The organism is Archangium sp., from assembly GCF_036277355.1.
Classification (GTDB): Bacteria; Myxococcota; Myxococcia; order Myxococcales; family Myxococcaceae; genus Archangium.
The window spans coordinates 57129-111654 of record NZ_DASUNC010000130.1 but is presented as its reverse complement, the minus strand read 5'-3'; the positions used below and the strand labels follow the sequence as shown (position 1 = coordinate 111654).

The window sequence follows — 54526 nt, the reverse complement described above, 5'->3', positions numbered from 1 at the left end:
GGGTCCGCCACGAAGACGGGCCGGCCCTCGCTGGAGGCCTGGGCGAACTTGGTGCACTGCCGGATGATGGTGGGCAGCAGGTACTCCGGGTAGTGCGTCTGCAGCGCCTCCAGCGCCTCCTTGGCCAGCTTGAAGGTGGCGTTGAAGGAGTTGACCACGATGAAGACGTGGTCCAGCACGTGGTTGAGGTCCTCCTCCAGGCTCTGCACCGTCTCGAAGAGCAGCTTGAGGCCGTGGAAGGAGAGGAAGTCGGCCAGCACCGGGACGAACAAGTCGTTGGCCGCCATCAGCGCGTTGAGGTTGAGCAGGCCGAAGGAGGGCGGCGCGTCGAAGACGATGACGTCGTACTGCGCCTCCACTTCCTTGAGGGCGTTGCGCAGCTTGAACTCGCGTCCCGCCATGGGCATCAGCGCCAGGTCCACCGTGGACATGGTGAGGTTGGAGGGGACGAAGTGCAGGTTGGGCAGGGAGGACTTCTGGATGACCTCCGACATGGGCGACTTGCGCACCAGGACGTTGAGGAGCGTCTTGTCGAAGTCCTCGCCCTCGAAGCCCAGGCACTTGGTGGCGTGGCCCTGGCTGTCGAGGTCGACGATGAGGACGTTGTAGCCCAGCTCCGCCAGGCGCCAGGCGTAGGAGGTGGACAGGGACGTCTTGCCCGTGCCGCCCTTGAAGTTGAGGAAGAGCTGCTTGCGGCGGCCGAGTGACGGCGGGAACGCGCCCAGCTGCGTGCGCAGGGCCCAGACCTCGGCGCCCGTGTAGCTGTCCTGCTTCAGCGCCGAGGCGATGGACTTCGGTGGCAAGCCGAGCATCTCGGCCACCTGCTTGGAGCTGTACGTCGGCGCGTCCATGGAGAATCCTCAGAACCCTTCGTCGAGACCGGGGAGGTCATACCTTGCCTCAAGCGGCGAAGTATTTGTGACCTCGCCGGATGATCGCTCCCCTGGCCACCAGGAGGGTGAGCGCCTCCTCGGCCAGCTCGGGGGGCGCGGAGATGCCGGAGGCCAGCTCCCCGAGCGAGCGGCCCCGGATGGCCGCGCGAATCTCCGACATCAGCGGTCCACACAGGGCCTCCACCGGGGAGACGGGCTGGCGCGCGGCGGGACGCGCCACGGGCTGGGCTGGCGCGGAGGTGGGAGCCGCGGCGGTGCGGACGGCCTGCTGGGCCGAGCCCCGGGCCGGAGCGGAAGCAGCGGCCGGTACCGCGGCCCGGTGGGCGATGGACGGAGCCGGCGAGGGACGCACGGCGGCAGCGGGGGCAGCGACGGGCACTGGAGCTCGCACGGCCGGCGGGGCGACGGGAGCGGGAGCGGCCACGGGCGCGGCGGCGCGGGGGGCGGGCTTCGGGAGGAGCGAGGCGCGCACGGGCTGCACGGGGAGCGTGGCGAGGCGGCGGATCTCCCGGCGGCGCCGGCCCTCGTCCATGTCCACCACGGCGGAGACGTCATGGCCGAGGATGCGCGAGAGGCTCTGCGCGGCGGAACGGCGCACGCGCACCTCGTCATCCTTGAGGGCCTCGAGCAGCAGCATGCGGGCGTGCTCCCCGCTGCCGGCGCCGAGCGCCAGGGCGGCGAGGCTGCGCACCTCGGAGTCCGGATCGTGGATGGCCTCCTCGCCGAGCCGGCGCGCGCCCTCCCCTTCCAGGCCCAGCGCCAGCAGTGAGGCACGGCGGCGCACGGAGCGGTCCGGGTCCTTCACGGCCTGGGCGAGGTGCGGCGCGGCCTCCTGGGGCGCGATGCTCAGCAGCGCCTTGAGGGCGGCGATGCGGACCTCGGGGACGTTGGAGGCCAGCAGGGGCGACACCACGAGGACGCCCTCCTCCTTGCCCACCTCGGCGAAGGCGGCCAGCAGGGCCACCTGGACGGAGGGGTCCTTCTCCGCGTGCAGCGCCGTGGCCAGGGCGGGCGCGGCGGCCGGCTGGCCCAGGGCCTTGAGGCGCTCGGCGGCGCGCACGCGCGAGGTGGCATCCGGCGCCGACAGCTCGCGCACGGAGAAGCCGAAGAGCGTCTCGTCGCCGCCGCCGGACAGCTCCGCCATCTGCCCGGGGCTCACCGCCAGCCGCCCCTCCAGGAAGAGGCGCTGCGCGTGCTGCATCACCGGGGAGACGCTCGCGGCGGAGCCGGACGCCGACACCATCGCGAGCGCGGGAGCGGGCTGCTCCACCTCCTGCGGGCGCTGCGGCTCGGACTGGGAGGGCCACGGGTAGGCGGGGGCGGACGGCGCGGACGCGGTCACGGCGGGACGCTCGAGCGCCTCGCTGCGCAGCTGGGAGATGAACGAGGCCAGGTCGATGCCCAGGCCGTCGTCGTCCTCCTCCTCGCGCTCACGGCCGTCCGAGGTGCGGATGCGGCTGGCCTCCAGCAGCTTGCCGAGCAGCTGGCTGCGCTCGGTGCGCAGGGCCTGGTTGAGGCGGGTGAGCTCCTCGCGCTCGGAGGCCATGCGGCCCAGGCGCACCTCCAGCCCGGCCACCTCGCGGCGCAGCGCCAGCTCGCGCTCCTCGGACTGGGCCAGCTCGCGCCGCAGGTGCTCCATCTCCTCGCGCGTGGACGTCAGCTCGTGGTTGAGCTGCTCGGCACGAGCCTCGAAGTAGACGATCTTTTCGAGTGCGCTCTTGAGCAGCGCGTCCGGACGCTCTTCGCTCACGGCCTGAACAGCCCTCCCTACCGGGGCACGCCAGGAGCCCGCCGCGCCTGGGAACGCGGGGACTCCGGTACCCGGGGGACCCCGGGAGCGCGCCACCATATGTCAGACCGTCATGCGAGGTAAACCCCTGAAATGGTTGGGACTTTTCCGTCCTGACCCACCTCGGGAGTTGACAATCGCGCCGGGGCCGATTTCTCGGGCCTCCGCGCGATCAGGGAGGGGTGCGTCCACCGCTCCACACACGGGCCGGGCCGCCTCGCGGACAGCCCGGCCGCACTGGAATGAACGCTACCTGGCGTCCTGCTGCATGAGCTGCCACTGCTCGGAGAGCTGGCGCACGTCACGCTCGAAGTCCTCGCTCTTCGAGAGCGCCGTCAGCCCCGACGTCTCCAATGCGCAGATCGCCTGCACATGAACGGAGACGGGGATGGAAGATTTGTTGTTGAAGAAGCCGCCGACGAACGAGCCATAGGCCTTCACGAACCCCACATCGGTGATGGAGCTGTAGAACCCGGTGCCAATGACGCGCATGCCCGACGGGCAGTAGGCACGTACCGAGGCGGTGGAGCCCGAGGGGATCTCGACCGGTGCGGACTCAACCGTCTGCACACCGGTCAGCGCAGTCGCGCCCTGCTGGCTTCCAGCGTCATCCAGACTCTGCTTGCCGACGGACGCGGCCGCGCCCCCAACACAAACGAGCAACCCGGTAACGACCAGAGCAGGCGTGAACTTGAACCTCATAGGTAGGTCTCCTCTCGTATTGAACGAGCCGGACAAGAACTTTCCCGGCTTCACTGTTGGTATACAAAACATCACGGGTAGGGAACAAGAGCTCAAGACCTCTTGCGCTCTTTCCAGCCAACAGGTTCGCCGGCCCCCCCGCGTCCACCGCCCCCCAGGGCACACGTGGTCCGAGACCTCCCGCTGTTTCCACCCGACTCGATTGGTCAGCCCGGTGTGTTAGGAGTCTTCTCCGGGAGGACACCCCATGGAGCAGCAAGACGAGAAGGAAGACATCCACCCGGACGATGGACCCCCGGAACCCTACCGCGTCCTCAAACGCTACCGTGGCATCGGTGGCGGACTGGGCCGGCTGTACGAGGCGCGCAACACCGAGACGGGCAACCCGGCCCTGGTGCTCATGCCCGCACCGAAAGGAGATCTGCGCGCGGAGGAGGACTGGCAGGTGCGCGCCACCGCCAACGTCACCCCGCCCTACCTCGCGCTGGAGGTGGAGCGCGCGCCCGCGAACGGACAACCCCGGCAGCTCACGTGGATGCTCGAGCGGTGGGCGGTGGCACTGATGCGCATCGACACACGCCCCGAGGCGCGGGACCATCTGACGGCCGGACCCCAGAAGCCCTCTCCTCCGCGCTCGCGCCCCCCGAGCGGAGGAGCCCTGATCGCCCTGCTGCTGGCGCTCGGGGTGACGCCGTGGACGCACGCCACGCCAGGGCCCACCACGCCCGCCGTCGCGCCGCCGGTGCTCACCGTGGACGGCCCGGACCCCGCCTCGGCGCTCTACACGAACGGAACGGATGTCATTGCCCTTCCCATGCCCCAGGGGCCCTTCCGGGGTCAGAACCGCCCACCGTGCAAGTCGCGGCACGAGATCGTCCTCCGCGGTGGCTGCTGGGTCGAGATCGCGGCCCGTCCGCCCTGCGGAGACGATGCCTACGAATTGGAGGGCAAATGCTACCTGCCGGGGTACAGCGCTCCGCGTCCTCCGCAGGCCCTGAATCCTTGACGCAGGTGACTTGACAGGTGGGGCTGCCAGACTCAAGCTGAGAGGTAACACGAGACACGCGAGTCCTTCCGGGTAGCGCCACCGGTTGGCTCGTGCAGGGGCCAGGTGCGGGTGACACCGGGCCCCTGCCAACACCCATGGGCATCCGTTGGGAGGAGCACGGCTTCTTCCTTGATGCCTCGAGAGGCTCCCGGCACGTGCCACCAACACGCGCCGGGAGCCTCTTTCCTTTCGTGCCCCCTTCACCCCTCAACCCACTTCCGAAGTCGCCGCTGACACATGACTTGCGAAGTCATATAAGCCAGCGAGGAGTCAGGACGGAGCCATGGCGTCGAAGACTACTTTTCAAGTCCCCCCCGAGCAGACCCCTCCCCCTCCCCCTCCCGCTCCCCCGCGCCCCCGCCGGAGCAAGCGCGAGGCGAAGCTGAAGCTGTCCAAGGCCCTGGGAGACGCGGCCCGGGAAGCCCGGCTCAAGGCCGGCTTGACGCAGGCGGACGTGGCCGAGCGCATCGGCGTGGCCACCGAGGTCTACGGCCGGTTGGAGCGGGGACTCCTCATGCCGAGCGTCCCCACGCTGCGCCGCATCTGCCTGGCCCTGCACATGTCCGCGGATGCCATGCTCGCGCTCAGCTCGCCCCAGCCTCCCGTCTGGGAGGAGCCCCCGCCCCCGGCCGAGCAGGAGCAGCCCGCGATGCGGCGCCTGCTGCGCAACGTGCGCAAGCTCAACAGCACGCAGATCCGCGCCCTCTCTCTCATGGCCTCCACCCTGCGCCGCGAGGGCGAGGACTGATCCACCGCCTGTCAGAGGGGGCCGGGAACGTCCGGATTTTCGCGCTGGCGCAACCGATTGGCGCTTGCAATGAAGCAGTTCACACCCCGCGTGCGTACATCGAAGGGGCCATGTCCCACCACCCCTCCGCCTCCCCCACGCTGGATGTGTCCCACCTCGCCGTCCATGGCCTCTGGTGCACCTGGCTCGCCGCGTTGCTGGTGAGCTGGGACACCCTGCCCATGACGGGCCGCGTCACGCTGCTCGTGACGGGCTTCCTCCTCCTCTTCTGGAACTACGCCGTCCTGCACAACCACATGCACCAGCCCATCGCCCGCCCCCGGGCGCTGCGGTGGCTGGTGTCTCGCACGCTCGGCGTGGCGTGCGGCTTCGCCTACCGCGGCTACCACCTCCACCACTTCAACCATCACCGGTACAACGATGGAGAGGGGGACTGGGGCCGGCGCCGGGCCGGAGAGGGCGCGGTGACGTACCTGGTGCGCTCCACCCTCACCCCCTGGCTCTGGCCCTATGGGCTGCTGGGCAAGGTGTGGAAGGCCGCCGGCCAGAGGAAGGGCCAGCGCGCCGAGCTGGTGCTCGACTTCGTCCTGCTGCAGGGCGCCCTGGTGGCGCTCGCGCTGTGGCGGCCCTGGCTGGCCCTGTCCTACTTCGGGATGATGCTCGCGGGGCAGCTGTCCATCCACCTGCTCAACCTGGCGGCCCACCACGAGACGGACGCCACCCGCCGGGACTCGCTGGCCGTGACGTCCACGTCCCGGCTGTACAACCTGCTGTGCTTCAACGCCGGCTACCACCAGGCCCACCACCTGCGCCCCCAGGCGCCCTGGCGGGAGCTGCCGGCCCTCACCGAGCGGCTGGCTTCCGAGGGGTTGCTTCGTCCAGCACTGCAAACCCCGCTGGCCCCCATCCATCCGTCCTGGGTGGTCCGGCTCCTCAAGCGCTATGCTCCCGCGCCGTGCGCCCCGCAGAAGGACTCGACGACTACCTCCGAGACCCCATCGGCCGCTATCTGACGGGAGAGAACTTCTTCCACTGGTACGCCACGCCCGAGCTGTGCGGGTTCACCGTGTGGGGCAGGCCCGGCGAGTCGCAAATCCAGCGGCTCACCCAGGTGCTGGACGTGGAGCTGGCGCCCGCGGCGCCCCACCTGTCGCTGGTGGACGCCAGCCGCGTGGAGGCCCCGGACGCCAACGGCCTGTCCGTGCTGGTGAAGTACATGGCGCCGCGCATCTCCGGCTTCTCCCAGACGGTGAGGCGCCAGGCGCTGGTGCGCCCCGAGGGCATGGCGGGCGCGGTGGTGGGCGGCTTCTACAGCCTCGTCAGCTCCGGCTACCCCACGCGGGCCTTCGCGGATGCGAATGAGGCGCTCGCCTGGCTGGGCCGCCCCGAGGCCGAGTCCCGCGCCCTGATGAACGAGCTGAACGACCTGGTGATGCAGCAGATGGGGCAGCACCCGCTGCTCGGCGAGCTGCACCGGGTGCTGCGCCACCGGCTGGTGGACGCCGGCCTCGCGGACGTGGCCCGGGAGCTGGGCATGTCCGAGCGCACGCTCCAGCGCCGCCTGCGCGAGGCCGGCACCTCCTTCCAGGCCGAGCTCAACACGGTGCAGGTGCGCACCGCGCAGGCGCTGCTGCTCGAGAGCGATGCCAAGCTCACCTCGGTGGCCGTGGAGGTGGGGTGCGCCTCGCTCCAGCACTTCAGCAGCCTGTTCCGCAAGATGACCGGCGAGTCCCCCAGCGCCTGGCGGGCCCGGCACCGCAAGACGCCCTGAGTCCACAATATTCCCTCCATATTCCCTCTCCCCTCGGGAGAGGGGAAATGGGCACATTCACGCCGCGGCGGAGGCCGAAGCGGAGACGTGCTCGCCCGCCGCTGGCAACCACAGGACGAAACGGGCGCCCCCCTCGGGGCGGTTCTCCGCGTGCAGCGAGCCGTCCACCCGCGACACGTACTCGCGGCACAGCGCCAGCCCCAGCCCGGTCCCCTTCCCCGGTGGCTTCGTGGTGAAGAAGGGCTCGAAGAGCCGCGCCAGCACCTCCTGGGGAATCCCCGGGCCATTGTCCTCCACCTCCAACCGCACCCCGCCCTCCACCTCCCGCGCCCTCACCGCGATGGCCGCCCGGCGCGCCGGCTCCGCGTCCTCCACCGCGTCCGCCGCGTTCACCAGCAGGTTCAACAGCACCTGCACCAGGTGCCGCTGCCCCAGCCGCACCGGCGGCAGCCCCGCGCCAATCTCCAGCGTCACGTCCCCCAGGCCCCGCAGCCGCACCGAGGCCAGCCGCCTCGCCTCCTGGATGGCATCCTCCGCCTGCCCCTCGTCACCCTCGTCGATCTCCCGCGAGAAGCGCCGCAGGTCCATGACGATCTGCTGGATGCGCATCACCCCATCCTGCGTCTCGGCGACCACGTCCCGCAGCTCGCCCACGTCCAACGGTCCGCCCTCGGTGCGCAGCTCCCGCTCCAGGAAGCCGAGGTTGGACTTCACGAAGGCCAACGGGTTGTTCACCTCGTGCGCCACCCCGGCCGCCAGCTGCCCCACCAGCACCAGCCGGTCCACCTCCACGCGCTCGCGCTCGGCCTTCATCCGGCGGCGCTCGCTCTCGGCCAGCTGCTCGAGCACCACCAGCCGCTCCTGCTGCGCCACCAGCCGCTCCTGCTGCGCCGTCTTCTCCGCGTCGCTCATGCGCCGGTACGTGTGCGAGCCCGCGACGGCGATGGCCCCAATCAGCCCGAAGCTCGCCATGTGCGCCAGCAGCTCGCGCGCCGGCAGGCCGGCCAGCACGTCCAGCACCGCCACCGAGAGCAGCATGCCCCCGCAGGCCACCACCGTGGGCACGCGGGTGTCCGGCGTGAAGATGGCGATGGCGAAGGGGATGGCGCTGAGCATCGGGAAGCAGGGGCTGAGCGGCCCCCCCGTGAGGTGGACGAGCGCCGTCGCCGCCACGAGCGACACGGACCCGGACCAGAACCCCGTCGCCCCCACGGAGATCCACCCCGCCCCCACCGCCAGGCCAATGCCCAGGAAGCCCGCGCCCCACCCCCCGTACGCCAGCGCGAGCGCCGGCGAGAAGGCGCCCGCCGCCAGGCCGTGGCCAATGAATCCCCCGAAGAGGAGGGCGGCACAGACGAAGTAGTTCTTCCGCTTCACCCGGCGCAGGGCCTGCATCCCAGAGGCATCAGCCGTCATCGGGACGCGATTGTAACATTCCGGACAGTGGGAATGTACGGGCCCTCTAGCGGCCCGGCCGGCCGCGTCCGCGCACCAACCGCCGCGCCTTGCCCAGCTGGATGCCGCCGGGGGACTCCTTCTTCGCCGGCCGTGCGCTCGCGGGGAGGATGGGGTCCGGACACACCGCGCGCAGCCGGCAGCCCCGGCACTCCGCCCCGCTCCACACCGACTCGTAGAGCGCCGTCACCCGGTCGATGACGTCGAAGTCCTCGGTGACGAAGCCCATCTCGAAGTTGCGCACGTCCTCGCCCTTGGCCCCCAGCCCCGCCCCGGTGAGGTTGGCGCTGCCCAGGTACGCCCACGCCCCGTCCACCAGCACCGTCTTGAAGTGCACCCGCGGGCACACCTTCAGCTCCAACCCGCCCCGCACCAGCCTCGAGCGCTTGTCGAACTCCGCCCGGAAGGGCCGGCTGGGCAGCTCCGCGTGCAAGAGCCGCAGCGCCACCCCTCGCGCCGCCAGCCCGTCCAGCACCTGCAACAGCGGCACGAACTCTCCCGCCTGCTCCACGTACATGGCCTTCACGTTCGCCGTGGCTATCCACACCGACTCGCGCGCGTGCGCCAGCTTGCCCAGCACCACTTCCCGGTACAGCGCGCCGCCGTCGAGCAACTCCGCCTGGATGGGACGCATGCCCACATGCTCGCACACCGGCCGGGCCACCGCGAGTTTCTCCGCTCGTGAACAGATGACCTCAGGTCACTTGACAGCCGGAGGCGTGCCCCTTACGCAATGACTCATGGTCAGCAACACGGCGAAGCGGGTGATGCCGCAGCGGGCGAGGAAGGAAGAGGACAAGGAGGCGAGGCGGCGGCAGCTGCTGGACGCGGCGTTGGAGCTGTACCGGGCCACCTCGTACGACGAGGTGAAGATGGCGGACGTGGCGGAGCGGGTGAAGCTGGCCAAGGGGACGGTGTTCCTCTACTTCCCGACGAAGGAGGCGCTCTTCCTGGCGCTGCTGGAGGAGCAGCTCTTCGCGTGGTTCGCGCGGCTGGAGGAGGCGCTGGGGCGGAGCGAGGGCCGGTGGACGGGGGCGCGGGTAGCGCGCACGGTGGCGGAGACGCTGGAGGGGGAGGAGCCGCTCACCCGGCTGCTGGCGAGGCTGCAGACGGTGCTGGAGCAGAACGTCACGGTGGAGCAGGTGCGCACCTTCAAGGAGCGGCTGCTGGAGGCGGTGGTGCGGGCGGGGACGCTGGTGGAGAAGCGGCTGCCCTTCCTGAAGGCGGGCGAGGGCGTGCGCTTCTTCCTGCACGTGCACGCGCTGGTGGTGGGGCTGCGGCAGATGGCGGACCTGTCCCCGGTGGTGCGCGAGGTGCACGAGGCCGCCCCCCACCTGGAGCCGCTCCGGGTGGACTTCACGCGGGAGCTGGCGGACGCGCTCACTACCTCGCTGCGCGGGCTGGAGTCCCGCTGAGTCACACGCTTTTCCAACCCTTCAACCCAGAAGACCTTCCCGAGGAGAGGACGCGATGCGCGTGGTGAGCATGGAGGAGCAGGGCCGGAAGAATCCCTTCCAGGAGAGCTTCGAGCGCCTGCGGGCACGGCGCTGGGAGGTGTCGAGGACGAGCGCGAAGGAGCGCGTCGAGAAGCTGAGGAAGCTCCGGCGCGCCGTGGTGGAGCGGCGCGAGGCGCTCTATCAGGCCATCCACGCGGACTTCCGCAAGCCGGCGGCCGAGGTGGAGACGAGCGAGATGCTGCTGGTGCTGCTGGAGCTGGACCATGCCATCAAGCACCTGGCGAAGTGGATGAAGCCGCGCAAGGTGGGCACGCCGATGCTGCTCGCCGGCACGCGCAGCGAGGTGCGCTACGAGGCCAAGGGCGTGGTGCTCATCATCGCGCCGTGGAACTACCCCTTCCAGCTGACCCTCTCCCCGCTGGTGGCGGCGGTGGCGGCGGGCAACTGCGTGATGGTGAAGCCGAGCGAGAAGACGCCGCACACGTCGGCCTTCATCGCGCAGCTCGTCCGGGACGTGTTCGACCCGTCCGAGGTGACGGTGGTGGAGGGAGGCGCGCAGGAGAGCCAGGCGCTGCTGGAGCTGCCCTTCGATCACTTCTTCTTCACCGGAGGCCCGCGGGTGGGGCGCAAGGTGATGGAGGCGGCGGCGAAGCACCTGGCCGGGGTGACGCTGGAGCTGGGCGGCAAGTCGCCCGCGGTGGTGGACGAGCACGCGGACGTGAAGGCCGCGGCCGAGCGCATCGCCTTCGGCAAGTTCCTCAACGGCGGCCAGACGTGCGTGGCGCCGGACTACGTGCTGGTGCACGCCTCCAAGGAGGAGGAGTTCCTCGCGAAGGTGCGCGAGACGCTGGAGCGCTTCTACGGGAAGACGGAGGAGGCGCGGAAGGCCACGCCGGACTTCTGCCGCATGGTGGATGACGCGCAGTTCGCCCGGGTGAACGGGCTGCTGGAGCGCACGGTGGCCAGCGGGGTGCGCGTGGTGACGGGCGGCGTGGTGGACGCCTCCAGCCGCTACATCGCCCCCACGGTGCTGGCGGACGTGAAGCCCGAGGCCCCCATCATGGAGGAGGAGATCTTCGGCCCCGTGCTGCCGGTGCTGCGCTACCAGCGGACGGAGGAGGCGATTCAGCACATCCGCGCGGGCACCAAGCCCCTGGCCATGTACATCTTCAGCCAGGACAAGGCGGCGGTGGATCGTCTCGTTTCCGAGACGTCCGCGGGAGGCACGTGCGTGAACACGACGGTGGTGCACCTGACGAACGCGGACCTGCCCTTCGGCGGCATCGGCGAGAGCGGCGTGGGCAACTACCACGGCGAGTACGGCTTCCGGACGTTCAGCCACGAACGGGCGGTGCTGCGCCAGGGCCCCATTGCCTTCCTGCAGACCTTCTTCCCGCCGTACACGGACAAGGCGAAGAAGATGCAGCGCATGGCCAGCCGCCTCTTCGAGTAGAAGGACCGCGTGCTCACCGTCGATTCCCATCCCCTGCTGGACACGGTGGCCTTCGAGGCCACCTTCCCCAAGCCCCTGTCCGAGCAGCCCTCGCCCGAGTGGCTGGTGGCGCTGCTGAAGCTGGACGCTCCGGCGCCCCTGAGCGCCGATGACGCCGTGCGCGGCGCGGTGAGGGACTTGCTGCGCCATGGCGGCTTCAAGCCCACGGGCCGGAGCAAGCCGGCCTCGGAGTACCTGGTGCGGGCGGCGGGGGATGGGACGCTCGGCTCCATCAACGCGGCGGTGGACGTGTGCAACGCGGTGTCGCTGCACAGCGGGCTGCCCATCAGCGTGGTGGACCCGGAGCGGGCGAAGGAGCCCCTGCGCATCGGCATCGCCCCCGAGGGCGCCTCGTATGTCTTCAACGCCTCCGGGCAGAGCATCGACCTCGGAGGACTGCTGTGCCTCTTCGACGCGGAGGGCCCCTGCGCCAACGCGGTGAAGGACGCGCAGCGCACCAAGACGCACGCCGGCACGCGCCGCACCCTCACCGTGCTGTGGGGCACCCATGCCCTGCCGGGACGCACCGAGCGGGCCTTCACGTGGTACCGCGAGTTGCTCGAGCGGCTGGGGGCAACGGTGGAGCGGCGGTCCTGAGCCCGCCAGACCTCACCTCCCTGCTGGCCCACGCAGCCCGTGCACTGTCCTCGGCCTGGGGCCGCCCGGTGCTCCTCGGCGCCCCCGAGCTTCTCAAGACCGAGTCGCGCAGCGTGGTGGTGCGCGCCCAGGTGCGCGGCGGCCCGGTGCCGGCCATCATCCTCAAGCACTTCCGGGATGACCCCGTGTGCGGGCTCGATGACCAGGCCGGCGCGGACTTCCTCACCCGCCAGGGACTGGAGTTCGGCCCGCGCCTGCTCGCCGCCGACGTGGACGCGCGCCTCTTCGTGCTCGAGGACCTGGGACGCGGACGCACGCTGGAGGAGCTGCTGCGCGGAGAGGATGCCCGCGCGGCCACCGGAGGGTTGATCGCCACCGCGCGCCTCGCCGGACAGCTCCACGCGCGCACCCTGGGCCTCCAGTCCGAGTACGAGCTCGTCCGTCAGGCCCTGCCGCCACGCCCCCAGCGCGTGCGGGTGGAGAACGCGCGCTTCCTGCTCGACAACGAGGGGCGGCTGCTGCGCTGGCTCTCGGCGGTGGAGGCCGAGGCGGCGCCGGGCCTGCATGAGGAGTTGCAGAACGTGGCGCGCACGCTCGCCAACCCGGGGCCCTTCCTCGCCTTCACTCACGGGGACCTCGCGCCGGGCAACGTCCTCTTCACCCCCGGCGGCCCGCGCCTGCTCGACTTCGAGTACGCGGGCATGCGGCACGCGCTGTACGACGCGTTGATGTGGCTCGTCACCGTGCCCCTGCCGGACGAGCTCATCGCCCGCGCGGACATCACCTACCGCATCACCCTGTCCTCACAGTGCGAGGCGGCCCAGGCGGACTCGGCCTGGGTGCACGCCCGGGCCACGGTGGCGCTGGCGCGCACGGTGAACCTCTTCCAGTGGCTGCACCCGCGCGTGCTGGAGGAGGACCGCGAGTGGGCTCCGGGCCTCTCCGAGCGCGCCGCCCTGCTGCACCACCTCGCGCGCTGCCGGACCCTGCTCGCCCCCGTCGAGGGCTTCCCGGGACTCGCCCGCACGCTGGAGACGCTGGAGACGCGCCTGCGCGAGCGCTGGACGGTGCCGCCCTTCGTATGGCCCGCCTTCCGCGAGCTGGACGAGCTGGAGTGACGCTCAGGAGGCCGGCCGCGGCCCCAGCTCCCGGAGGAGGGTGGCCACCAGTGTGTCCGGATCCGCCGTGGCCTCCACCACCAGCGCGTCCTCCGGCACCTCCAGCGCCGCGAGCTGGCTGTCGAGCAGCGACACCGGCATGTAGTGGCCCTGACGCGCCTTCAACCGCTCGGCGATGAGCTCCCGGGGTGCCCGCAGGTACACCCACCGTTGCCGCGCCGCGTCCACCGTCAGCCGCTCCCGGTAGGAGTGCTTCAACGCCGAGCACGCCAGCACCAGCGACTCCCCCGCCGCCAGCGCGTTCCCCACCAGCTCCCGCAGCACCGAGAGCCAGGGCGCGCGGTCCTCGTCCGTGAGCGGAGTGCCCGCGGCCATCTTCGCGATGTTGCCGGGAGGGTGGAAATCATCCGCGTCCCGGAACCGCCACCCGAGCGCCGCGGCGAGCCGCTGTCCCACCGTCGTCTTCCCCGACCCGGACACCCCCATGACGATGATGACCACGCGTGTGTCCTCCCCGGCTCGCCCGTGCTTTTTGCACATCCACCGCAGCCGGGCAGCGAGAGCAGAAGATCGATTGAAACCCGGGAGATGTGGAAGTTTTGATCAATCCTACCCACGTCTGGCTGAACGAATTGAGCAACGCGTCCGGCGCTCCCCGGAGGCGTGCGCTGGTGGGCACTGCAACGCCTTGATTTCCCGCCATGGCCCACCCCTCACGACACCGCTCCGGCCCCTTCCCGCCTCTCAGAAAGGGAGCATGGCCCTTGCAGGTGTTGGGTAGCCGCCATGCACTGCGAGAACTGTTCGTCAGAACATCCCGTCAGCGCCCCGTGTATCGAACAGGTCACCTGGACGGGGGCCGAGTCTTCGGACTCGGTTCCGCGAACGATTCCTGCCCTGTTCGATCTGCGCGGCCGCACACTCGGGCACTACCGGCTCACCCAGCTGCTGGGCAGCGGAGGCATGGGTACGGTGTACCTCGCCGAGCAGACCATCATCGGCGCCCGGGTGGCGGTGAAGGTGCTGCACCCGACCATGGCCCAGGACGACCGGCTGCGCGCGCGCTTCTACGCCGAGGCGCGCACGGTGAACCTCATCGGCCACCCCAACATCGTCCGCATCTTCGACATCAACGAGTCCGAGGACGGGCTGCACTACTTCGTCATGGAGTACCTGGACGGAGTGCCCCTGTCGCGGATGCAGCGCCCCGCGGAGCCGGAGCTGGTGGCGTGGCTGCTCGCCCAGGCCTGTGACGCGTTGGAGGCCGTGCACCGCAGCGGCGTGGTGCACCGGGATCTCAAGCCGGACAACCTCCTCATGATGGAGCGCCCGGGCGAGCGCCCCACGCTCAAGGTGCTCGACTTCGGCGTGGCCAAGGCGCTGCACGGCGCCGGTGGTCCGGAGCAGACGATGGCGGGGCAGGTGTTCGGCACCCCCGCGTACATGGCCCCGGAGCAGTGGGCGGGCCAGCCCGTGGATGGGCGCGCGGATGTCTACTCGCTGGGCGTGACGGGCTATCTGCTCCTCACCGGCCAGCTGCCCTACCCGCGCGGACAAATCGCGGAGCTGGTGCTCTCCTCGGAGCCGCCGGCCCCGCTGCGCGCGCCCCACGAGCTGGCGCCCGCCGTGCCGGAGGCGCTCTCCCGCGTCCTGCTGCGCGCCCTGGCCCGCAACCCCTCGGAGCGCTTCGCCAGCGCGCTCGAGCTCAAGAAGGCCCTGCTCGCCTCCGTACAGCCCGAGCCCGCCTCGCGGCCCCAGGCCTCCCGGCTGGCCCAGGCCGCGCAGGTGGCCTCCGAGCCCGGCAACACGCCCATCCCCAGGCTCCCGACCCTGCCGGATCCGAATGATCCCACCCCGCCGCCCACCTGGACGGCCCGGGTGCGGCGCGCCCGGGACGCCGGCTCGGTGGTGGTGCACTGCAGCGAGCTCAGCCGCGGCGGCCTCTTCATGTGCTGCGCGGAACCCTTCCCTCACATCTTCACCCGTCTCGAGTTCACCCTGTTGATCGGCGGCGAGGAGGTGGAATGCGTGGGCGAGGTGGTGCGGCACGTGGACTCGGCCCAGGCGCGTGCCTGGCGCATGTCTCCGGGCGTCGGCCTGCAGTTCATCAACCCCTCGCCCCGGCTGCGCGAGCTGCTGACGCGGCTGCACCCGCCACACCGACCGTCCGTGGCTCCACATCCGGGGGCCCTGAAAGAAGCCCTGGCGCAGCTCTGAGACACTCCAGGTGTCCGCTTCCCATCACTTCACGAGGTGGGAACGTCCAGGGCTCGACGGGGGGGACTCCAGTACACACCCCGGGCTGTGCGCAATGAATACCCTCGTGTGTGCCATGATGCGCGGACCTGATACGGCGACCCGGAGGGGTTGGAAGCTGGTGCTCGTGTGCGCCGTGTTGTTGCTGGGAGCGTGCCGGGATTCGGGCACGGCCTCGGGCACGGCGCTCTACGTCACCACGGAGTTCGATCCCACGCTGCTGCTCACCCAGGTACGGGTGTGGGGCACGGTGCAGCAAGGAGAGCCCTTCGGGCCCCACGTGCTTCCGGAGCAACCGGCGCGGCTGCTCTCCAGCGGGGAGACGTTGCGCGTGGTGCTGGGGGACGACGCCGCCAACGGCGCCCAGGCGAAGGTGTACGTCGAGGGCCTGCGCGACGGAAGCGTGGTGGCCCGGGGCGAGAGCACCGTGCAGCTGCGCGATGGGCACGAGGTGGACGTCACCCTGCGGCTGGAGCCCTCCACTTCGGACACCTTCTGCCTGGGGTGCACGGGGTGCTGCGACAACGGCGTCTGCACCAGCGCCTCGCCGGAGACGTGCGGCGCGGGCGGCAACAGCTGCGTGGCGTGCGATCCCCGGCAGGCGGACACGTGCGATGCCCGCGGCGTCTGTGTGTGCGGCGCCAATCCCGCGTGCAGCGACCTGACGGTGGACCGCTGCGTGGGTGGGCAGTGCAAGTGCGGAAGCAGTGGCCCGTGCGCCCAGGGCCAGGAGTGCGTACAGGGGACGTGCCGGTGCACCCCCAACTCGTGCGCGGGCTGCTGCGCGAACAACGTCTGCGAGCCGGGCAACCTGAAGGACAAGTGCGGCAAGGGCGGCGAGGCCTGCCGCAAGTGCAACAAGAACTGCAACCCGGACCGCACCTGCAGCTGAGCGCCTTCACTTCACCGTGAAGGTGCGCGAGGTGCCCCGGTACGGGCGCACCCGGCCATCCCAGCCGGACTTCCAGTCGCCCTCGTGGACGATGCGGTAGGTGCCGGGAACGGCATCCGGGGGAATGATCCACTCGATGAGGACGTGCGAGCAGGCAAGGGTGGGCATGCAGTAGCTGCGCCGCCACGTGTACTTCGTCTCCCAGTCCCAGTCGTATGCCACGTCCTCCCAGAAGAGGCCCGCGCGGCGCTGCACGCGCAGGAAGGTGCCCTGGAGGCGTGGATCGTTCTTCGGGTGTCCGCCCCAGAAGGTGACGCGCACCGTCTCGCCCCGCGAATAGGACGCGCGCGCATCGGAGAAGACGTCCCCGAAGTGCGCCCACAGCGGCTTGTCGTCGAGCAGGACTCCGGGCCGCAGCCGGCTCTGCTGGTGGCACAGGTCGCGCGGCGTGGGCCCCGGAGGCACCGGCGAGCCCTCGCGCAGGGCCCGCGCCAGCGCGTCGAACTCCTGCTGCACGGCCGCCAGCGTCCAGGGCCCGAAGTGGGTGGAGGCGCCCTCGTAGTCCTGCTTCGCATACTCCTCGCGCGTGGCCACGTAACCGGCGTAGGCGTTGGCCAGGCCGGCGATGACCACCTCCGTCACCCCCGCGGGCCCGAGGTGCGCCCGCACCGTCTCGCGCAGGCGGCGCCCCGCCATGGTGGTCAGCTCGAAGGGCACCGCCACCAGCGCCACGTTGCCCAGCGTGACGAGCTGCAGCGGCAGCACCTCGGGGCTCCACGGGAAGGGCTTCATCGAGCCCATCTCCAGCACGATGGGCTTCTCCGCCTGGCAGGCCGTGGTGGTGGTGGTGCAGGTGAAGGCGCTCCACAGGTCATGGATGGCGGCGCACGTCGCGCCCTCGCCACCGCCCACGCCCGGCCCGTCCTCCGCGCCCGACAGCATGGACATGCCGAAGGCCGCCGTGCAGGTGTGCGCCGGAGGGCCTCCCGTGAAGGCGGGCCACACCTCCACGTCATCCATCTTCACGTACACGTGCCGGTAGTCCACGCCGCCCGTGAGGGGCATGCTGGCGCTCGCGTACAGGGAGGCGGCGCGCTCGTACTGCTTGCGCCCGGAGAGCGCCGTGCTGTCGAAGTCGTCCCGGCCGCCACCGTCCTCGCCACCGAAGATGTTGGGCGTCACGTCCCCCTCGTTGGCCTGCGCGAAGGCCGCCACGAAGGTATCCCCGGTGGCGTCGTAGCGCGTGCCCTTGGCCTTCTCGAAGAGATAGGAGGCGTAGCCCTTGTTGTCGCCGCTGATGTACCGGTTGTCCTCCCCCATGGACGTGGGGTGCACCGGGAACCAGTTGATGAGCCCCACCTCCGCGCCCGAGTCCTTCGTGAAGCGCAACAGCGTCATCCGCTTGTCCGTGTCGTCCGCGTAGCGCGCACGCTCCTCGGCGGGGTTGAGCCGGTAGGCCTCGGGCGAGCGGTTGCGGCTCGCGTCGAGCAGGTCCCCCGCCGCCAGGGTGATGTGGCCCGGCGCCAGGTGCTCGTGCGCGCGCACGATGGACTGGTAGATGCCCTGGACGATGATCTCGAAGTTCTTCGGCTCGAAGCCGAACGTGCTCAGGTTGTAGAGCGCGTAGTGCGAGTAGCCCCCGGGCCCGCTGTGCGTGTGCGTGGCGCTCAGCAGCACGTTGTCGTCGGAGTAGAGCGGCCCGAAGGCGGCCTTCAACCGGCGCACCACCTCCTGCTTCACGCCCTGGAACACCATGCCCAGGTCCACGCTCACGAACACCACGCGCTTGCCGTTGCATGGCGAGGCGATGACGAAGGCGCGCGAGCGCAGACGCTGGTGGATGCCGGCCGTCTGCTGCTTCAGCTCCACGTAGCCCATCATCCCCACCTCGGCGGCGGGACCGGTGATGTCGTGGATGCCACTGCCGATGAGGAACGACTGCTGCCCGGCACAGGTGCCCCCGAGCCCCTGACCGCCCCGCCCCACCGGGAGCCCTCCGTCCATGCGGGCCTCGCGCGAACCGCGCTGGCCGCAGGCGGCGAGCACTAACAGCAGTGCGAGCACCCCCCGACGGATGAACGACCCCACGCCAACCTCCAGGAAGAGCCGGGTCTCGGCCCTTCATGAAGGTTAGGAACTCAGGAGGCCATCGGCAGCGTCACGCGGAAGACGGTCCCCCGGCCCACCACGGACGTCACCGTGATGCCGCCGCCGAGCCCGCGGACGATGTCCCGGCACACCGACAAGGCCGGCCGGGCCTCGCGCGGGGTGAAGCCCGGCTCGAAGATTTGCGAGAGCTGCTCGGGAGGCAGGCCGGCTCCGGTGTCATGCACCTCGACCACCACGTGGCCGCCGCCCGCCTCGCGGGTGACCAGGCGGACCTCGTTCTCCTCCGTGTCTCCCCCATCCCGCAGCGACAGCACGGCGTGGAGCACGAGGTTGAGCAGCGCCTGACGCAGTCCGCCTTCGCTGCCGGCGACCACCGCCCGGGCCCCGTAGTCGCGCACCAGCCGCCCGCGCGAGCGCAGCGTGCTGGACACCATCTGCCCCACCGAGTCGAGCAGCGTGTTCAGGTCCACCGGCCCCTGGGACTCCGAGCGGAAGCTGCGCAGGTGGCCGATCAGCTGCCGCAACCGCTCGGCGCCCTCGCGCACCTCGCCCACCGCCTCGCGCCACTCGGCCACCTGCGAGGCCGGCGCGGACCCGGCCACGTCCCCCATGCTGGAGAGCAGGTAGTCGAGGTTGGCCAGCATGAAGGCCAACGGGTTGTTCATCTCGTGCGTGAAGCCCGGCACGAGCATGCCCAGCGTGGCCAGCTTGTCCGACTGTTGCAGCCGCGCCTGGAGCTGCCGGCGCTCGGTGACGTCCGCGAGCGTGCCCAGCACCTCGCCCTGGCCCGTGGGCGAGCTGTGCGCGGCCAGCTCCACCCACCGGGGGCCACCAGCCGCCAGCAGCTTGAGCTCGAGCCGGAACGAGGCCTGTACCCGCGCGGCGATGGCGTCCAGCATGGCCTGCACGCGCGGCCGCTCCTCCGGGTGCACCATCTCCGCCAGCGGCTGGCCGAGCACGTCCTCCACGGCCAGCCCCGTGAGGGCCGTCCACGTGGGGCCCAGGAAGGTGAGGTTGCCCTGGCCATCGAGGTGGAAGACGACCTCGCTGAGCTGCTCGGCCAGGAAGTGGTAGCGCAGTGCGTCCGCCGACAGTCCCGAGCGGAGGCTCTCGGCGAGGGCGACCATCCCCATGCGGGACAAGGTGCTGCTCGAGGGGGTCTCGCCCTCGAAGGCCATGACCTGCGAGAGCTGCTGGTACGCCATACCGCGCTCCTTTCCCCCGGGGAGCTGCTCAGTCGGAGATGTCACCAGCATAAGGCCCACGAATGAAACCACGTCAATTCACGGCCGTTGCCCAGCTACCGGTTTCTCAGGAGTTGACAGAATTTTCTAGAAAAGTCCGGTGGTTATGGATCCGAATCGTCTGGTGGTGACCAGGACGCACTGGGAGTGCCGGAGCGGCGGCGCTCGCGGCGGTCGCCGATGACGCGGGCGGGGACACCGGCGACGATGGCCCAGGCGGGCACGTCACGGGTGACGACGGCGCCCATGCCCACGACAGCGTGGTCGCCCAGGCGCACGCCATCGGTGATGCCCGCGTTGGCACCCACCCACACGTCCTTGCCGAGCACGATGCCGCGAGAGGTGACGGGCTGCTCGCGCACGGGCCTGTCCGGGGCGAGGCCATGATCGAAGGCATAGAGGGTGGCACCGGTGGCGATGCGGCTGCCCTCGCCGATGTGGATGCCCCCGGCGCCCCCATCCAGGCTGACGCGCGCGTTGAGGCTCACGCCGGCCTCGAGCACCACGGGCCCGTGCACGAAGGCGTTGGCGGCGATGCTCACGCCAGGGCCGATGATGCGGATGGGCCGGCCCGGCTCGGCGAAGAGGTTCGCGTCCGGGGAGATGAAACAGCCCTCGGCGATCTCCACCGTCTCCAGCGCGCGCAGGTTGTCCTGCACCTCCTTCTGCCAGGCCTCGGCCCAGGCGCGGTGGCGCGGCTTGAGCGTGAAGTAGAGCCACGGCATCCAGGACAGGCGCTGCTTGTGTTGCTCACGGCGGCGGGCGTCGAGATCGTCCACGGCGTTTGACTACCACGGGGCAGCACCCATGCAACCAGGCCCCCCACCGCATACCCGCCAGGCGCGGCAGCCCTCCCGACCGTGACCGGGCGGGTTACAGGGAAACCCCCATGGACACGCCCACCCGAGCCCCCGCGCCCCAACCCCGCGAGAACAGGCGCGCGCGGACCCCGGCACGCGCCGTGCTTTGCCTGGGAGCGGAAACTCACTTCCGGAGAAGCCACCCATGAAGACCCTGCTGATGGGAGCCCTGACCGCCCTCACGCTCGCCGCCGCCCCGGCCAACAAGAGCGGCGTGCGCACCGTGGAGATCACGGTGACGTCCAAGGGCTTCGAGCCCGCCAACGTGACGGTGAAGGCGGGACACACCGTCCGCCTCGTCATCACCCGCAAGACGGACAAGACGTGCGCCAAGGAGATCATCCTGGACGACCTGGGCATCAACCAGCCCCTGCCCCTGAACACGCCGGTGACCCTGGAGTTCACCCCCAGCGAGTCGGGCACGCTGCGCTACGCGTGCGCCATGGACCACATCGGCGGGCTCGTCACCATCCAGTAGCTACCGCGGCTTGAAGTCGTCGGAGCGGATGCTGTAGCGCTTGAGCAGCCGGTGCAGGCTCTCGCGCTCGATGCCAGCGTGCTCGGCGGCGCGGGTGACGTTGCCCTCGAAGTCGCGCAGCAGCGCCGTGAGGTACTCGCGCGAGAAGCGGTCCCTGGCCAGGTCGAGCGCATCCCGGTAGGGCAGATGCTTCGCCGCTCCCCCCGGCAGGGAACCTTCCTGACGCTCGCGCACCTCGGGCGGCAGGTCCCGCTCCGTCACGCCAGGCCCCGCGGCCACCGCCACCGCGCGCATCAGGGCGTTCTCCAGCTCGCGCACGTTGCCCGGCCACGGGTAGCCCACGAGCGTCCGCAGCGCCTCCGGAGTCATCCCCTCCAGCGTGCGCCCCATCGCCTTGCAGTGCTTGTCGAGCAGGTGGGCCGCCAGCACCGGAATGTCCTCCTTGCGCTCGCGCAGGGGCGGCAGCTGCACCGGGAAGACGTTGAGCCGGTAGAAGAGGTCCTCGCGGAAGCGTCCCTGGGCCGCGGCCGCACGCAGGTCCCGGTGCGTGGCCGCCACCACCCGCACGTCCACCTGCACGGGCCGGGTCTCGCCCACGCGCCGCACCTCGCGCTCCTGCAGCACGCGCAGCAGCTTCACCTGTGCGTTCAGCGGCAGCTCGCCCACCTCGTCCAGGAAGAGCGTCCCACCGTGGGCCTCCTCGAAGAGGCCCGCCTTCGCCTGGGCCGCGCCGGTGAAGGCGCCCTTGCCGTGGCCGAACAGCTCGCTCTCCACGAGCTCCGCCGGCAGGGCTCCACAGTTGACGGCCACGAAGGGCTTCTCCCGCCGGGCGCTGTTGAGGTGGACGGCCCGCGCCGCCAGCTCCTTGCCCGTGCCCGTCTCGCCCGTCAGCAGCACGGTGATGTCCAGGCGCGCCGCCTGCTCGAGGAGACGATGTGCCTCCTGCATCGCCGCGCCGCGGCCCACGGCCCCGGCGAAGGCGAAGTCCGAGCTCGGAGATTTCGGCCCCAGGCTCTCCGCCTGGAGGCGCAACCTTCGGCGCTCCATCGCCCGAGCGACCAGCTCGACGGGCGCGTCCGGGAGGAAGGGCTTCTGGAGGTAGTCGAAGGCTCCCGCCCGCATCGCCTCCACCGCGTCCGGCACCGTGGCGTAGCCCGTCATCATCACCACCTCGGTATCGGGGTAGCGGGACTTCACGGTACGCAACACCTCGAAGCCGTCCGCCCCGGGCATGCGGACGTCGGACACCACGACGTCGAACTCCTGCGCCTCCACCAGCGCCAGCGCGCGCGCCCCGTCCTCCGCGCACGTCACCTCATAGGTGTCACCCAGCAGCCGGGCGAAGAGCTTGAGGATGTTCTCCTTGTCGTCCACCACCAGCACACGTCCGCGCGTCTCCATGTCTCACGCCCTCCCCTGCGACGTCGCGGGCAGCCACACCGTGAAGTGTGCGCCCGGCCCCGTACCGGCGGCGGCCTCCAGGTTGCCCCCGTGCGCCTGCACGATGCTCTGACTGATGGCCAGCCCCAGCCCCGTCCCGCTGGGCTTCGTGGTGAAGAAGGGCTCGAAGAGGCGCTCGCGCGCCGTCACGCTCAGGCCCGGGCCCGTGTCCTCCACGTGCACCTCCGCTCCCTTCTCCGTCTGCACCAGGCGCACCCGGACACGCCCCGTCTCTCCGCACGCATCCACCGCGTTGCGCATCAGGTTGAGCACCACCTGGCGCAGCTTCGTCAGGTGTCCCGCGGTCCGCGCCTCGCCTTCCACCTCCACCTGCACGGCGCCCAACTGCCCACCCTGCCGCAGCCGCTCCACCACCTCTTCACACAGGGCACGCAGGTCCACCGGCTCGGGTTGCGCTGGCAAGGGGCGGGAGAGCGCGAGCAGATCCTCGACGATGTCGCGGCTCCGCACCGCCTCGTCCTCGATGACCTGGAGGTCCTCGCGCAGGCTCCCCTCCGCCTTCTTCTTCATCATCCCCACATAGCCGAGGATGACGGTGAGCGGGTTGTTGATCTCATGCGCCACGCCCGCCGCCAGCCGGCCGATTCCCGCGAGCTTCTCGCTCTGCACCAGCCGCTCCTGATGCTCGCGCAGCGCCGCCGTCATGGCGTTGAACTGTCCGGCCAGCTCGCCGAACTCGTCGGGGGTCGCGATGTCGATGCGCGCATGCATGTCCCCCGCGGCCAGCCGCGCCGCGCCCTCGCGCAACCGGGCCACGGGCCGCGCCACCGAGCGGACGATGTAGACGCCCACGCCGATGGCCAGCAGCGGCGCGCCCACCAGGAAGAACAGGGTCCACTGGAAGGCGGAGCTCTGGAGCTGGGCCACGCGGGCCTCGGCCGCGTCCACCGAGTGGTTGAAGTGGCTCACCAGCCGGTCCGTGCGCTCCTCCATCTGCGACACGAGCCCCAACGCCCGGCCATGCTCGCGCTCCATGTCCTCCTTCCGCCCCGCCAGCACCGCCGGCAGCAGCGCCTCGCGGAAGAGCGTGTCCAACGAGCCCTGTGCCCGCTCGATGTCCTCCACCCAGGCGCGCTCCTCGGGCCCGAGGGACTGCGCCTTCATCTCCTCCGTCAGCCGCGTCACCCGGCGGGCGGCCGTCTCGTAGAAGTGGATGTGGCTGTCGTTGCCCAGGATGAGGGTGTGGGCCTGGTGCGCGTAGGTGTCGCGGATGGCGCTGGCCACCTCGAGCGCCGAGCGGACGGCATGCTGCCGCGCCTGCATCTCGACCATGCGGGAATGAATCTCCCGCATGTGCACGAGCACCAGCACGGATGACACCACGAAGAGGGAGACCAGGGCGGCGAGGGCCAGACTGAGACGCCGGGCCGTGCCCGAGGGGACCTGCATGGATGAGCGCTCCTCCACCACCAGTACTACGCAAGCCGGGTGCCAGTTGCCCTTCCCAGCGTAGGCCGGGGTTTCACCCGGGCCCATGTGATTCCCCCGGTTACACCGTGACGCCCCGGGCTCCTGTCGCGCCGGTAGCTCCGGGCCTGGAACCCCCCGCGCCCCTCGGACCGCCTCGCCCGGAGGGGCTCCGGCCCGTGGCACACCCCCTGCACAACCCCTCGCCGTGCGAACCCCTCACGACCTCTCCCAGCCCGTCTCCACCCCAGGCGGGCGGCGCCATGCGCTCGGGTCCCTCGCCCTCGTGCTGGTGCTGTGCTCGCCCCTGGTGACGCTCGCCCAGGAGGAGACTCGCACGCCCACGGACCCGACGCTCGAGGAGCTCCTCGCGGAAGCCTTCAAGACACGCCCCGAGTTGCAGCAGGCCGAGGCCCCCGTCCGGGCCGCCCGGGAGCGCGTGCCCCAGGCCAGTGCCCTGCCAGACCCGGTGCTGCAGCTGGGCATCCAGAACGACGGTTTCAACGGCCTCATGATTGGCGAGATGGAGACCAGCTACTTCAGCATCATGGTCTCCCAGTCCCTGCCCTTCCCCGGCAAGCGCGCGCTGCGCTCCGAGGTCGCGAAGCTCGGCGCCACGGCGGCGTCGGCGCAGATGGGGCGGGTGCGGCTGTCCATCGAGGCCGAGGTGCGCCGGGGCTACCTGGAGCTGCTGCTGACGCGTGAGCGGCTGATGCTGCTGGAGCGGCTCCAGACCCTCTGGAAGCAGTCGGCAGAGATGGCCCGCATCCGCTACGAGACCGGCGAGGGCGCCCAGTCCGACCTGTTGCGCGCCCAGCTCGAGCTCAACCGGCTGCGCCAGCGGCGGATCGCCTTGCAGGCCGAGGAGCGCGTCCGGGTGCAGACGCTGAACCGGCTGAGCGGCCGGCCCCTGGAGACGCCCCTGCCCACCACCACGCGCGTGCGAGACCTGGGAGTGCCCGAGCCCGGCGACGTCGAAGCCACGGAGAAGGACGCGCTCGAGCGCAGCCCCGAGCTGGCCCAACAGCGCGCGCTGGTGGCACAGGCGGGGCAGCAGGTGGCGCTGGCGCGGAAGGAACGCCTGCCCGACTTCACCGTGAGCGCCGGGGTGATGCCGCGCGGCGGTGACTTCCCTCCCATGTGGCAGGCCAACATCGGCGTGCCGCTGCCCATCTTCTCCGGGAGCAAGCAGGACCGCGTGGTGGCCGAGCGCAGTGCCCAGGCCGATGCCTCGGCCCGTGCGGTGGAGGCCCTGGAGCAGGTGCTGCGCCTCCGGGTGCGGGAGCGCCTCATCGCCCTGGCCGCGCTGCGCGACACGGCGGCCATCTACCGCGACGGTCTGTTGATGCAGTCGGCGGCAACCGCGGAAAGCACCCTCACGCAGTACCGCGTCGGGCGCGCTTCCTTCGCCTCGGTGCTGGAGGCCAACACCGGCATCATCCGCGACGAGGAGGACTACCTGCGCACCCTCGTCGACGCGCAGCGCCTCGTCATCGCCCAGGCGGAGGTGAGCCTGGAGCCCGTGGCCTCCATTGGCGGCACCGCGCAGGCGGCGGGCGGCATGCCCGGGGCGGGAAGCACTCCGTCCGCTCCCGCGAGTGGCGCCGCTCCCACGGGTGGCTCGCCGGGTGCCGCCGCCTCTTCTTCCTCTTCCTCCATGTCAGGGATGTAGCCCTGGAGAACCCATGTCTCTCGAGACTCCCCCACTGCCCCCCTCGCCGCCTCCCGCGCGCCGCCGCTTCGGTGCCGTTGCGCTCGCCGTGACGGCGCTGGGCAGCGCTGTCCTCGGCGGTGGCGCCGTGCACCTGCTGTCGCACGGGGATGACGCGCACGAGGCCCACGCGCCGGCCACCCCGGCCACGGACTCCCCGGCTGCTTCCGAGCCGGCGGCCACGAAGTACCAGTGCCCCATGCACCCGAGCATCGTGCAGGACCACCCGGGCAAGTGCCCCATCTGCGGCATGGACCTGGTGCCGATGACGCCCGCGTCGGCTTCCGCTGGAGATCCGGGTGCCCCCGCGGTCGACGGCCTGGCGCCTGTCACCATCGACCCCGCGCGCCAGCAGCTCATCGGTCTGCGCACCGCGCCAGTGACGGAGGGCAAGGTCGGAGGAACCTGGCGGACCAATGGCCGCGTGGCCATGGACGAGACCCGCGTGCGCCGCGTCACCCTGAAGGTGCCCGCCTTCGTCGAGCGCGTGTACGCGGACTTCACCGGCAAGCCGGTACAGCGGGGCGAGCCGCTCTTCTCCGTCTACAGCCCCGAGCTGCTCGCGGCCCAGGAGGAGTACCTGCTGGCCCTGCGCACGCGTCAGGCCCTGGGCCAGTCCGGGATGTCCGCGGATGGTGATGCCCTGGTCTCGGCGGCCCGGCGCAAGCTGCAGCTGTGGGACGTGCCGCAGGCCACCCTCGAGCGGCTCGCCGAGACGGGCGAGGCCACCCGCTCCCTCACCCTGGTGTCGCCCATCTCCGGCGTCATCACCCAGAAGGACGTGGTGGAGGGCGCGCGGCTGGAAGTGGGCGCCACGCCCTATGAAATCGTGGACCTGTCACGCGTGTGGGTGCTCGCCGACGTGTACGAGAACGAGCTGCGCCACGTGAAGGTGGGCATGCCCGCCACGCTCCAGCTCAAGGCGTTCCCCAATCGCATCTTCGCCGGGAAGGTGGCCTTCCTCGACCCCGTGCTCGACCCGGCCACGCGCACCATCAAGGTGCGGCTGGAGTTCCCCAACCCCGAAGGCGACCTGCGCCCCGAGATGTTCGGCGAGGTGGTGCTCCGGGGCACGACCCGCGAGGGGTTGAAGATTCCCGCCGACGCCGTCGTTCCCACCGGCACCACCCAGGTCGTCTTCGTGGCGCTCGGCGGCGGACGCTTCCAGCCCCGCGAGGTCAGCCTGGGCGAGACGGATGGGAAGAGCGTGGAGGTGACGTCGGGCCTGAAGGCGGGCGATGAGGTGGTCACCGGCGCCAACTTCCTCGTCGACTCCGAATCGCGCCTGCGCGCCTCGCTGGCGGCGCTGGCTGCCTCATCCTCCTCGGGAAGCGCTCCGGCGTCTCCTCCCGCTTCGCCCCCCGCGGCGACGCCTTCCGCCGCCTCCGGCCACGGAGGCCACTGAGCCCATGATCCGAGCCATCATCCGCTTCTCGGCGGAGAACAAGTACCTGGTCATCGCGGCCACCGTGGTGGCGCTCATCGGCGCGTGGTGGACCATGCGGAACACGCCACTGGACGCGCTGCCGGACCTGTCCGACACCCAGGTCATCGTCTACGGGCGGTGGGACCGCAGCCCGGACATCGTCGAGGACCAGGTCACCTACCCCATCACCACCGCGCTGCTGGGCGCCCCGAAGGTGAAGGCGGTGCGCGGCTTCAGCGACTTCGGCTTCAGCTACGTGTACGTCATCTTCGAGGACGGCACGGACATGTACTGGGCGCGCACGCGGGTGCTCGAGTACCTGTCGAAAATCACCCCCCAGCTCCCATCGGACGTGAAGGTGGAGCTGGGCCCGGACGCCACCAGCGTGGGGTGGGTGTTCCAGTACGCGCTGGTGGACAAGAGCGGCAAGCACCGGCTGGACGAGCTGCGCTCCTACCAGGACTGGTTCCTGCGCTATCAGATTCAAAGCGTGCCAGGCGTCTCCGAGGTCGCCACCGTGGGCGGCCAGGTGCGCCAGTACCAGGTGACGGTGAATCCCAACAGCCTGACGAGCTACGGGCTGTCACTGGACGCGGTGGTACGCGCGGTGCGCCAGGGCAACAACGACGTGGGCGGACGGCTGGTGGAGGTGGCCGGGCGCGAGTACATGGTCCGCGGCCGGGGCTACGTGAAGAGCGTGGAGGACATCGAGAAGCTCGTCCTCAAGTCCCAGGGAGGCACGCCCATCACCATCAAGGACGTGGCCACCGTGACGCTGGGCCCCGAGCTGCGCCGCGGCGTGGCCGACCTGGACGGCGAGGGCGACGTGGTGGGCGGCATCGTGGTGATGCGCCAGGGAGAGAACGCCCTCAACGTCATCGAGCGCATCAAGGCGAAGCTCGAGGAGCTGAAACCCTCGCTGCCCGAGGGCGTGGAGATCGTCACCACCTATGACCGCTCGGACCTCATCGAGCGCGCCATCGACACGGTGACGCACAAGCTGGTGGAGGAGATCCTCATCGTCTCCCTCATCATCCTCATCTTCCTGTGGCACGTCCCGTCGGCCATCGTGCCCATCGTCACCATTCCGGTGTCGGTGGCGCTGGCCTTCATCCCCATGTACGCGATGGGGCTGAACGCCAACCTCATGTCGCTGGCCGGCATCGCCATCTCCATCGGCGTGCTCGTGGACGGCGCCATCGTCGAGGTGGAGAACGCGTACAACAAGATCCACCACTGGATGAAGGACGGGAAGAAGGGCGACTTCCACCAGGTGCGGCTGGAAGCGCTGATGGAGGTGGGGCCGGGCGTGTTCTTCAGCCTGCTCGTCATCGCCGTGGCCTTCATGCCCATCTTCACGCTGGTGGACCAGGAGGGCCGCCTCTTCCGTCCGCTGGCGTACTCGAAGAACCTCGCCATGGCCATCGCCGCGCTGCTGGCAATTACTCTCGACCCGGCCATGCGGATGCTCTTCGCCCGCGTGGAGCCCTTCCACTTCCGCCCGAGATTCCTGGCGTCGTTGGCGACACACGCCCTCGTGGGCAAGTACTACTCGGAGGAGCGGCACCCCATCAGCCGGCTGATGCACCGCATCTACGAGGGCCCCTGCCGCTTCGTCCTGCGCCATGCCAAGGCCACCCTGGCGGTGAGCGCGGTGCTGGTGGCCACCACCATTCCCGTGTACCTGCACCTGGGCAGCGAGTTCATGCCGCCGCTCAACGAGGGCACCCTCCTCTACATGCCGTCGGCGGTGGAGCCCGGCATGTCCGTGGCCGAGGCGCAGCGCGTGCTGCAAGTACAGGACAAGCTGCTCATGCAGTTCCCCGAGGTGGAGCGCGTCTTCGGCAAGGCGGGCCGCGCCAACACGTCCACGGACCCGGCGCCGTTCACGATGATGGAGACGACGGTGCTGCTGCGCCCCGAGTCCCAGTGGCGCGAGGTGCCCCGCTGGTACAGCGGCTGGGCGCCCGAGTGGCTGAAGGGGATGCTGCGTCCGTTCTGGCGCGACCGCATCACCCAGGCAGAGCTGGAGTCGAAGATGAACGCGGCGCTCCAGCTGCCGGGCATCTCCAACGCGTGGACCATGCCCATCAAGGGCCGGCTGGACATGCTGTCCACGGGCATCCGCACGCCGGTGGGCATCAAGATCATGGGCGCGGACCTGGCCACGGTGGAGCGCATCGCGCGTGAGACGGAGGCGGCGGTGGCGAAGGTGGAGGGCACGCGCAGCGCGTTCGCCGAGCGCGTGGCGGGCGGTTACTTCCTGGACTTCGTCCTCAAGCGGGGCGAGCTCGCCCGCTACGGCCTGAGCGTGGACGACGCGAACATGATGGTGATGACGGCGGTGGGCGGAGACAACCAGTCCACCACCGTGGAGGGCCGCGAGCGCTACGGCATCAACGTGCGCTACGCGCGGGACTACCGCGAGGACCTCCAGTCGCTCAAGCGCGTGCTGCTGCCGCTGCCGGACGGCAAGGGGCAGATTCCCATGGAGGCCATCGCGGACGTGGTGCTCGCCCATGGCCCCTCGATGATCCGCAACGAGAACGGGATGCTCACCGGCTACGTCTACGTGGACTTCGACACGTCCAAGTACGACGTGGGTGGCTTCGTGGACCGCGCCAAGGAGGCGGTGGCGGCGAGCGTGAAGCTGCCGGTGGGCTACTCCATGACGTGGAGCGGGCAGTACGAGAACATGCTGCGCGTGCGGGAGCGGCTGAAGCTCGTCATCCCGCTCACGCTCGTGCTCATCTTCGGGCTGCTGTACATGAACACGAAGTCCGCCTTCAAGGCGGGCCTGGTGATGCTGGCGGTGCCCTTCTCGGCCATCGGCGCGGTGTGGCTGCTCTGGGCGCTCGACTACAACGTGTCCATCGCGGTGTGGGTGGGGATGATTGCCCTGATGGGCCTGGACGCGGAGACGGGTGCCTTCATGCTGCTCTTCCTCGACCTGTCGCACGACGAGGCGAAGGAGCGCGGGAGGCTGCGCACCGTGGGCGACCTGGAGGAGGCCATCATCCACGGGGCGGTGAAGCGCGTGCGGCCCAAGGCGATGACGGTGATGGCGGCGATGCTGGGCCTGCTGCCCATCATGTGGTCCACGGGAACGGGCGCGGACGTGATGAAGCGGATTGCCGCGCCCATGGTGGGCGGCCTGGCCACGAGCTTCTTGCTGGAGCTGCTCGTCTATCCGGCGGTGTACTTCCTGTGGAAGCGCCGCGAGGTGGTGCCCGGTCCGGCCACCCCCGAGGCCGAGGGGGCCAGCACCGTCATGGCGTGAGCGTTCCACTCCGCTCGGCGGGCCGCGTCTGCGCAGCCGCGCACTGAAACCCGAGGCCAACCGTCCGGGCCAGGACGGAGACGCGAGGTGGCTGGCTGGCACATCCCGGGTGCACGCCCTACCCCATGCGGGCATGAGCGTGTCCTCCCTCCTCTCCGGCCATGACCTCACCGCCGTGGCCAGCTGGCTCCAGCATGGCACCCTGAAGCTCGTGAACCTGGCCAGGACGCAGGGGTTGCAGACCGCGCTCCTGCATGCGACGAGCGCCGTTGCCTGGCACGTCGTGCCGGCCCGTCGTGAATTCGCGCGCAACCTCGCGAGGGAGAGCGCGCTCGCTCGGGAGTTCGACCAGACCCACGGAGTCGAGACCGCGGGCGAGGCCCCGCTGACGGAGGTCGGCGTGCCTCCCGAGAAGGCCGGGCGAGGCAATGGCCTGTACCGGGGTATCTGGCCCCGCCTGTTCCACGCGGCGCTGCGCGAGAGCCGCCTGCCCCTCGAGCGGTTCACCTTCGTGGACTACGGCTCCGGCAAGGGCAAGGCGCTCATGCTGGCCTCCGCGTATCCCTTCCGGCGCATCGTCGGCGTGGAGTTCGCGCCCGGGCTGCACGAGGTGGCCGTCAAGAATCTCAGCGGGTACCGGAGTCCTGAACAGCAGTGCTTCTCGCTGGAGCCGGTGTGCGCGGATGCGCTCGACTGGGAGCCGCCGGCCGAGCCGCTGCTGTGCTTCTTCTTCAATCCCTTCGATGACCCGACGATGGAGCGCGTCATCACCCGGGTGGCCAGCTCATGGCAGCACGCGCCACGCGACATCTACCTGCTGTACGTCAACGTCCGTGACGTGAGCGAGCAGGCGCGCGTCTTCGAGCGGCACAGCGCGCTGACGCTCGTGAACCGCAGCCGCCATTGCCTGCTCACGAAGGTGACGGCGGGCCGCTGACCCCGGGCGCGGAAGAATCCGGTCCACAAGGTGGACGCCCCGCCACGAGCAGGGCGGAACATGCGTTGAGTCAGAGGATCCACCGTGCTAACCGCGACGGTGAACGGTTCACGCCCCTCCAGACTCCGCTCCCACCTGAATGGTACCAGCAAGACTCATCGCCCCGCTCCTCTGCGTGTTGCTCATCTCGTGCAGCGCCACCCGCTACGGCGCTGCGCCCACTGCCGAGGAACTGACCCAATACGTGCTCGTCATCCAGGAGTCTCCCGGCGGCCAGGTCACCTACGACTGGCGGCATGCCGAGGAGTTCGACCTCTCGTGGTACCGGCTTCCCACGAGCACTCGTGAATCGACGTACGGCCGCATCGTGCGCGTCGCGAAGACCTACCAGCGCGACTGTGATGCGGAGAACGACCAATGCATCAAGATGTGCATGAGCCGCCCTCTGCCTCGGGGCTTCGGACACATCAGATCTGGAGGGCGGAAGATGGGTGGAAAGGATCAGTGGTGCCGTGGGCAATGCCAACAAGCCTACGATGACTGCCGGGAGTTGGAGGGCCGTCAGCGCCAGGAGTTCTCGGCCGTGGACGAAGCCGTCGACTGGTTGAAGCACCATCACCAGGGCATTCTGGTGGGCAGCATTGTCGTCATCGCCGGAGTGGCCTTCGTCACGGTTTCCGCCGGAGCGGGGCTCGTCGTCCTAGCACCCGCAGTGCTCCTGGCATCCTGACGCTCCCTGCTGGGCTCCACATCACCGAGGCATCACATGAGACCCCAAAGCCCCGTCTTCGAAGCCATCAACCTCCTTGGCTTGATTCATGAGAAGACCGAGTCTGCGGAGGAGAAGGAGTTGCTTCTCACCGCGGCCGATGCGCTCCACTTCATCATTACGACGGGCCAGCGGTATGAATTCGACGACTACCGCCAGGAGTTCAGAACCGAGGGACCGCTGATGGTCGTCGCCTCCTTCGCAACGCGCGAAGAGGCGGAGGCGTGGCTGAAGAACCACCCCAGACCGCCCTACCATGCTCACGTGCTCATCGCGGACCAGTACCACGTCGTCATGTATGACCGTGACAGCAACTTCCGAAAGCTGGTCTCCACCTACTCCATCGAGTACCACTTCGAGGAGATGATGAAGGACGGCCGCCCTCCTCCGGCGGTGGCCAGCTTCGATACCCGGGAGCAGGCCCGGGCCTGGTTCTACAGTCTGCCCGAGCGGCCCTCACAGGCCGTCATCCAACTCGGGGGCGAGCCCTATCTCGCGGCGTACCATCGCAACATCGATCACCTCGCCTTCCACCCCTTCTCCCTCTTCGAGCAGTTCGAGCAGTGGCGCAAGACGCTGGACGAGAAGAAGGGAGCCGAGGACCCCGAGCCATCGTCCTGACCCTCACGCCCCCTTCCCCGCCGGACGAGCCACGGGCGGACAGGCGGGCCCTGGACAACAACTTCTGTGAAGCAACCCTGTGGTCGGGCATGGTTGGCGCGAGTCTCCTCTCCGGAGAACGAACCCATGAAGGTTGCCCCCCCGCATCCCCAGGAGGAAGCGCGCCTCGCCGCGCTGGATACCCTCGAGATCCTCGACACCCTGCCGGAGGCCGGTTTCGACGAGCTGACGCGTCTGGCCTCGCAGCTGTGCGGTACCCCCATCGCCCTCGTGTCCCTGGTGGACCACTACCGGCAGTGGTTCAAGTCCCGCGTCGGGCTGGACACCCCCGAGACCCCGCGCGACCTGGCCTTCTGCGCCCATGCCATCCTCGGCGAGCGGCTCTTCGTGGTGGAGGATGCCCACGACGACGAGCGCTTCCATGACAACCCGCTCGTCACCGGGGGACCGCACGTGCGCTTCTACGCCGGCATCCCCATCAAGGGCGCGAGCGGCCTCAACATGGGCACCCTCTGTGTCATCGACCACCAGCCGCGCCACCTCTCCCCGGAGCAGGAGCACGCACTGGCCGTGCTCGGGCGTCAGGTGGAGGCCCAGCTGCAGCTGCGGCTCCGGGTGCGCGAGCTGGAGCGCCGCGAGGAGGAGCTGCGCTCGCAGCGCGACACCCTCGCCAACGTCCAGCGCCAGAAGGACGAGTTGCTCCACAAGGTGATGCGCGACTTCCGGGCGCCCCTGTCCAGCATCCTCACCAACGCCGCCTTCACGCTCTACCGCCCGCACCTGCCCGAGGAGGTGCAGCGCACCACCCGGGACATCCGCGACGCCGCCGACACCCTGCACCGCACCGTCTCCAACCTGCTGGACGCGAGCGGCGACGAGGACACCCTCCCCCTCAACGCCACGCCCTTCGACGCCCACCTCCTGCTCTCCGAGGTGGCACGCGACTTCCAGCAGCGCCTGGTGAGTTCCCCGCGCCGCTTCTCCCAGGCCGTGAAGCTGGTGGAGCCGCTCGTCACCGCGGACCGGGAGCTGCTGCGCCGCACGCTCGTCAACCTGCTGGACAACGCCTTCCAGTTCACCGCGCTGGGCAGCAGCCGGGTGACGCTGGAGGCCTCCAACCCCGAGCCCGGCCTGTTGGAGCTGCGGGTGCGTGACGAGGGCCCCGCCATCTCCCCCGCCGCGCGCGCCCACCTCTTCGACGCCCACCTGCCCGACGCGCACACGCCCGGCTCCGGGCGGGCCGAGGGCGGCAACCGGCTCGCGCTCGCCTTCTGCCGCCGTGCCATCCAGGCCCACGGCGGCTGGCTCTGGGTGGAGGACAACCACCCCAAGGGCGTGGCCTTCTGCATCCGCCTGCCCGTGCGCCCCCACGGGCCCCTGTTCTCCGGCTCATGAGGGCGCGGTGTCGCCCCGGGACTCCTCGCGCAGCCCGGGGCTGCGCCGCTTGGCCCTCCGCGCCACCACCGCCGTCAGCAGCGCCCAGGCCAGCCCCGCCATCCACCCGCCCAGCACGTCCGTCGGGTAGTGCACCCCGAGGTACACCCGCGTCACGCCGATGAGCAGCGTGAGCGACAGCGCCACCCCTATCAGGTACGCCCGCAGCCACCGCCGCTCCACCAACTGCGCCCCCAGCGCCCCCAGCGTCAGGTAGACGATGGCCGACAGCATCGCGTGCCCGCTCGGGAAGCTCTCCGTCAGCACGTGTGTGAGGTGCGGCACCACCGTGGGCCTCGGCCGGGCGAAGTGGCTCTTGAGGAAGCCATTCAGCAACGTCCCGCCCACCGTCGAGCCCACCACCAGCGCCAGCGTCCTCCAGCGCCGCACCAGCACCAGGAAGCCGCTCACCGCGCACACCACCAGCGCCAGCACCGACACGCTTCCCAGGGCCGTCACGTCCCGCGCCGCCTCGGCCAGCCACCTCGGGCCCCGGGGCTCCTCCGCGTTGTCCGCGCGCCTGAGCGCCAGCAGCACCCGCTCGTCGAAGTGCTGCGTCTCCTGCTCCCGCACCTCGTCCGACAGCGCGATGAACCCCAGCCCCACCGTCACCAGCAGCAACAGCGAGGCCAACAGTCCGATGCCGTCGGCGCCCAGCCTTCCGTGGAAGCGCTCCCACAGCGCCCGCGATGTGAGTCGCATGGTCTCACTATGGCCCTCCACCCGGTGCGCTCCTACCTTCCCGGAGCCTTCGCCACCCCTCCTCCCCCTCGCGCACCACGGATGCGTGTGCTCCCCGACACTGCGGCCCCTGGATTCGTGCGCTCGACGGCAGACGGCGCGGGGTGCACTTGGGCTTCGGGCGTTCGATCACCAGATTGGCAGCGCCATTGTGATCGAGCCGGGCACGTCGGGCGCTCGGAATACCTTTCCGAGGGCCTTCCCGGCCCGCTTCCTGGGAGTGATGGTCCCATGACCGCTTTCGCTACCGCTACCGCTGCTCCTCCGAATTTCAAGACGGGCCTCATCAACAAGGTCTTCTTCATCCGCTGGGAGCAGCCGCCCAGCCCGCAGGACCTCTTCGTCGTGGACAAGCGTTTCCGCGAGTCCTACGAGGCGTACCGGCAGCAGCTCTCCGTCGTCGTCACCACCGGGGCCAAGGCCCGGGTGCCCAACGGCGAGCAGCGCAAGGGCCTCTTCACGCTGCTGGAGAACAACCGCAAGTACATCTGCGAGCTGCACCTCCTCATGGAGGGCAACGAGCTGCAGCACAACCTGCAGCGCATCATCGCCTCGGCGCAGCTCATCGTGACGCGCATCTACGACAACAACTACGCGCGCCTGCACAAGAAGGCGGATGACATCGCGCCCTTCCTCACCACCCGCCTCAAGGTGGACGGCAACCGCATCATCCACGACGCGCGCCTGCTGGGCCTGGTCGCCTAGTCGTGTCGTGGATGTCCCCTCTCCCCAAGGGAGAGGGGACCAGCCACAGCGCCTCCGGACCCCTAGCGCGCCATGCAGACGTAGTAGTTCTCGCCGTAGTAGTCGTCGCCGTCGGCCGCGAGCGCCCGCGAGAAGCCCAGGCGCCTCAGCGTGTCCACCAGCGCCTCCGGCTCGAAGAAGGTGACCATCTCATTGGGGTCCGTGACGAGCCTGCGCGTCAGGTCCACGTGGTAGGCGGTGGCGGCCCGCAGCGGCTCGTCCCAGCGGCCCTCCGCCTTCCACTCCTCGATGGAGTTGGTCATCACCTTGCGCAGGTCCGGCCGCTGCCGGGGGCCGGTGGCGATGACCACGCCGCCCGGCTTGAGGTGCCCGAGGCACTGGCGCAACACCCGCTCCGGCTCGCGCACGTAGAAGAGGACGTTGTTGAGCAACACGGCGTCCGCCTCGCCCGGCACCTCCCGGGGAAAGGTGCGCACATCCCCCTCCAGCACCTTCCAGCGCCGGCGCGCCTCCTCGGGTGCCCGCGCCTGCTTGCTCAGCGCCAGCCCGAGCATCGCCGGGTTGTTGTCGAAGCCCACCACCGTCTGGCCCCGCTCGACGAGCGGCTGGCTCAACAGCCCCGTGCCACACCCGGCGTCGATGACGTACTTGCGGCCCTCCGTGTCGCGGAGAACCTTCGCGGCCATGCGGCGGTAGCAGTTGAGCTGGGAGCAGATGGCGTCGTAGCTCCTAGCGAATTCGGTCCAGATGTTGTCGACCACGGGGGGTGCCTCGCTCTGGCCCGGGGCCATCCCGGGCGCGGGCTCACAATCTAAGGAGCCGGGCAAGGGCGGGGAGTCCCCCCACGGGGCACACCGTGCCCCCGGAAAAAAACGGGCCCCGCGTCTGCGCGAGGCCCGGACACCGGGGCGACGGCAACGCCCCGGCGCTCAGTGCTTCTTCATCCACTGGTAGATGGGCTCCCACACGTCCTTGTCCGCGTCCTTGGCCAGGAACAGGTCCGCGTGGCCGTAATCGGCGATGCGGTTCGCGGCCTCCTCCTGCTTCCGCACCAGGTGGACGCTCACGTCCTTGCTGCCCAGCCGCTTCGCGCTGTACACGCCATAGTCGCCGAAGCCACCCCCCGCGCCCACGTACAGCACCGGGACCTTCACCTCGGACAGGTGGTCGTCATACGGCAGGCTCTCGTCGCCGCACTGCAGGCGATCGCTCTCCACCATCTCCGTGAAGCTCTGGTAGGGATGCGCGGTGCTGAGGAAGTCGAAGAACGCCTCCTCCTTCACGTTCTCGAGCGCCGTCGGCAGGCCTCCGGAGAACGCCTTCGCCTGGGAGAAGTGGTAGAAGGGCACCGACGGCTGGATGCCGTACAACTCGTTGGTGAGGAGCGAGAAGGTCGCCCCTCCCACGAGGACGCCCAGCTGCCGGTAGGTGATGGGCGGCAGCGGGATGTCCGGAAGCTGCGCGGGCTCGTTCGGATGCTGCCTGGCCTTCTGCCCCACATACTGGATGGCCACGCCCGCGCCCGGGCCCAGCAGGTTCCCCTCGTAGCGCCCCGAGCCCAGCGCCACCTCCCCCACGGCCGCGCGCACGCAGGCCCACTGGCGCTGCTGCTCGGCCTCGGGGGCGAACTTCATCACCATGTCCACCGGGATGAAGCCGCTCACGTGGCGCAGGCCCTGCGGCCGCTGCGTCTCCGCGTTCATGTAGGCGTAGCCCACCAGCGCCCCGCGGCTCCAGCCCAGCAGGTTCATCTTCTGGTTGCCGCTGCCCGTCAGCGTGCGCACCGCCCGCGCCACCGTCAGGCCCGTGCCCACGTCCCGGGCGTGCGTGCCCAGGTTCCAGTCCTTCATGAAGGAGAAGTCCTGCGTGGCCTCCGTCACGTGCGTCCAGCGCAGATCGATTCCCCACACGTCCACGTCCTTCTTCGCCAGGTACACGGCGATGGACTGGTTGTCCGCCACCTCGGCCGACAACGTGCTGGACATGAAGGCGCCCTGGAAGTCCCAGGCATCCCCGTGCACCATGAAGATGGACTCGGGGGCGCGCACCGGCCGCCAGGCCCCCTTCTCGCGCACCACGCGGTGCAGGGTGATGACGTCGTTGGCCGTCTCGCCCACGCGCAGGCGGATGCGGTAGTGGTAGACGTCCCCCACCACCTTCTCGCGCTCGAAGCCGCTCACGAAGCGCGCGTCCTCCGTCCCCACCAGGCAGCCCGGGCAGTCGGACACCTGGAGCATCGACTGCTCCTGGCCCAGCTCCTCGGCCGCGGCCGGCAACGTCTCGGAGACGGGAGTCTCGACACCGCACCCCACCAGCGAGAGCAGGGCAACCGGGACGATGTGGCGGAGATTGAAGCGCATGAGTTCCTCAATGAAGAGTTTCTACAAGGCCGGAGAAGCAACGTTGCTGCCACCCCACCGGTCCCACTTGCACGGGAAAAGAGCAGGAACCGCGCCAACCCCCCAAGCCCGCGAAAATACTGGAACGCTCTCACGAACGTGCCGTCAGCACTGAAACATGACGTTTATATTAAACAAAGGAAAGCCTGATTTTCAAAGGGGACGGACATAACGCGTCGAAGTTGAAACTCGTGCTTCAAGATTGAATCAGAAACCTTGCAATAACAGTCAACCATGACAGCCATGCCATCTCCGGAGAACCTAGCACCGCGACAACCCTGTCCGGAAGTCGCGTGAAGGCGTGAACGGGGGCCCCACACGTGGCTTGTGGCCCTCGGGGAGCCGGGCCCACACTCCGCGCCTTCGAGGAGAGCCCCATGAGCTTCGCCACCGTCGAGCCCACCACCGGTAGGACGCTGCGCACCTTCCCCCCCCACATGCCGGACGAGGTGGAGGCGCGGCTGCGCCGGGCCGCGGAGACGTTCCACACCTTTCGCCACACCCCGCTGGCCGAGCGCGCCGGGTGGATGAAGCGGGCGGGGGAGCTGCTGGAGGCGGAGGCGGACGCGTACGGGCGGATGATGACGCAGGAGATGGGCAAGCCGCTGGAGGCGGCGCGCGCCGAGGCCCGCAAGTGCGCCACGGCCTGCCACTACTACGCGGAGAACGCCGGGCGCTTCCTCGCGGACGAGCCGGTGGACACGGCGCCGGACACGAGCTTCGTGCGCTACCAGCCGCTGGGGCCGGTGCTGGCCATCATGCCGTGGAACTTCCCCTTCTGGCAGGTGGTGCGCTTCGCCGCCCCCGCGCTCATGGCGGGCAACGTGGGGCTGCTCAAGCACGCGCACAACGTGCCCCAGTGCGCGCTCGCGCTGGAGGAGCTCTTCCTGCGCGCGGGCTTCCCCCAGGGGGTGTTCCAGACGCTGCGGGTGGACGTGGCGGGGGTGCGCCGGCTGATCGAGGACCCGCGCATCCGCGCGGTGACGCTCACCGGCAGCGAGGGCGCCGGGCGCGACGTGGGCCAGCGCGCGGGCCAGCAGCTCAAGAAGGTGGTGCTGGAGCTGGGCGGGAGCGACCCCTTCGTGGTGCTGCCCGGGGCGGACCTGGACACCGCGGTGGAGACGGCGGTGAAGGCCCGCCTCATCAACAACGGCCAGTCCTGCATCGCCGCCAAGCGCTTCATCGCCACCGCGCCCATCTATGACGAGTTCGAGCGGCGCTTCCTCGAGCGGATGCGCCGCGTGGTGGTGGGGGACCCGATGGAGGCGAAGACGGAGGTGGGGCCGCTGGCCCTGCAGAGCATCCGGGACGGGCTGCATGCGCAGGTGGAGCGCAGCGTGGCTGCGGGGGCGAAGCTGCTGCTGGGGGGACTCAAGCCCTCGGGGCCGGGCTTCTGGTACCCGCCCACGGTGCTGGCCCATCCTCCGCCGGGCTCTCCGGCGTATACGGAGGAGATGTTCGGCCCGGTGGCCGTGCTCTTCCGCGCGAAGGATGCCCGGGACGCGCTGCGGCTCGCCAACGACTCGCCGTACGGGCTGGGCGCCAGCGTGTGGACGCGCGACGAGGCCGAGCAGCGCTTCTTCATCGACGGGCTGGAGGCCGGCACGGTGGCCGTCAACGGCATGGTGGCGAGCGACCCGCGCCTGCCTTTCGGTGGGGTGAAGGCCTCGGGCCACGGGCGCGAGCTGGCGCGCCACGGGCTGCTCGAGTTCCTCAACATCAAGACGGTGCGCCTGTCGAACCCCTCGGCCCCGGCGCCCGCGCGCACGCAGGCGCAGGCCAGCGAGTAGGGCCCGCGTCCGAAAATTGTCACCGGGTGCGCCTCACGGACGGCACCGTGCGCGGGTGGGGTGACAACGACTCCGGGCAGCTCGGGGATGGGACGTCGGGGCGGAGGAACAGGAGCACTCCGGGGAGCCCGGGTCAGGAGGAGGTCCCCGGCTCCTTCAGCACATCGGAGAGCCTCCTGGCGTGCAAGGCCCGCTCGAACCAGCGATCGAGCGTGGCCAGGTCCGTACACCCCAGGATGCGCTGGCGCGTCTTGTCACCCATGCGAACACCCCGGGCGGCGAGGATCCGAAGCACCGCCTTGGCCAATCCTTCGGCCAGTCCCTCCACCCGTCCCACCTTGCGTCCTTCCGCCCGGAGCCGCTGTCCCTCTGTCCACATCAGTGCCTCCACTCGTTGTTCCCGCATCACGCAACCCAACACCTGCCGGGTGACTTCTCCAGTAGTCTTCGTCCCCCGCTCCTGAAGGTAGTGGACGACCGCCTCCAGCTCCCGCCTTCCCTCGGGTGAGCCGTATAACTCCCTGAACAGGTCTACCTGATGCGTCAGGCGCGGGGCGCGACCGTCCACGCCGGTGGAAACCGTCTCCGCCGCTACCGCGTGGGCACCCGCGTCCGGGGCGGCGCGTCGCGGTGGACCTCCTCCAGCGCCTCGGCCACCGCGTCCATCTCCAGGCCGAGCTGCTCCACGCTGCGGCGCAGGCCCGCCCCCGCCACGTCCGCGCCCGCCGCGTCCGCCGAGCGCACCCGCAGCACCTGCGTGTAGAGATTCTCCAGCGTGTAGAACAGGCGCATGTGCTCGGCCTCCAGCCGCGAGGCCGCCGTCGCCAGCTCCGCCCGCTGCTTGCGCTGCTCATCCAACAGCCGCAACGCGCTCTCCAGCCGCTCCTTCACCACCGCGTCGCGCTCGGACTCCACCCGCGCCGCCAGCCTCGTGCGCTCCTCCTCCAGCCGGCGCTCCTCCTCCGGCGGGCTCAACGCGCGCAGCTCCCGCTCCCGCCGCGCCAGCTCATGGCAGCTCTTGCGCAGCCCCTCCACCGTCTGCTCCGGCTGGTGCACCACCTCCCGCAGCACCCCCGGCCCCGCGCGCAGCTCCGCCAGCAGCTTGTCGCACAGCGAGTCCACCCGCGCCGTCCTCGGGTCCTCCGCCTGCCGGGGTGCCTCCGCCCCGGCGGTCCGCTCGGGCGCCTCCTCCCGTGCCTCCTCCCGAGCCTCCTCGCCCGCGCCCAGCCCCTGCTTCTGCCGCTCCTGGAGCTGGTGCTGCCGGGCCCGGCCCAGAATCCCCGCCGCCGACGCCCCCATGCCCAGCGCCACGAAGATGAGCCACCACAGCGTGTGGACGTTCAGCACGGCCATTCCCGCCATCACCAGCGCCGCCAGCGCGAACACCCACCCCATCAGCGGGTTGGCCTCCTCCAGCTCCCGCTGCCGCTTGAGCGCGCGCCGCTGCTCCTTCAGCTGCTCGCGCGCCATGCGCCGCTCCCACTTGCGGCGCTCCTTCTTCTCCAGGTGCTCGCCCAGCGAGCCCACGTACTCCGCCCACTTCTCCACCCCCTTGGCCCACCGCTCCACCCCCTCGGCGTGCCGCTCCGCCCACCGCTCCACCCCCTGGGCCCACCGCTCCGCCCCCTTCTCCACCGCCTCGGCGTGCCGCTCCGCCCACCGCTCCATCTCCTCGGCGTGCTGGCGCTCCCACGTCTCCTTCCAGTGGGCGTGGCGCTTCTGGCCCTCCGCGAGGGCCTCCAGCATGCGGCGCAGGTGCTTCTGGAGGGGCAACTCGGGCGGTGGAGGAGGCGGTTGCGGAGCCATGGCTGTCTCCCGGCGGCGGCGGCGTTACGTCCCGGTGTTACACCGGGCGCGCCCTGTCTGCCCACGATTCGATGACGCTCCTTTCCCCACCCGGGGATGGATGCGGGGCGCCCGCCTGTTCGCAGGCCCACAGCAAGGTTTGCCCTTCCCCGCCAGATGAACGAAGAAGAGCGGGCGGTGGGGGGCCGCAAGGGGACGGCCGTGTCGAGGAACGAAGCAGAGGCATTGGGACCCGAGGCGATTCGCGCGCTGCGCGGAGAGCGGAGCCGGGCGGCGTTCGCCCGGCAGCTCGGAGTGACCCCCCTCACGGTGTACCGCTGGGAGCTCCCGGAGGCCGCCGCGCAGGCCCGCCGTCCCAGGGGCCGGGTGATGGAGGCCCTGCGCCAGCTCGCCGGGGGCGGCCAGCCAGCCCTGCCTCCCCCTCCCCGCCCGTCCCTCAGCCTGCTCCGGCAGGACATGTCGCGCGAGGAGCGCACCCGGCTGTCTCCCTGCCTGACGCTGCTGCAACGGGCCGACTGGCGGGCCGCGGAGGACGCGCTGCTGGGGCTGCTCACCTCGGGGTCCCTGCGCTCCACGGGCGCGCGCGCCCTGGCGGCGGCGGGCCTGGCCTACGTGTACCGCTGGGGCTTCGAGGACGTGCGGCGCGCCTTCACCGTGCTGCTGCCCCACCTGGACGAGGCCGAGGCGGGGGTGCTGCCCGACGACTCCGCCGCCCACGTGCACGCCATGGCCGCCAACCTCTTCGCCTCGCCGGACGGCCGCATCTTCGACGCGGGCAAGGTGAACGTGCACGTGGCGCGCGCCGAGGCGCTGCTGGGCCCCCACGTCTTCTCCAGCGGGGAGGTGCGCTGCCACCTGCGCGTGGCGGAGCTCGCCGCGGCCTTCTACCTCGTCACCCCCGAGCTCATCATCCGCCAGTACGGGCGGCTGGAGGAGGCCATCACGGGGGTGGCGGACCCGACGCTGCGGCTGGTGGCCTCGGATGCCATCGCCCACGAGACGGCCTTCCGGGGCGAGGCCTCGCTGGCCACCCGGCGCTTCCGCGAGACGGCGCAGAGCGCGGCGCGCATGGGCTATGCCTTCCTCGAGGCGCGCAACCTCGGCTTCCTCGCGCAGCGCCGGCTGGACGAGGCGTGCGCGCCCGACGAGGCGCTCGCCCTGGTGCGCCGCGCCCGCGAGGTGGCCTGGAGCGGACGCATCCCCCGGGGCATCTCCTTCGTCTACGCCGCGCGCGCGGAGGCGGACGCGCTGATGCGTCTGGGCCGCTTCACCGAGGCCGAGGCGGTGCTGGACCAGGCGGAGGCGGTGACCGAGGAGCTGCGCTGGACGCCGCACCACCTGGTGGGGCAGCGCACCCGCCTGCTGTACCTCACCGGCCGCTACGCGAACATCCGCGAGCTGGCGGCGCGCCTCTCCCGCTATGAGGGCCCCGTCCAGCAGTCCCTCACCCGCGTCTACGGCTGCTTCGCGGAGGCGCTGGCGGACTGGGCCGAGGGCCACGTGCAGCGGGCCGCGGAGGGCTACGCCACCGCCCACGCGCGGGTGCTGGAGGTGGGAGGCTGGCCCTACCTGCGGCGCGACTGCCTCATCGGCGAGGTGGGGACACGCGCCGCCGCGTTCCAGCTGCCGGAGGCCCGCGCGGCCCTGCGCCGGGCCCGCTCCATGCTGGAGCAGTTCCCCTCCGCCTGGCACACCGCGCTGCTGCACCGCCAGGAGGGCCTGCTGCTCGTGCGCGAGGGCCACTGGCGCGAGGCCCGCGAGAAGCTGGAAGCCTCGCTGGCCACCTTCACCCTCGCGGGAGATCAGCCCGAGGCCGCCCTCACCCGCCGCACGCTGGCCCTGACGGCGCGCGCCCTGGGGGAGCCGGGCACCGAGGCCGTGCTCGCCCAATGCGAGGAGGAGCTGCGCCGCTACGGCATCACCCCGCCCATGGACTTCAGCGCGGACCTTCCCCCCGCGCAGCACCCCCCCTCCCCGGAGGCGGCGCCCCGGCTGGGTGCCGAGTCGCTGGTGGTGCCCTTCGAGCGGCTCGCCGTGCGCGGCATGGGCGCGCCCCTCATCCAGCGCGAGCTGGTGGCGGTGCTCGAGGGACTCTTCCCCGGCCGCGCCGCGCGACTGGAGGAGCTGGACTCGCAAGGCCGCGCCACGCCGCTGCTGGGCGAGGCCGGCGTGCCCGCCAGCGAGTGGGTGGAGTTCGGTGACGGGTGTGGCCGCCGGCTGCGCGTGGGCGTGGCGGGCCCGCTGCCCGCGGATGGACGGGCCCTGCTGTGCGCCCTGGCGCGCCTTGCGGGCTTCGCGCTGGAGGTGGCCATGTTGCGCGGCTTCGCCCAGGCGGAGCCCCCGCTGCGCGAGCCCGAGAGCGCGCCCGAGGTGCCCGGCTTCATCGCCGCCTCGCCCGCCATGCGCAAGCTGAAGACGGAGCTGGCGGGGCTGAGCGGCTCGCGCGCCACCGTCATCGTCACCGGCGAGTCCGGCAGCGGCAAGGAGGTGGTGGCCCGCGCGCTCCACCAGCTGTCGGCCCGGGCCGAGCGGCCCTACGTCGCCTTCAACTGCGCCGCGGTGCCGCGCGAGCTCTTCGAGGGACAGCTCTTCGGCTACCGGCGCGGCGCCTACACGGGCGCGGCCACGGACCACCCGGGCGTCATCCGCGCCGCCCACGGGGGCACGCTCTTCCTGGACGAGATTGGAGAGCTGCCGCTCGAGGTGCAGCCCAAGCTGCTGCGCTTCCTGGAGAACGGCGAAATCTTCCCCCTGGGCGAGACGCGGCCGGCGCACGTGGACGTGCGCGTCATCGCCGCCACGCACAGGGATTTGGGACAGCTGGTGCGCGAGGGCCGCTTCCGCGAGGACCTCTACTACCGGCTGCAGGTGGTGCCCGTGCGCGTGCCCCCGCTGCGCGAGCGGCGCGAGGACATCATCGCCCTGGCACGCCACTTCGTGAACCAGCTCAGCCCCGAGGGGCGGGAGCCACCGCAGCTGGGGCCGGACGCGCTGGCGGCGCTGGTGGCGCACACCTGGCCCGGCAACGTGCGCGAGCTGCGCAACGTCATCGAGCGCTCGCTCGCCTTCGGCTCACTGCCAGCGGTGCTGGGGGCGGACAGGCTGCGCATCGCGGGCTGAAAAAGAACACCGCGGGCCAGGACAGGGGGCGAACCCGACCCGCGGTGCATGGCTACGACTACAGCCGTGAAAAGATGCGCTCGTGGGCCGAAGTGGGGGGCCTCCGGCCCACGGAGCGCTTCGGGCACCGAGGCGCCCGAACTCGAAATCGTTACCGAGAGGACATGTAGCAGGGGCCGTGCCAACGTTTTCGGGCCCTGGGAAGCCGTTTGGAAATCATCCAGGGGGCTTCCAGGAGCAGGCAGGCACATCCAGCGCCATATCCAGGATGAAGCCGGGGGGTTTTCGGATACCCGGTGGATATGGGTGGTGGTGAAGCGGGCGAGTAGCCAGACGTACGAGGCCGGAGGCTCGCGAGGGGGCGGCCGGGGGCGAAGTGGGCTAGGGAGGGGAGCGACGATGAGCGCTTCCGTGTCCTCCCGAGGCTTCCGAGTCCTGAGCTGGTCCACCCTCGTCTACACGCTGGCCGTGGTGCTGTGGGGCGCGTTCGTGCGTGCCACGGGCTCGGGGGCGGGGTGTGGAGACCACTGGCCGGTGTGCAACGGCGAGGTGGTGCCCCGCGCGCCCACCGTGCAGACGCTCATCGAGTACACGCACCGGCTGACAAGCGGGCTGGTGATGATCCTGGCGGTGGTGCTGTGCGTGTGGGGGGTGAGGGGGCACGCGAAGGGGCACCCGGTGCGCAAGGCGGCCATCTTCTCGCTCGTCTTCATGGTGACGGAGGCGGCGTTGGGGGCGGGGCTGGTGCTCTTCAAGATGGTGGCGGGCAACGAGTCGCTGGCGCGGGCGTGGTGGATGGCGGCGCACCTCATCAACACGTTCCTGCTGGTGGGGACGATGGCGCTGACGTGCTGGTTCGCGGGAGGCCGGGAGCGGCTGACGTGGCGCCAGCAGGGACTGACGGGGTGGCTGGTGGGCGGGAGCCTGGTGGGGCTGCTGGTGCTGGGGGTGAGCGGGGCCATCGCGGCGCTGGGGGACACGCTCTTCCCGGCGTCGAGCCTGGCGGACGGATTCCGCCAGGACATTTCGCCCACGGCGCACGTGCTGCTGCGGCTGAGGGTGCTGCACCCGGCGCTGGCGGTGGTGGTGGGAGCGCTGGTGGTGTTCTCGGCGACGACGGTGGCGCGGCTGAGGCCCTCGCCGGAGACGAAACGGGCGGCGGGGCAACTGGGCGTGCTCTACGGGCTGCAGCTGATGGCGGGAGTGGTGAACCTGTTGCTGCTGGCGCCGGTGTGGATGCAGCTGGTGCACCTGCTGATGGCGGACGTGGTGTGGATCGTCCTGGTGCGGCTGAGCGCGGCGGGGCTGGCGGTGGGAGCACCGAGGGCGGACGAGAGCCCGGCGCCAACCCCCTCACTCACCTGAGTCACCCGCGCTCCATCTCCTGTGCAATCCCCCGCAGTGCCTCCAGAGCACGCAGGGGAAGACTGATTCCCCCCGCGGGGACCTCCGGCTCGCGCACGTTGATGCGAATCAGCGTCCCCTGGCCAGTGGCCATCATGCGCTCGCAGAAGTGCCGCACCGAGGGAATCGCCGTCCCCGCGCCGCACTCGATGATGGCCAGCGAGCCGGGCTTCACCGCCTCCATCCACGCCGAGATCCGCTCCTCCTGAGCCTCTGTACGCGAGGAGTCCCACCCCCAGTCCCCGAACATGAGGATGTTGGGCCGCACGAGCGAGCCACAGCGCGGGCACGTGGGCAGGGGAGGCCGGGCGCGAAAACTCTCCGGGTCCACCTCCACGGAGTACGGAGCGGCGGAGGCAATCCCCTGGCAGGAGCCGAGGCACTGCACGTGGTGGATGGAGCCGTGGACCTCGAGCACCCGCTCCTCGGCGAAGCCGACCTTCTGGAACTGGCCGTCGACGTTGGAGGTGAAGACGAAGGAGCCGTGGCGCATGCGGGAGGCCCAGGTGCGCAGCAACTCGAAGCCGGGGTGGGGAGTCGTGGCGCGGTACAGCCCGAGCCGGTGGCCGTAGAAGCCCCAGGCGAACTCGGGGTCCTTCCGGAACCACTGGGGGTTGGCCATGGAGGCGAAGTCGAGCCCGAGCTTCGCGTAGGCCGGGTAGGCGCGCCAGAAGCCCTCGGTGCCGCGGAAGTCGGGCAGGCCCGAGTCGACGCCCATCCCGGCACCGGCGCCGATGAGGAGGGCCTCGGCGGAGCGGAGGACATCGGCGGCACGGCGGAGTTCCTGGCTGTTCACGGTCACCTCTCTCGCTGCTGGCTCGGGACGGCGCTCCTCCCAGCCTCAATCTTTCTTGACGAAGAAGCAAAAGAGACGACATGAGCGGGGTGTTTCATGACGCCATGGAACTCCGGAGCCAGCACGCGTGGAACACCTCTCCCACCCGGACGGCCTCCGTGCCCCACCGCGCCCCCCGGTATGTTGGCGCCCCACTTCAGGAGGAGCGCCATGCCACGTTGGATACTCGGTCTGTTCGTTCTCACCTGGCTCGGATGCGCCACGACGCGCCCGGCCACGCCATCCGGACAGGAGACCTTCACCTTCGTCGAGGGCGGGGCCGGCAAGCTCCGCGTCTCCGATGGAGGAAGCGGCGGCACGCCGGTGGTCTTCGTCCACGGACTCGGCGCGGACCTGGAGGTCTGGCGCGCGCAGCTCGACCACGTCCGGGCCTCGCGCCGGGCCGTGGCCCATGACCAGCGAGGCCATGGCGGCTCGCAGCCCGCGAGCGACGGCGTCTACACCATCAAGGCCCTCGCGGAGGACCTGGACCGCGTGGTGCGCGCGCTGGGCATCGAGCGCTTCGTGCTGGTGGGCCACAGCATGTCCGGCAGCGTCATCTCCGCCTACGCCGCGAAGCATCCGGAGAAGCTGGCCGCGCTCCTCTACGTCGACGCGGTGGGCGACGTGAGCCAGGCGCCCCAGGAGATGAAGGACTGGTTCAACAAGCCCCCGGAAGGCTACGGGCCCGCGCAGGTGCAAGCGGAGTTCGCGCAGATGCTCGGCCCCAAGGCCCGGCCCGTGACGCGCGAGCACGTCCTGGCCTCGGTCGGCCGTGTCGACCCCACCACCATCGTCGCCCTGCGCCGCTCCATGGGCGCGTTCTCGCCGCGCCCCGGACTGGACCGCTACACCGGGCCGCGCTTCGCCATCGAGGCCCAGGGCGCCGCGGAGGAGAACCCCTTCACCGCCTCGCGCAGCATCCCCGGGGTCACCACCACCACCGTGCCCGACGTCTCGCACTGGCTCATGATGGACGACCCCCAGGGCTTCAACCGGGCCCTCGACGCCGTGCTGGTCCAGGTCCCCTGAAGTCCACGGACGCGGGCCGGTCAGGAAGCGCGCCGGCCCCGCGTCCGGGACCGCGGGACGCGCACTCCGCCCGCCCCGCCCGGAGACCCCGCCATGGAGAGAAAGCTCGTATCCGTCCAGCGCATCGACCACCTCGAGCCCATCTCGGGAGCCGACAACATCCTCAAGGCGCGGGTGATGGGCTGGGACGTCGTGGTCAAGAAGGGCGAGTTCTCCCCGGGCGACCCCTGCGTCTTCTTCGAGATCGACAGCCTGCTGCCCGAGAGCGCCCCGTGGGCGGAGTTCATGCGGCCCCGAGGCTTCCGGGTGAAGACGGCGCGCCTGAGGGGCGTGCTGTCGCAGGGGCTCGCCCTGCCCGTCTCCATCCTTCCCGGCGAGGTGCCGCCCCAGGGCACCGACGTGCGCGACGTGCTCGGCGTCGTGAAGTACGAGCCCGTGGTGACCGACACGCGAGAGGTCTCCGGTGCCTTCCCGGGCCAGGTGCCCAGGACGGATGAGATCCGCCTCCAGTCGGCGCTGGGCGTGCTGGAGGAGCTGCGCGGCCACGACTTCTACGTGACGACGAAGCTGGATGGGACCTCGGCGACCTTCTTCCGGCCGCTGGAGGGCGAGCTGGTGGCGTGCTCGCGCAACTGGGCGCTGACGCGCGAGGTCTCGCACCCGGCGTGGCGCATGGCCGGGAAGTACGAGCTCGACACCGTGCTCCCGCCCGGCTTCGCCGTGCAGGGCGAGGTGTGTGGCCCCGGCATCCAGAAGAACCGCCTGGGCCTCGCCGAGCCGGACCTGTTCGTCTTCAGCGTCCACGACACGCGGAGCGGGCGCGCCCTCGGCCATGCCGAGCTCGTCGCGTTCTGCGCGGAGCACGGGCTGCGCACGGTGCCGGTGGAGCACGTCGTCACGGGCGAGGCCGCGCGGACGTTCGAGCACGGCCTGGAGCACTACCTGAAGCTCGCCCAGGGCTTCTACCCGGGCACGCGCAACCGCAAGGAGGGCATCGTGGTGCGCCCCCTCGCCGAGCGGCACTCGCCCACGCTCGGCGGCAGGCTGTCGTTCAAGGTCATCAACAACGACTTCCTGCTCAAGGACGAGGACTGAAGCGGAACCGCGGCGCCCGGCTCAGAGCACCTCGCTCGAGTCCAGGGCGCCGCGCCCCGTGTCGGTGCACAGGTAGAGCTCGCTCGTGGCGTGCAGCCCTTTCTCGTCGGCGTGCACCCGCAGCACCCGCTCCCGCTCGCTGCCGTGGTCCCCGCACGGCGTCTCGACCGACTCGATTCGCGCCGAGCCCCGCAGCCTCGCCCAGGTCTCCGGCTCCAGCACCAGGGGCGTGCCGGGATGCTCGGCGGTGCCCAGCGCGCGTACGCGTCCATCGCGCCGGTCCACGCCGATGAGCACCGCCTCGCGCATGCCGCACCCGTAGGCCTGCGTCTGCAGCACGAACTCGCGCGCCTGCCCGTCATGGTCATAGTCCCCGAGCACCATCGCCCGCACGCGCTTGCGGCGGCCGAGCACCCGGAGCCGCTCACCGGGGTCGATGGATTCGTCATCCGCGGCCGGCTCCCAGCCGCGCAACATCGCCAGGGGGGGCGCCCCGCCCGGCCCGGCATCGGCGAACAACGGAGAGAGCGGGAGACGCTCCTCGGGCCCTCCCGGGCGCGAGCGCACGAGCTCCAACGCGCCACGCTCCCCCTGCGCGAAACCCTCGCAGGGACACGAGACGCCCTCCGTCTCGAAGCACGCGAGCGCGGGAGGCTCCTTCCACTCGAGCCGCCAGCGCTCGGTGACGCCGTCCACCTTCACGCGAATCTCCTCGCGCACCACCGGCTTCCGGGAGCGCGCCACGCCCACGCCCGCCCCCAGCACCACGCCCACCGCCAGCCATGTCCACTGCCTCATCCGGGCCTCCTTCCACGCACGCGTGCGTAGGCCTTTCCCTACCGTACCAGCGAGGTTGCGTGGAGGGGTGGGTCTGACATCCCAGGTCTGGTGCGGAAAACCCCTTCCGGGAGCCTCCTCGGAGCCCGGGGAATGTCAGACCCATTGGGTATTTCTTACGCATGGCCGCCCGAGAGGGGGCCGAGCACTCCCACCGCCACGTCCGGGCCCTACCTGAGAGGACCCGGACCCGACCTGGAGCATCACACACATGGCTACTCGCACCGCCGCCGCCCGCAAGGCCTCCCGCAGCCGCACCACCGAGCAGACCAAGGCCGCCTTCGAGGAGTTGGCCCGGAAGAACCGCAACAAGCCGGTGGTCTCGGCCAAGGAGCAGGAGGCGCGCACCACCCACGCCAAGAGCGTGCTGACGGACGTCTCCAGCCTCACGGCCGAGTCCGCGGTGAAGAAGGTCACCGAGGCGGGCCTCACCATCAACCGCACCCTGGCCGGCATCAACGAGCAGGTGATGGCGCTGGTGGAGGAGCTCAAGCAGCTGGACGAGGCCATCCAGCTCAAGACGGAGGAGCTCACGGCCCTGCACGGCCAGGACATCGCCGCGAGCGCCATCGACGTGCTGGTGGCCGAGTACGACCGGAAGAAGGAGGAGCTGCAGGCGGAGATGGAGCGGCTGCAGAAGGAGATCGCCGACACGCGCACGAAGTTCGCCCAGGACCTGGCGGCCGAGCGGGACGCGCTCGAGGTGGCGCGCAAGCGGGCGGAGGAGGAGTACACGTACGCCATGCAGCTGTCGCGCAAGAAGGAGCAGGACGCCTTCGCCGAGCAGATGCGGGTGCAGTCCGCCGCCGAGCGCGACCGCAAGGAGAAGCTGGAGAAGGAGTGGGCGGTGCGCGAGGAGGCGCTGAAGCTGCGCGAGAAGGAGCTGGAGGATCTGCGCAAGCAGGTGGCGGACTTCCCGGCGGTGCTGAAGAAGGAGACGGGCGCGGCGGCGGCCATCGCGAGCAACCAGGTGAAGTCCGACTGGGAGCTGAAGTTCACCCTGGCGCAGAAGGACGCCGAGACGGCGCAGCGCGTGGCCAGCATGGAGATTGCGTCCCTGAAGGAGACCAACGCCAAGCAGGCGCAGGCCATCCTCTCGCTGCAGACGGAGCTGAACGAGGCCAAGCGTCAGGTGCAGGCCATCGCCGAGAAGGCGCTGGAGTCGGCCTCGGGTGCTCGCGCGCTGGCCGAGGTGCAGGGCGTCATCGCCAGCCGGGACTACACCAAGGGCAAGTAGTCCAGCGATTGGACAGCATGGGGGGACCTGGGCACAGGCGCACACACCGCCTGTGCTCCCGAACGAACCGGGAGTGGCAACGGCTCGTACGTGAACACGATTGGCGGATGAAGGATTGTGGAGTACATGCCGCCGCCCCAGCGCGGGCTTCCGTGCCGCTGGGGCATCAACGTACGCTGACCCTAATGAGCACCAAGGCTGCCGAAGCCATTCCTCTTTCCTCAAGGCCAACCCATGCGACTCCTGGGTCTGGGGCCCAGGAAATGTTCAAGGCCCACGCGGCTCATGAGCTCGTCTTCGCCGTGGTGGGTCATGTCGGCTCGGGCACGAGCACCATCGCCCAGAAGCTGAAGGAACTTCTGGAAGACGAGGCCCTTCCCAGTGGCGCCTACGAAGTGACGCTCCTGAAGGCACGGGACGAGATCATCGATTGGGCCCACCAGCGGCAAGGGACCCTGGCGGAGTTGCTGGCGGACGACACGGTATCGGGCACTGCCTACGAGTCGACGCTTCGGCAGGTCCGGGAGGAGTTCATTACGTGGGCCAGCAAAGGGGAACTGGCCAAGAGGTTGCAGCGTAGCAACCTTCACCACGCCACGATGCTGCAGAACCTCGGCGATGCCATGCGCAAGGAACGCAACGACCACACGGCCGTCGCGAACGCGCTCTGTCGGAAGGTCCGCCAGACTCGTGCTTTCAGGCAGGGCACTGATGCCTCAGGCCGAACCCCCATCCACCCTGACGGCAAGCGCCGCGCCTACATTCTCGATGCGCTCCGCCATCCTGCGGAGGCCCTCCTTCTGCGGAGCATCTACCGCAATGCCTTCGCGCTCATCGGCGTCGTCTGTGATGAGAGAGTGCGATTGGGAAGGCTCGTGGAAAAGTTCAGCAACGCGGGCCGCAAGGACGCGGAGCTCTTCATGCAACGAGACGCCAAGGCCAGGGAGAAGTACGGCCAACGGGTCTCGGACGCATTCCACCTGTCCGACTACTTCCTCGACAACAGCGAGGAGCGGTTCAAGAGGGACGGACGAACCGCCAACCCCGACTGGGACATACCCGACCAGTTGTCACGCCTGGTCAAGATCATCACCCACAGTGAGGTGGTCCGCCCAAGGACGTCCGAGACCGCCATGCATGCGGCCTACGGTGCGCAGATGCGTAGCGCCTGCATGTCGCGACAGGTCGGTGCCTCGTTGGTCGATGCTGCCGGCAACCTCGTGGCCACTGGAGCCAATGAGGTCCCTCGCGCCGGTGGCGGGGTGTACGGCGAGGGTTTCGACACACCCGAGGGGCACGACCACCGGTGCGTCTACCAGCGGCATCCAGACGGCAAGAAACCCTTCTGTAGCAACACCCAGGAGCAGAACTCCATCATCGAGGAACTGCTGGGACAGATTCCCGCGTTGGCTCAATTCCAGGGCGAGCAACGAGAAGAACTCAAGAAAGCGCTACGCAGTTCCCGGATTGGCGGGCTGCTCGAGTTCAGTCGTGCCGTTCACGCGGAGATGGATGCATTGCTGAGCGCAGCACGTAAAGGCATCTCTACCGCTGGCAGCCGACTCTTCGTGACCACCTTTCCATGTCACTACTGCGCCCGCCACATCGTGGGCGCAGGAGTGGATGAGGTGCAGTACATCGAACCCTATCCGAAGAGCCGCGCGCTGGACCTCCACGAGGACTCCATCACCATGACTGTTCGTGACTGGCTGCGGCCAAGTGCTCCGAAGAAGCACGAGGGCCAGGAAGAGCTGGAGAGGAAGGTGCTCTTCAGGCCGTTCACGGGGGTAGCGCCTCGTATGTACGCACGGGCCTTCCTCAAGGACCGGGAGCTCAAATCCGCGGTGGACGGCACCCTGCAGTTTGGCGAGCCCGATTGGGAGACGGCCTGGGACATCAGCAAGGGGAGCTACGTGGAGTTGGAGGCCAGGCTCATGCAGGACGTGGAGGCGTCACATGGCTAGAGAGGGAACGGTCTCTCATCTCCGGTTGGTGGTCGAGCCCACGAAGCAGGCTGCGGTCAAGCCACCCGCGAAACGTCACGAACCGAGTGCTCAGCGCTCGCTCTTTCCTGAGCCGTCTGCGCTGCTGGGTCTTGTGGACATGTCGGGTGCTCGGGCAGGCACCTTCACTGCGCTGCTCGAAGACGTTCGCCCAAGATGGCTGATGGACCTCCGGGCCGTCCCTCGATTCGACATGGGTGTCATGAACCGGAAGCTGTTCTTCAACCTCTTCGAGCGGCTCCAAATCCGATACCGCGACATCTCGGGGCTGGCGGGAATCACCACACGCAAAGACGCCAGCCTCAGCTCGGGTGCCGTAGCAAGTACCCTCAACACCCTGCTGGCCGAGGAACCGTCTTCCCAAGGGACAGGCCCCCTCCTGCTCTTGATGGATGACACGGCGCGCGTAGCCGTGGCGGAGAGGGTCTTGCCGCCTCTACTGGAGCCAAAACCCAGGGGGGGATGGCAGATTCAGCTCTTCAAGACTCAGTAGGCGGCAATACACCCAGGGCAAGTAGTAGGAGCTCCAGGTTGCGAGGGAGCAGGCAAAGCTTGCGCCCTTGGACGGCGCGCCCCCAGTTTGGAGCACGGGGGCCGCAGGAATTGCGCGCCGGGCGACGGTTGATCGCCCTGAAGTACGGCTGGCACGGCACGTGCTGCGACTCCGCTTGCGTGGTTTCCACGCCCTTTTCTCGGAGTTGCTCACCATGCCCCGCCGCGCCCAACCCGGACCCCGGCTCGCCCGCGCCCCCAAGAGCGCCCGCGTCTCCAAGACGGCCCGTGTCTCCAAGCGTCCCCGCGCCTCCAAGGCCACGCGGGAGAAGTGGGTGTACCTCTTCGACGAGGGCCGTGGAGACATGAAGGAGCTGCTGGGCGGCAAGGGGGCCAACCTCGCCGAGATGACGCGCATCGGGCTGCCCGTGCCGCCCGGCTTCATCGTCACCACGCGGGCCTGCAACGCCTTCCTCGCCGCGGGCAGCCGCTTCCCCGAGGGCCTCTGGGAGCAGGCGCTCGCGGCGCTGCGCAAGCTGGAGAAGCGGGCGGGCCGCACCTTCGGGGACCCGGACAACGCCCTGCTCGTGTCCTGCCGCTCCGGCGCGCGCTTCTCCATGCCGGGGATGATGGACACCATCCTCAACCTCGGGCTGAACGACGCGGTGGTGGTGGGCCTCGCCGCCGAGACGGGGGATGCGCGCTTCGCCTATGACGCCTACCGCCGCCTGGTGCAGATGTTCGGCACGGTGGTGCTGGACCTGCCCGACGAGCCCTTCGAGCACGTGCTGGAGGAGTACCGGCGCCAGCGGGGCCTGGAGAACGACGCGGCGCTGCCCGCCGAGGACTTGAAGGCCATCACCCAGGCCTTCCAGCGCATCATCCGCGAGAAGACGGGGCGGGACTTCCCCCAGGAGCCCATCGAGCAACTGCGGCTGGCCACCGAGGCGGTGTTCCGCAGCTGGAATGGCAAGCGCGCGGTGGACTACCGCAACGCGGCGGGTATCGCGCATGACCTGGGCACGGCCGTGAACATCGTTACCATGGTGTTCGGCAACCGGGGCGAGGGCTCGGG

The 54526-nt window shown here is 70.2% G+C and carries 46 protein-coding genes (1 of these 46 running past the window's edge); 28 read left to right on the top strand and 18 right to left on the bottom strand.

Going from position 1 to position 54526, the window contains the following annotated elements; all coding sequences use genetic code 11:
* The 3 genes from VFZ09_RS31790 to VFZ09_RS31780 form a co-directional block, all read right to left on the bottom strand.
* A partial coding sequence (locus tag VFZ09_RS31790; protein ID WP_329731465.1) for a ParA family protein occupies window positions 1–851 on the bottom strand: 851 nt, incomplete at its 3' end.
* Between the two features lie 49 nt (window positions 852–900).
* Window positions 901–2643: a HEAT repeat domain-containing protein gene (locus tag VFZ09_RS31785; RefSeq protein WP_329731464.1), complete on the bottom strand. Its 1743-nt coding sequence runs from the start codon at window positions 2641–2643 to the stop codon at window positions 901–903.
* 288 nt (window positions 2644–2931) lie between these two features.
* Window positions 2932–3384 (bottom strand): hypothetical protein, encoded by a 453-nt coding sequence (locus VFZ09_RS31780; RefSeq protein WP_329731463.1) that lies wholly within the window; start codon window positions 3382–3384, stop codon window positions 2932–2934.
* 247 nt (window positions 3385–3631) lie between these two features.
* Here VFZ09_RS31780 and VFZ09_RS31775 point away from each other — a divergent pair, with 247 nt between their 5' ends.
* The 4 genes from VFZ09_RS31775 (at window position 3632) to VFZ09_RS31760 (ending at window position 6951) form a co-directional block, all read left to right on the top strand.
* Window positions 3632–4390 (top strand): hypothetical protein, encoded by a 759-nt coding sequence (locus VFZ09_RS31775; protein ID WP_329731462.1) that lies wholly within the window; start codon window positions 3632–3634, stop codon window positions 4388–4390.
* A gap of 325 nt (window positions 4391–4715) precedes the next feature.
* Window positions 4716–5180: a helix-turn-helix transcriptional regulator gene (locus VFZ09_RS31770; RefSeq protein WP_329731461.1), complete on the top strand. Its 465-nt coding sequence runs from the start codon at window positions 4716–4718 to the stop codon at window positions 5178–5180.
* Between the two features lie 110 nt (window positions 5181–5290).
* Entirely contained in the window at window positions 5291–6193 is a 903-nt protein-coding gene (locus VFZ09_RS31765; protein ID WP_329731460.1) for a fatty acid desaturase, read from the top strand.
* Window positions 6194–6273: 80 nt separating this feature from the next.
* Window positions 6274–6951, top strand: coding sequence for a helix-turn-helix transcriptional regulator (locus VFZ09_RS31760; RefSeq protein WP_329731469.1), 678 nt, complete (start codon window positions 6274–6276; stop codon window positions 6949–6951).
* 57 nt (window positions 6952–7008) lie between these two features.
* On the opposite strand, the gene VFZ09_RS31755 is transcribed toward VFZ09_RS31760, so the two are convergent.
* Window positions 7009–8367 (bottom strand): sensor histidine kinase, encoded by a 1359-nt coding sequence (locus VFZ09_RS31755; protein ID WP_329731459.1) that lies wholly within the window; start codon window positions 8365–8367, stop codon window positions 7009–7011.
* 46 nt (window positions 8368–8413) lie between these two features.
* Complete coding sequence (locus VFZ09_RS31750; protein ID WP_329731458.1) at window positions 8414–9040, bottom strand: phospholipase D-like domain-containing protein; 627 nt, start codon at window positions 9038–9040, stop codon at window positions 8414–8416.
* A 106-nt stretch (window positions 9041–9146) separates the two neighbouring features.
* Between VFZ09_RS31750 and VFZ09_RS31745 the strand changes: the two genes are divergently transcribed.
* The 4 genes from VFZ09_RS31745 (at window position 9147) to VFZ09_RS31730 (ending at window position 13070) form a co-directional block, all read left to right on the top strand.
* Entirely contained in the window at window positions 9147–9821 is a 675-nt protein-coding gene (locus VFZ09_RS31745) for a TetR/AcrR family transcriptional regulator (protein ID WP_329731457.1), read from the top strand.
* Window positions 9822–9876: 55 nt separating this feature from the next.
* The gene (locus VFZ09_RS31740; RefSeq protein WP_329731456.1) at window positions 9877–11316 is read left to right on the top strand and encodes an aldehyde dehydrogenase family protein; all 1440 of its coding nucleotides are present in this window, start codon (window positions 9877–9879) and stop codon (window positions 11314–11316) included.
* Between the two features lie 9 nt (window positions 11317–11325).
* Window positions 11326–11952: a hypothetical protein gene (locus VFZ09_RS31735; protein WP_329731455.1), complete on the top strand. Its 627-nt coding sequence runs from the start codon at window positions 11326–11328 to the stop codon at window positions 11950–11952.
* 68 nt (window positions 11953–12020) lie between these two features.
* On the top strand, window positions 12021–13070 hold the full coding sequence (locus tag VFZ09_RS31730; protein WP_329731454.1) for a phosphotransferase: 1050 nt from the start codon (window positions 12021–12023) through the stop codon (window positions 13068–13070).
* Between the two features lie 3 nt (window positions 13071–13073).
* Here VFZ09_RS31730 and VFZ09_RS31725 read toward each other — a convergent pair whose 3' ends face one another.
* Complete coding sequence (locus VFZ09_RS31725) at window positions 13074–13571, bottom strand: gluconokinase (RefSeq protein ID WP_329731453.1); 498 nt, start codon at window positions 13569–13571, stop codon at window positions 13074–13076.
* A gap of 285 nt (window positions 13572–13856) precedes the next feature.
* Between VFZ09_RS31725 and VFZ09_RS31720 the strand changes: the two genes are divergently transcribed.
* Together VFZ09_RS31720 and VFZ09_RS31715 are read left to right on the top strand one after the other, a co-directional pair.
* On the top strand, window positions 13857–15287 hold the full coding sequence (locus VFZ09_RS31720) for a serine/threonine-protein kinase (RefSeq protein WP_329731452.1): 1431 nt from the start codon (window positions 13857–13859) through the stop codon (window positions 15285–15287).
* A 115-nt stretch (window positions 15288–15402) separates the two neighbouring features.
* Entirely contained in the window at window positions 15403–16218 is an 816-nt protein-coding gene (locus VFZ09_RS31715; RefSeq protein ID WP_329731451.1) for a hypothetical protein, read from the top strand.
* Between the two features lie 6 nt (window positions 16219–16224).
* Here the strand turns inward: VFZ09_RS31715 and VFZ09_RS31710 are convergent, their stop codons facing one another.
* The 3 genes from VFZ09_RS31710 to VFZ09_RS31700 form a co-directional block, all read right to left on the bottom strand.
* Window positions 16225–18222: a neutral/alkaline ceramidase gene (locus tag VFZ09_RS31710; RefSeq protein ID WP_329731468.1), complete on the bottom strand. Its 1998-nt coding sequence runs from the start codon at window positions 18220–18222 to the stop codon at window positions 16225–16227.
* Window positions 18223–18356: 134 nt separating this feature from the next.
* On the bottom strand, window positions 18357–19532 hold the full coding sequence (locus VFZ09_RS31705; protein ID WP_329731450.1) for a two-component system sensor histidine kinase NtrB: 1176 nt from the start codon (window positions 19530–19532) through the stop codon (window positions 18357–18359).
* A 143-nt stretch (window positions 19533–19675) separates the two neighbouring features.
* Window positions 19676–20296: an acyltransferase gene (locus VFZ09_RS31700; RefSeq protein ID WP_329731467.1), complete on the bottom strand. Its 621-nt coding sequence runs from the start codon at window positions 20294–20296 to the stop codon at window positions 19676–19678.
* Between the two features lie 280 nt (window positions 20297–20576).
* Here VFZ09_RS31700 and VFZ09_RS31695 point away from each other — a divergent pair, with 280 nt between their 5' ends.
* On the top strand, window positions 20577–20909 hold the full coding sequence (locus tag VFZ09_RS31695) for a cupredoxin domain-containing protein (protein WP_329731449.1): 333 nt from the start codon (window positions 20577–20579) through the stop codon (window positions 20907–20909).
* Here VFZ09_RS31695 and VFZ09_RS31690 read toward each other — a convergent pair whose 3' ends face one another.
* Window positions 20910–22310, bottom strand: coding sequence for a sigma-54 dependent transcriptional regulator (locus tag VFZ09_RS31690; RefSeq protein WP_329731448.1), 1401 nt, complete (start codon window positions 22308–22310; stop codon window positions 20910–20912). It lies immediately after the preceding gene.
* Between the two features lie 3 nt (window positions 22311–22313).
* Entirely contained in the window at window positions 22314–23759 is a 1446-nt protein-coding gene (locus VFZ09_RS31685; RefSeq protein ID WP_329731447.1) for a HAMP domain-containing sensor histidine kinase, read from the bottom strand.
* A 226-nt stretch (window positions 23760–23985) separates the two neighbouring features.
* On the opposite strand from VFZ09_RS31685, the gene VFZ09_RS31680 reads away from it, so the two are divergent.
* From VFZ09_RS31680 to VFZ09_RS31650, 7 genes are all read left to right on the top strand, one after another.
* On the top strand, window positions 23986–25449 hold the full coding sequence (locus tag VFZ09_RS31680) for a TolC family protein (protein ID WP_329731446.1): 1464 nt from the start codon (window positions 23986–23988) through the stop codon (window positions 25447–25449).
* Window positions 25450–25462: 13 nt separating this feature from the next.
* Entirely contained in the window at window positions 25463–26893 is a 1431-nt protein-coding gene (locus tag VFZ09_RS31675; RefSeq protein WP_329731445.1) for an efflux RND transporter periplasmic adaptor subunit, read from the top strand.
* 4 nt (window positions 26894–26897) lie between these two features.
* Window positions 26898–30194, top strand: coding sequence for a CusA/CzcA family heavy metal efflux RND transporter (locus tag VFZ09_RS31670; RefSeq protein ID WP_329731444.1), 3297 nt, complete (start codon window positions 26898–26900; stop codon window positions 30192–30194).
* Window positions 30195–30327: 133 nt separating this feature from the next.
* A complete protein-coding gene (locus tag VFZ09_RS31665; RefSeq protein WP_329731443.1) occupies window positions 30328–31131 on the top strand; it encodes a hypothetical protein in 804 nt (267 codons plus the stop codon).
* Window positions 31132–31270: 139 nt separating this feature from the next.
* Window positions 31271–31861, top strand: coding sequence for a hypothetical protein (locus VFZ09_RS31660; RefSeq protein ID WP_329731442.1), 591 nt, complete (start codon window positions 31271–31273; stop codon window positions 31859–31861).
* Between the two features lie 36 nt (window positions 31862–31897).
* Window positions 31898–32521: a head protein gene (locus tag VFZ09_RS31655; RefSeq protein WP_329731441.1), complete on the top strand. Its 624-nt coding sequence runs from the start codon at window positions 31898–31900 to the stop codon at window positions 32519–32521.
* Between the two features lie 126 nt (window positions 32522–32647).
* Window positions 32648–33916 carry a GAF domain-containing sensor histidine kinase gene (locus VFZ09_RS31650; protein WP_329731440.1) on the top strand — a complete coding sequence of 423 codons (1269 nt, stop codon included), beginning with the start codon at window positions 32648–32650 and terminating at the stop codon, window positions 33914–33916.
* Here the strand turns inward: VFZ09_RS31650 and VFZ09_RS31645 are convergent.
* Window positions 33911–34657: a phosphatase PAP2 family protein gene (locus VFZ09_RS31645; protein WP_329731439.1), complete on the bottom strand. Its 747-nt coding sequence runs from the start codon at window positions 34655–34657 to the stop codon at window positions 33911–33913. The genes VFZ09_RS31650 and VFZ09_RS31645 overlap by 6 nt on opposite strands.
* Window positions 34658–34927: 270 nt before the next feature.
* Here VFZ09_RS31645 and VFZ09_RS31640 point away from each other — a divergent pair, with 270 nt between their 5' ends.
* The gene (locus VFZ09_RS31640; protein ID WP_047854881.1) at window positions 34928–35401 is read left to right on the top strand and encodes a hypothetical protein; all 474 of its coding nucleotides are present in this window, start codon (window positions 34928–34930) and stop codon (window positions 35399–35401) included.
* A gap of 62 nt (window positions 35402–35463) precedes the next feature.
* Here VFZ09_RS31640 and VFZ09_RS31635 read toward each other — a convergent pair whose 3' ends face one another.
* Window positions 35464–36162, bottom strand: coding sequence for a class I SAM-dependent methyltransferase (locus VFZ09_RS31635; RefSeq protein ID WP_329731438.1), 699 nt, complete (start codon window positions 36160–36162; stop codon window positions 35464–35466).
* Between the two features lie 168 nt (window positions 36163–36330).
* A complete protein-coding gene (locus tag VFZ09_RS31630; RefSeq protein WP_329731437.1) occupies window positions 36331–37761 on the bottom strand; it encodes a hypothetical protein in 1431 nt (476 codons plus the stop codon).
* Window positions 37762–38177: 416 nt separating this feature from the next.
* Between VFZ09_RS31630 and VFZ09_RS31625 the strand changes: the two genes are divergently transcribed.
* Window positions 38178–39590 (top strand): NAD-dependent succinate-semialdehyde dehydrogenase, encoded by a 1413-nt coding sequence (locus VFZ09_RS31625; protein ID WP_329731436.1) that lies wholly within the window; start codon window positions 38178–38180, stop codon window positions 39588–39590.
* 133 nt (window positions 39591–39723) lie between these two features.
* Here VFZ09_RS31625 and VFZ09_RS31620 read toward each other — a convergent pair whose 3' ends face one another.
* Together VFZ09_RS31620 and VFZ09_RS31615 are read right to left on the bottom strand one after the other, a co-directional pair.
* Window positions 39724–39969, bottom strand: coding sequence for a hypothetical protein (locus VFZ09_RS31620; protein ID WP_329731435.1), 246 nt, complete (start codon window positions 39967–39969; stop codon window positions 39724–39726).
* Window positions 39970–40181: 212 nt separating this feature from the next.
* On the bottom strand, window positions 40182–41396 hold the full coding sequence (locus VFZ09_RS31615; protein ID WP_329731434.1) for a hypothetical protein: 1215 nt from the start codon (window positions 41394–41396) through the stop codon (window positions 40182–40184).
* Window positions 41397–41552: 156 nt separating this feature from the next.
* Between VFZ09_RS31615 and VFZ09_RS31610 the strand changes: the two genes are divergently transcribed.
* Complete coding sequence (locus VFZ09_RS31610; RefSeq protein ID WP_329731433.1) at window positions 41553–44516, top strand: sigma-54 dependent transcriptional regulator; 2964 nt, start codon at window positions 41553–41555, stop codon at window positions 44514–44516.
* A gap of 399 nt (window positions 44517–44915) precedes the next feature.
* Window positions 44916–45881, top strand: coding sequence for a COX15/CtaA family protein (locus tag VFZ09_RS31605; RefSeq protein WP_329731432.1), 966 nt, complete (start codon window positions 44916–44918; stop codon window positions 45879–45881).
* A 1-nt stretch (window position 45882) separates the two neighbouring features.
* Here VFZ09_RS31605 and VFZ09_RS31600 read toward each other — a convergent pair whose 3' ends face one another.
* Window positions 45883–46716: an SIR2 family NAD-dependent protein deacylase gene (locus VFZ09_RS31600; RefSeq protein WP_329731431.1), complete on the bottom strand. Its 834-nt coding sequence runs from the start codon at window positions 46714–46716 to the stop codon at window positions 45883–45885.
* A 210-nt stretch (window positions 46717–46926) separates the two neighbouring features.
* Between VFZ09_RS31600 and VFZ09_RS31595 the strand changes: the two genes are divergently transcribed.
* A complete protein-coding gene (locus VFZ09_RS31595; protein WP_329731430.1) occupies window positions 46927–47787 on the top strand; it encodes an alpha/beta hydrolase in 861 nt (286 codons plus the stop codon).
* A 93-nt stretch (window positions 47788–47880) separates the two neighbouring features.
* Window positions 47881–48882, top strand: a complete 1002-nt coding sequence (locus tag VFZ09_RS31590; protein ID WP_329731429.1) for an RNA ligase family protein — start codon at window positions 47881–47883, stop codon at window positions 48880–48882.
* 21 nt (window positions 48883–48903) lie between these two features.
* Here VFZ09_RS31590 and VFZ09_RS31585 read toward each other — a convergent pair whose 3' ends face one another.
* Window positions 48904–49680, bottom strand: a complete 777-nt coding sequence (locus VFZ09_RS31585; protein ID WP_329731428.1) for a hypothetical protein — start codon at window positions 49678–49680, stop codon at window positions 48904–48906.
* 250 nt (window positions 49681–49930) lie between these two features.
* Here VFZ09_RS31585 and VFZ09_RS31580 point away from each other — a divergent pair, with 250 nt between their 5' ends.
* The 4 genes from VFZ09_RS31580 to ppdK all read left to right on the top strand — a co-directional run.
* Window positions 49931–50956, top strand: coding sequence for a kinetoplast-associated protein (locus VFZ09_RS31580; protein WP_329731427.1), 1026 nt, complete (start codon window positions 49931–49933; stop codon window positions 50954–50956).
* Window positions 50957–51219: 263 nt separating this feature from the next.
* On the top strand, window positions 51220–52920 hold the full coding sequence (locus VFZ09_RS31575; protein ID WP_329731426.1) for an anti-phage dCTP deaminase: 1701 nt from the start codon (window positions 51220–51222) through the stop codon (window positions 52918–52920).
* Entirely contained in the window at window positions 52913–53452 is a 540-nt protein-coding gene (locus tag VFZ09_RS31570) for a hypothetical protein (RefSeq protein WP_329731425.1), read from the top strand. Before VFZ09_RS31575 ends, VFZ09_RS31570 begins: the two co-directional genes overlap by 8 nt.
* Before the next feature lie 214 nt (window positions 53453–53666).
* Window positions 53667–54526 carry the beginning of a pyruvate, phosphate dikinase gene (gene ppdK / locus VFZ09_RS31565; RefSeq protein WP_329731424.1) on the top strand. Its footprint extends 1945 nt past the window's final position, so only the first 860 of its 2805 coding nucleotides appear in the window; its start codon is at window positions 53667–53669; the stop codon falls past the right edge of the window.

What these genes read in the sequence shown, in the direction of transcription:
- VFZ09_RS31780 (WP_329731463.1), bottom strand. Translation starts at nt 3,384, where the DNA reads ATGAGGTTCAAGTTCACGCCTGCTCTGGTCGTTACCGGGTTGCTCGTT.
- VFZ09_RS31775 (WP_329731462.1), top strand. Translation starts at nt 3,632, where the DNA reads ATGGAGCAGCAAGACGAGAAGGAAGACATCCACCCGGACGATGGACCC.
- VFZ09_RS31770 (WP_329731461.1), top strand. Translation starts at nt 4,716, where the DNA reads ATGGCGTCGAAGACTACTTTTCAAGTCCCCCCCGAGCAGACCCCTCCC.
- VFZ09_RS31765 (WP_329731460.1), top strand. Translation starts at nt 5,291, where the DNA reads ATGTCCCACCACCCCTCCGCCTCCCCCACGCTGGATGTGTCCCACCTC.
- VFZ09_RS31755 (WP_329731459.1), bottom strand. Translation starts at nt 8,367, where the DNA reads ATGACGGCTGATGCCTCTGGGATGCAGGCCCTGCGCCGGGTGAAGCGG.
- VFZ09_RS31750 (WP_329731458.1), bottom strand. Translation starts at nt 9,040, where the DNA reads ATGCGTCCCATCCAGGCGGAGTTGCTCGACGGCGGCGCGCTGTACCGG.
- VFZ09_RS31745 (WP_329731457.1), top strand. Translation starts at nt 9,147, where the DNA reads ATGGTCAGCAACACGGCGAAGCGGGTGATGCCGCAGCGGGCGAGGAAG.
- VFZ09_RS31740 (WP_329731456.1), top strand. Translation starts at nt 9,877, where the DNA reads ATGCGCGTGGTGAGCATGGAGGAGCAGGGCCGGAAGAATCCCTTCCAG.
- VFZ09_RS31720 (WP_329731452.1), top strand. Translation starts at nt 13,857, where the DNA reads ATGCACTGCGAGAACTGTTCGTCAGAACATCCCGTCAGCGCCCCGTGT.
- VFZ09_RS31715 (WP_329731451.1), top strand. Translation starts at nt 15,403, where the DNA reads ATGATGCGCGGACCTGATACGGCGACCCGGAGGGGTTGGAAGCTGGTG.
- VFZ09_RS31710 (WP_329731468.1), bottom strand. Translation starts at nt 18,222, where the DNA reads ATGGACGGAGGGCTCCCGGTGGGGCGGGGCGGTCAGGGGCTCGGGGGC.
- VFZ09_RS31705 (WP_329731450.1), bottom strand. Translation starts at nt 19,532, where the DNA reads ATGGCGTACCAGCAGCTCTCGCAGGTCATGGCCTTCGAGGGCGAGACC.
- VFZ09_RS31700 (WP_329731467.1), bottom strand. Translation starts at nt 20,296, where the DNA reads ATGCCGTGGCTCTACTTCACGCTCAAGCCGCGCCACCGCGCCTGGGCC.
- VFZ09_RS31695 (WP_329731449.1), top strand. Translation starts at nt 20,577, where the DNA reads ATGAAGACCCTGCTGATGGGAGCCCTGACCGCCCTCACGCTCGCCGCC.
- VFZ09_RS31690 (WP_329731448.1), bottom strand. Translation starts at nt 22,310, where the DNA reads ATGGAGACGCGCGGACGTGTGCTGGTGGTGGACGACAAGGAGAACATC.
- VFZ09_RS31685 (WP_329731447.1), bottom strand. Translation starts at nt 23,759, where the DNA reads ATGCAGGTCCCCTCGGGCACGGCCCGGCGTCTCAGTCTGGCCCTCGCC.
- VFZ09_RS31675 (WP_329731445.1), top strand. Translation starts at nt 25,463, where the DNA reads ATGTCTCTCGAGACTCCCCCACTGCCCCCCTCGCCGCCTCCCGCGCGC.
- VFZ09_RS31670 (WP_329731444.1), top strand. Translation starts at nt 26,898, where the DNA reads ATGATCCGAGCCATCATCCGCTTCTCGGCGGAGAACAAGTACCTGGTC.
- VFZ09_RS31665 (WP_329731443.1), top strand. Translation starts at nt 30,328, where the DNA reads ATGAGCGTGTCCTCCCTCCTCTCCGGCCATGACCTCACCGCCGTGGCC.
- VFZ09_RS31660 (WP_329731442.1), top strand. Translation starts at nt 31,271, where the DNA reads ATGGTACCAGCAAGACTCATCGCCCCGCTCCTCTGCGTGTTGCTCATC.
- VFZ09_RS31655 (WP_329731441.1), top strand. Translation starts at nt 31,898, where the DNA reads ATGAGACCCCAAAGCCCCGTCTTCGAAGCCATCAACCTCCTTGGCTTG.
- VFZ09_RS31650 (WP_329731440.1), top strand. Translation starts at nt 32,648, where the DNA reads ATGAAGGTTGCCCCCCCGCATCCCCAGGAGGAAGCGCGCCTCGCCGCG.
- VFZ09_RS31645 (WP_329731439.1), bottom strand. Translation starts at nt 34,657, where the DNA reads ATGCGACTCACATCGCGGGCGCTGTGGGAGCGCTTCCACGGAAGGCTG.
- VFZ09_RS31640 (WP_047854881.1), top strand. Translation starts at nt 34,928, where the DNA reads ATGACCGCTTTCGCTACCGCTACCGCTGCTCCTCCGAATTTCAAGACG.
- VFZ09_RS31630 (WP_329731437.1), bottom strand. Translation starts at nt 37,761, where the DNA reads ATGCGCTTCAATCTCCGCCACATCGTCCCGGTTGCCCTGCTCTCGCTG.
- VFZ09_RS31625 (WP_329731436.1), top strand. Translation starts at nt 38,178, where the DNA reads ATGAGCTTCGCCACCGTCGAGCCCACCACCGGTAGGACGCTGCGCACC.
- VFZ09_RS31620 (WP_329731435.1), bottom strand. Translation starts at nt 39,969, where the DNA reads ATGTGGACAGAGGGACAGCGGCTCCGGGCGGAAGGACGCAAGGTGGGA.
- VFZ09_RS31615 (WP_329731434.1), bottom strand. Translation starts at nt 41,396, where the DNA reads ATGGCTCCGCAACCGCCTCCTCCACCGCCCGAGTTGCCCCTCCAGAAG.
- VFZ09_RS31610 (WP_329731433.1), top strand. Translation starts at nt 41,553, where the DNA reads ATGAACGAAGAAGAGCGGGCGGTGGGGGGCCGCAAGGGGACGGCCGTG.
- VFZ09_RS31605 (WP_329731432.1), top strand. Translation starts at nt 44,916, where the DNA reads ATGAGCGCTTCCGTGTCCTCCCGAGGCTTCCGAGTCCTGAGCTGGTCC.
- VFZ09_RS31595 (WP_329731430.1), top strand. Translation starts at nt 46,927, where the DNA reads ATGCCACGTTGGATACTCGGTCTGTTCGTTCTCACCTGGCTCGGATGC.
- VFZ09_RS31590 (WP_329731429.1), top strand. Translation starts at nt 47,881, where the DNA reads ATGGAGAGAAAGCTCGTATCCGTCCAGCGCATCGACCACCTCGAGCCC.
- VFZ09_RS31585 (WP_329731428.1), bottom strand. Translation starts at nt 49,680, where the DNA reads ATGAGGCAGTGGACATGGCTGGCGGTGGGCGTGGTGCTGGGGGCGGGC.
- VFZ09_RS31580 (WP_329731427.1), top strand. Translation starts at nt 49,931, where the DNA reads ATGGCTACTCGCACCGCCGCCGCCCGCAAGGCCTCCCGCAGCCGCACC.
- VFZ09_RS31575 (WP_329731426.1), top strand. Translation starts at nt 51,220, where the DNA reads ATGTTCAAGGCCCACGCGGCTCATGAGCTCGTCTTCGCCGTGGTGGGT.
- VFZ09_RS31570 (WP_329731425.1), top strand. Translation starts at nt 52,913, where the DNA reads ATGGCTAGAGAGGGAACGGTCTCTCATCTCCGGTTGGTGGTCGAGCCC.